This is a genomic window from Streptomyces sp. NPDC043685, from assembly GCF_056436585.1.
This window is the reverse complement of the sequence record NZ_JBWKCH010000013.1, coordinates 1-56,532: the sequence shown is the minus strand read 5'-3', so window position 1 is coordinate 56,532 and position 56,532 is coordinate 1. Positions and strand designations below refer to the sequence as shown.

Annotated in this window: 53 protein-coding genes, 2 tRNA genes and 1 pseudogene (1 of these 56 only partly in view); 24 read left to right on the top strand and 32 right to left on the bottom strand. The window is 71.2% G+C overall.

Going from position 1 to position 56,532, the window contains the following annotated elements; translation table 11 throughout:
- On the bottom strand, positions 1-401 hold the 5' end (the start) of the coding sequence (locus AC0665_RS34260) for an exodeoxyribonuclease III (protein ID WP_478706517.1). The gene continues 451 nt to the left of window position 1, outside the view; only the first 401 of its 852 coding nucleotides appear in the window; the start codon lies at positions 399-401; its stop codon lies off the left edge, out of view.
- Positions 402-413: 12 nt separating this feature from the next.
- On the opposite strand from AC0665_RS34260, the gene AC0665_RS34255 reads away from it, so the two are divergent.
- Positions 414-902, top strand: coding sequence for a GNAT family N-acetyltransferase (locus tag AC0665_RS34255; RefSeq protein WP_478509448.1), 489 nt, complete (start codon positions 414-416; stop codon positions 900-902).
- 184 nt (positions 903-1,086) lie between these two features.
- Here AC0665_RS34255 and AC0665_RS34250 read toward each other — a convergent pair.
- The 7 genes from AC0665_RS34250 to galU form a co-directional block, all read right to left on the bottom strand.
- Positions 1,087-1,160, bottom strand: a tRNA-Ala gene (locus AC0665_RS34250).
- Between the two features lie 83 nt (positions 1,161-1,243).
- On the bottom strand, positions 1,244-2,500 hold the full coding sequence (sepX, locus tag AC0665_RS34245) for a divisome protein SepX/GlpR (RefSeq protein WP_478706516.1): 1,257 nt from the start codon (positions 2,498-2,500) through the stop codon (positions 1,244-1,246).
- Positions 2,501-2,672: 172 nt separating this feature from the next.
- A complete protein-coding gene (locus tag AC0665_RS34240; RefSeq protein WP_363119475.1) occupies positions 2,673-3,293 on the bottom strand; it encodes a GNAT family N-acetyltransferase in 621 nt (206 codons plus the stop codon).
- A 23-nt stretch (positions 3,294-3,316) separates the two neighbouring features.
- Complete coding sequence (locus AC0665_RS34235) at positions 3,317-3,817, bottom strand: MogA/MoaB family molybdenum cofactor biosynthesis protein (RefSeq protein ID WP_478706515.1); 501 nt, start codon at positions 3,815-3,817, stop codon at positions 3,317-3,319.
- Positions 3,814-4,323 (bottom strand): cyclic pyranopterin monophosphate synthase MoaC, encoded by a 510-nt coding sequence (gene moaC, locus AC0665_RS34230; RefSeq protein ID WP_468411439.1) that lies wholly within the window; start codon positions 4,321-4,323, stop codon positions 3,814-3,816. The genes AC0665_RS34235 and moaC overlap by 4 nt, the downstream gene beginning before the upstream one ends.
- An 85-nt stretch (positions 4,324-4,408) precedes the next feature.
- Positions 4,409-5,743 (bottom strand): molybdotransferase-like divisome protein Glp, encoded by a 1,335-nt coding sequence (glp, locus tag AC0665_RS34225; protein ID WP_468411441.1) that lies wholly within the window; start codon positions 5,741-5,743, stop codon positions 4,409-4,411.
- Positions 5,744-5,747: 4 nt separating this feature from the next.
- The gene (galU, locus tag AC0665_RS34220) at positions 5,748-6,647 is read right to left on the bottom strand and encodes a UTP--glucose-1-phosphate uridylyltransferase GalU (RefSeq protein WP_468636480.1); all 900 of its coding nucleotides are present in this window, start codon (positions 6,645-6,647) and stop codon (positions 5,748-5,750) included.
- A 168-nt stretch (positions 6,648-6,815) separates the two neighbouring features.
- Here galU and AC0665_RS34215 point away from each other — a divergent pair, with 168 nt between their 5' ends.
- Positions 6,816-7,364 (top strand): 5-formyltetrahydrofolate cyclo-ligase, encoded by a 549-nt coding sequence (locus tag AC0665_RS34215; RefSeq protein WP_468411445.1) that lies wholly within the window; start codon positions 6,816-6,818, stop codon positions 7,362-7,364.
- A 58-nt stretch (positions 7,365-7,422) separates the two neighbouring features.
- Here the strand turns inward: AC0665_RS34215 and AC0665_RS34210 are convergent, their stop codons facing one another.
- On the bottom strand, positions 7,423-10,260 hold the full coding sequence (locus AC0665_RS34210; RefSeq protein WP_478706514.1) for a penicillin acylase family protein: 2,838 nt from the start codon (positions 10,258-10,260) through the stop codon (positions 7,423-7,425).
- Positions 10,261-10,519: 259 nt separating this feature from the next.
- Here AC0665_RS34210 and AC0665_RS34205 point away from each other — a divergent pair, with 259 nt between their 5' ends.
- The 6 genes from AC0665_RS34205 (at position 10,520) to mscL (ending at position 16,672) form a co-directional block, all read left to right on the top strand.
- Entirely contained in the window at positions 10,520-12,028 is a 1,509-nt protein-coding gene (locus tag AC0665_RS34205) for a potassium/proton antiporter (protein WP_468412123.1), read from the top strand.
- Positions 12,029-12,337: 309 nt separating this feature from the next.
- Positions 12,338-13,630 (top strand): MFS transporter, encoded by a 1,293-nt coding sequence (locus tag AC0665_RS34200; RefSeq protein ID WP_363119321.1) that lies wholly within the window; start codon positions 12,338-12,340, stop codon positions 13,628-13,630.
- A gap of 67 nt (positions 13,631-13,697) precedes the next feature.
- Positions 13,698-14,006, top strand: coding sequence for an FmdB family zinc ribbon protein (locus AC0665_RS34195; RefSeq protein ID WP_478706513.1), 309 nt, complete (start codon positions 13,698-13,700; stop codon positions 14,004-14,006).
- Positions 14,007-14,084: 78 nt separating this feature from the next.
- On the top strand, positions 14,085-15,014 hold the full coding sequence (locus tag AC0665_RS34190) for an S-methyl-5'-thioadenosine phosphorylase (RefSeq protein ID WP_468411449.1): 930 nt from the start codon (positions 14,085-14,087) through the stop codon (positions 15,012-15,014).
- A 383-nt stretch (positions 15,015-15,397) separates the two neighbouring features.
- Positions 15,398-15,988, top strand: a complete 591-nt coding sequence (locus AC0665_RS34185) for a hypothetical protein (protein WP_478609629.1) — start codon at positions 15,398-15,400, stop codon at positions 15,986-15,988.
- Positions 15,989-16,213: 225 nt separating this feature from the next.
- Positions 16,214-16,672: a large conductance mechanosensitive channel protein MscL gene (gene mscL / locus AC0665_RS34180; RefSeq protein ID WP_468411453.1), complete on the top strand. Its 459-nt coding sequence runs from the start codon at positions 16,214-16,216 to the stop codon at positions 16,670-16,672.
- A 16-nt stretch (positions 16,673-16,688) separates the two neighbouring features.
- Here the strand turns inward: mscL and AC0665_RS34175 are convergent, their stop codons facing one another.
- Positions 16,689-16,868, bottom strand: coding sequence for a hypothetical protein (locus AC0665_RS34175; RefSeq protein WP_102914067.1), 180 nt, complete (start codon positions 16,866-16,868; stop codon positions 16,689-16,691).
- A gap of 56 nt (positions 16,869-16,924) precedes the next feature.
- Between AC0665_RS34175 and AC0665_RS34170 the strand changes: the two genes are divergently transcribed.
- The 4 genes from AC0665_RS34170 (at position 16,925) to AC0665_RS34155 (ending at position 21,789) form a co-directional block, all read left to right on the top strand.
- Entirely contained in the window at positions 16,925-18,166 is a 1,242-nt protein-coding gene (locus AC0665_RS34170; protein ID WP_478706512.1) for a low temperature requirement protein A, read from the top strand.
- A 271-nt stretch (positions 18,167-18,437) separates the two neighbouring features.
- Positions 18,438-19,466, top strand: a complete 1,029-nt coding sequence (locus AC0665_RS34165; RefSeq protein WP_478706511.1) for a P1 family peptidase — start codon at positions 18,438-18,440, stop codon at positions 19,464-19,466.
- 167 nt (positions 19,467-19,633) lie between these two features.
- The gene (locus tag AC0665_RS34160) at positions 19,634-20,851 is read left to right on the top strand and encodes a L,D-transpeptidase (protein WP_478706510.1); all 1,218 of its coding nucleotides are present in this window, start codon (positions 19,634-19,636) and stop codon (positions 20,849-20,851) included.
- A 191-nt stretch (positions 20,852-21,042) separates the two neighbouring features.
- Complete coding sequence (locus AC0665_RS34155) at positions 21,043-21,789, top strand: DUF6227 family protein (RefSeq protein WP_478706509.1); 747 nt, start codon at positions 21,043-21,045, stop codon at positions 21,787-21,789.
- A 28-nt stretch (positions 21,790-21,817) separates the two neighbouring features.
- Here the strand turns inward: AC0665_RS34155 and AC0665_RS34150 are convergent, their stop codons facing one another.
- The 5 genes from AC0665_RS34150 to AC0665_RS34130 all read right to left on the bottom strand — a co-directional run bounded on the left by AC0665_RS34150 (position 21,818) and on the right by AC0665_RS34130 (position 27,795).
- A complete protein-coding gene (locus AC0665_RS34150; protein ID WP_363119311.1) occupies positions 21,818-21,973 on the bottom strand; it encodes a hypothetical protein in 156 nt (51 codons plus the stop codon).
- Positions 21,974-22,098: 125 nt separating this feature from the next.
- Positions 22,099-24,156, bottom strand: a complete 2,058-nt coding sequence (locus AC0665_RS34145) for a PTS fructose transporter subunit IIABC (RefSeq protein ID WP_478706508.1) — start codon at positions 24,154-24,156, stop codon at positions 22,099-22,101.
- Between the two features lie 154 nt (positions 24,157-24,310).
- On the bottom strand, positions 24,311-25,258 hold the full coding sequence (gene pfkB, locus AC0665_RS34140) for a 1-phosphofructokinase (protein WP_468411462.1): 948 nt from the start codon (positions 25,256-25,258) through the stop codon (positions 24,311-24,313).
- The gene (locus AC0665_RS34135; RefSeq protein WP_468411463.1) at positions 25,255-26,016 is read right to left on the bottom strand and encodes a DeoR/GlpR family DNA-binding transcription regulator; all 762 of its coding nucleotides are present in this window, start codon (positions 26,014-26,016) and stop codon (positions 25,255-25,257) included. Before AC0665_RS34135 ends, pfkB begins: the two co-directional genes overlap by 4 nt.
- A gap of 270 nt (positions 26,017-26,286) precedes the next feature.
- Positions 26,287-27,795, bottom strand: a complete 1,509-nt coding sequence (locus AC0665_RS34130; protein ID WP_468636458.1) for an MFS transporter — start codon at positions 27,793-27,795, stop codon at positions 26,287-26,289.
- A gap of 62 nt (positions 27,796-27,857) precedes the next feature.
- Here AC0665_RS34130 and AC0665_RS34125 point away from each other — a divergent pair, with 62 nt between their 5' ends.
- On the top strand, positions 27,858-28,850 hold the full coding sequence (locus AC0665_RS34125) for a helix-turn-helix transcriptional regulator (RefSeq protein ID WP_478609613.1): 993 nt from the start codon (positions 27,858-27,860) through the stop codon (positions 28,848-28,850).
- A gap of 57 nt (positions 28,851-28,907) precedes the next feature.
- On the opposite strand, the gene AC0665_RS34120 is transcribed toward AC0665_RS34125, so the two are convergent.
- Complete coding sequence (locus AC0665_RS34120; protein ID WP_478706507.1) at positions 28,908-29,648, bottom strand: TetR/AcrR family transcriptional regulator; 741 nt, start codon at positions 29,646-29,648, stop codon at positions 28,908-28,910.
- Positions 29,649-30,183: 535 nt separating this feature from the next.
- Positions 30,184-31,182: a sigma-70 family RNA polymerase sigma factor gene (locus AC0665_RS34115; protein ID WP_097217153.1), complete on the bottom strand. Its 999-nt coding sequence runs from the start codon at positions 31,180-31,182 to the stop codon at positions 30,184-30,186.
- A 191-nt stretch (positions 31,183-31,373) separates the two neighbouring features.
- Here AC0665_RS34115 and AC0665_RS34110 point away from each other — a divergent pair, with 191 nt between their 5' ends.
- Positions 31,374-31,892, top strand: coding sequence for an N-acetyltransferase family protein (locus AC0665_RS34110; RefSeq protein ID WP_478609609.1), 519 nt, complete (start codon positions 31,374-31,376; stop codon positions 31,890-31,892).
- Positions 31,893-31,896: 4 nt separating this feature from the next.
- On the opposite strand, the gene AC0665_RS34105 is transcribed toward AC0665_RS34110, so the two are convergent.
- Complete coding sequence (locus AC0665_RS34105) at positions 31,897-32,682, bottom strand: class III extradiol ring-cleavage dioxygenase (protein WP_366050112.1); 786 nt, start codon at positions 32,680-32,682, stop codon at positions 31,897-31,899.
- Positions 32,683-32,769: 87 nt separating this feature from the next.
- On the opposite strand from AC0665_RS34105, the gene AC0665_RS34100 reads away from it, so the two are divergent.
- Positions 32,770-33,303 (top strand): MarR family transcriptional regulator, encoded by a 534-nt coding sequence (locus AC0665_RS34100; RefSeq protein WP_366050111.1) that lies wholly within the window; start codon positions 32,770-32,772, stop codon positions 33,301-33,303.
- A gap of 92 nt (positions 33,304-33,395) precedes the next feature.
- Here AC0665_RS34100 and AC0665_RS34095 read toward each other — a convergent pair whose 3' ends face one another.
- Positions 33,396-34,937, bottom strand: coding sequence for an MFS transporter (locus AC0665_RS34095; RefSeq protein WP_468411475.1), 1,542 nt, complete (start codon positions 34,935-34,937; stop codon positions 33,396-33,398).
- Positions 34,938-35,183: 246 nt separating this feature from the next.
- Positions 35,184-35,828, bottom strand: coding sequence for a TetR/AcrR family transcriptional regulator (locus tag AC0665_RS34090; protein ID WP_468411477.1), 645 nt, complete (start codon positions 35,826-35,828; stop codon positions 35,184-35,186).
- A 376-nt stretch (positions 35,829-36,204) separates the two neighbouring features.
- Between AC0665_RS34090 and AC0665_RS34085 the strand changes: the two genes are divergently transcribed.
- The 3 genes from AC0665_RS34085 (at position 36,205) to AC0665_RS34075 (ending at position 39,539) form a co-directional block, all read left to right on the top strand.
- On the top strand, positions 36,205-37,452 hold the full coding sequence (locus tag AC0665_RS34085; protein WP_468636447.1) for a M6 family metalloprotease domain-containing protein: 1,248 nt from the start codon (positions 36,205-36,207) through the stop codon (positions 37,450-37,452).
- Between the two features lie 124 nt (positions 37,453-37,576).
- Positions 37,577-39,373 (top strand): IclR family transcriptional regulator domain-containing protein, encoded by a 1,797-nt coding sequence (locus AC0665_RS34080; RefSeq protein WP_478706506.1) that lies wholly within the window; start codon positions 37,577-37,579, stop codon positions 39,371-39,373.
- Between the two features lie 90 nt (positions 39,374-39,463).
- A tRNA-Arg gene (locus AC0665_RS34075) sits at positions 39,464-39,539 on the top strand.
- A 67-nt stretch (positions 39,540-39,606) separates the two neighbouring features.
- On the opposite strand, the gene AC0665_RS34070 is transcribed toward AC0665_RS34075, so the two are convergent.
- From AC0665_RS34070 to AC0665_RS34020, 11 genes are all read right to left on the bottom strand, one after another.
- Positions 39,607-40,755: a tyrosine-type recombinase/integrase gene (locus AC0665_RS34070; RefSeq protein ID WP_478706505.1), complete on the bottom strand. Its 1,149-nt coding sequence runs from the start codon at positions 40,753-40,755 to the stop codon at positions 39,607-39,609.
- Positions 40,755-40,955 carry a helix-turn-helix domain-containing protein gene (locus AC0665_RS34065; RefSeq protein WP_478706504.1) on the bottom strand — a complete coding sequence of 67 codons (201 nt, stop codon included), beginning with the start codon at positions 40,953-40,955 and terminating at the stop codon, positions 40,755-40,757. The genes AC0665_RS34070 and AC0665_RS34065 overlap by 1 nt, the downstream gene beginning before the upstream one ends.
- Before the next feature lie 177 nt (positions 40,956-41,132).
- The gene (locus tag AC0665_RS34060) at positions 41,133-42,293 is read right to left on the bottom strand and encodes a DUF3631 domain-containing protein (protein ID WP_478706503.1); all 1,161 of its coding nucleotides are present in this window, start codon (positions 42,291-42,293) and stop codon (positions 41,133-41,135) included.
- Positions 42,290-42,643 (bottom strand): hypothetical protein, encoded by a 354-nt coding sequence (locus AC0665_RS34055; RefSeq protein ID WP_478706502.1) that lies wholly within the window; start codon positions 42,641-42,643, stop codon positions 42,290-42,292. Before AC0665_RS34055 ends, AC0665_RS34060 begins: the two co-directional genes overlap by 4 nt.
- Positions 42,640-43,530, bottom strand: a complete 891-nt coding sequence (locus AC0665_RS34050; RefSeq protein WP_478706501.1) for a bifunctional DNA primase/polymerase — start codon at positions 43,528-43,530, stop codon at positions 42,640-42,642. Before AC0665_RS34050 ends, AC0665_RS34055 begins: the two co-directional genes overlap by 4 nt.
- A 196-nt stretch (positions 43,531-43,726) precedes the next feature.
- A complete protein-coding gene (locus AC0665_RS34045; RefSeq protein WP_478706500.1) occupies positions 43,727-45,514 on the bottom strand; it encodes a helix-turn-helix transcriptional regulator in 1,788 nt (595 codons plus the stop codon).
- A 263-nt stretch (positions 45,515-45,777) separates the two neighbouring features.
- Positions 45,778-46,116, bottom strand: a complete 339-nt coding sequence (locus AC0665_RS34040; RefSeq protein ID WP_478706499.1) for a DUF6251 family protein — start codon at positions 46,114-46,116, stop codon at positions 45,778-45,780.
- The gene (locus tag AC0665_RS34035; protein ID WP_478706498.1) at positions 46,113-46,487 is read right to left on the bottom strand and encodes an RRQRL motif-containing zinc-binding protein; all 375 of its coding nucleotides are present in this window, start codon (positions 46,485-46,487) and stop codon (positions 46,113-46,115) included. Before AC0665_RS34035 ends, AC0665_RS34040 begins: the two co-directional genes overlap by 4 nt.
- Positions 46,487-47,497 (bottom strand): DUF2637 domain-containing protein, encoded by a 1,011-nt coding sequence (locus AC0665_RS34030; protein WP_478706497.1) that lies wholly within the window; start codon positions 47,495-47,497, stop codon positions 46,487-46,489. The genes AC0665_RS34035 and AC0665_RS34030 overlap by 1 nt, the downstream gene beginning before the upstream one ends.
- A complete protein-coding gene (locus AC0665_RS34025) occupies positions 47,494-48,027 on the bottom strand; it encodes a hypothetical protein (protein WP_478706496.1) in 534 nt (177 codons plus the stop codon). The genes AC0665_RS34030 and AC0665_RS34025 overlap by 4 nt, the downstream gene beginning before the upstream one ends.
- A complete protein-coding gene (locus AC0665_RS34020) occupies positions 48,024-48,287 on the bottom strand; it encodes a DUF6284 family protein (RefSeq protein ID WP_478706495.1) in 264 nt (87 codons plus the stop codon). The genes AC0665_RS34025 and AC0665_RS34020 overlap by 4 nt, the downstream gene beginning before the upstream one ends.
- A 495-nt stretch (positions 48,288-48,782) precedes the next feature.
- Here AC0665_RS34020 and AC0665_RS34015 point away from each other — a divergent pair, with 495 nt between their 5' ends.
- The 4 genes from AC0665_RS34015 to AC0665_RS34000 all read left to right on the top strand — a co-directional run bounded on the left by AC0665_RS34015 (position 48,783) and on the right by AC0665_RS34000 (position 52,454).
- Positions 48,783-49,628, top strand: a complete 846-nt coding sequence (locus AC0665_RS34015) for a sigma factor-like helix-turn-helix DNA-binding protein (protein WP_478706494.1) — start codon at positions 48,783-48,785, stop codon at positions 49,626-49,628.
- A gap of 2 nt (positions 49,629-49,630) precedes the next feature.
- Complete coding sequence (locus AC0665_RS34010; RefSeq protein WP_478706493.1) at positions 49,631-50,437, top strand: protein phosphatase 2C domain-containing protein; 807 nt, start codon at positions 49,631-49,633, stop codon at positions 50,435-50,437.
- A 1,072-nt stretch (positions 50,438-51,509) separates the two neighbouring features.
- The gene (locus AC0665_RS34005; RefSeq protein WP_468411483.1) at positions 51,510-51,674 is read left to right on the top strand and encodes a hypothetical protein; all 165 of its coding nucleotides are present in this window, start codon (positions 51,510-51,512) and stop codon (positions 51,672-51,674) included.
- 258 nt (positions 51,675-51,932) lie between these two features.
- Positions 51,933-52,454, top strand: coding sequence for a hypothetical protein (locus AC0665_RS34000; RefSeq protein ID WP_468411485.1), 522 nt, complete (start codon positions 51,933-51,935; stop codon positions 52,452-52,454).
- A gap of 121 nt (positions 52,455-52,575) precedes the next feature.
- On the opposite strand, the gene AC0665_RS33995 is transcribed toward AC0665_RS34000, so the two are convergent.
- Positions 52,576-53,994: an ATP-binding protein gene (locus tag AC0665_RS33995; protein ID WP_478706566.1), complete on the bottom strand. Its 1,419-nt coding sequence runs from the start codon at positions 53,992-53,994 to the stop codon at positions 52,576-52,578.
- Positions 53,995-54,443: 449 nt separating this feature from the next.
- Here AC0665_RS33995 and AC0665_RS33990 point away from each other — a divergent pair, with 449 nt between their 5' ends.
- A complete protein-coding gene (locus AC0665_RS33990) occupies positions 54,444-55,517 on the top strand; it encodes an STAS domain-containing protein (protein WP_478706492.1) in 1,074 nt (357 codons plus the stop codon).
- A gap of 2 nt (positions 55,518-55,519) precedes the next feature.
- Positions 55,520-56,297 (top strand): annotated as a pseudogene (locus AC0665_RS33985) (PP2C family protein-serine/threonine phosphatase); the annotation flags it as partial.
- Between the last annotated feature and the right edge of the window lie 235 nt (positions 56,298-56,532).

Genomic DNA, 56,532 nt, shown 5'->3' with positions numbered 1-56,532 from the left:
TCGGTGCCGACCTCGCCGGAGGGCAGGTACAGCGAGGCGACGGTCACGCCCGGCAGGTCCGCCTCCACGTACCGGCCGCTGCCGTCGAACTCGGTGGAGCCGAAACCGACGCGGACCCGGTCGGGCTCGCGGCGGCTGTACAGGGACACGCCGGCCCGGCCCTTGGCGGCGGCCGGCGCGTGCACCACGTACCACCCCTCGGGCTCCCGGACGTGCCCGGGCAGCTGCTCCGGCTCGGCGCGCACCTCCTGGAGGCACAGCACGTCGGCTTCGGTCTCCGCGAGCCACTCCACGAAGCCCTTCTTCGCGGCGGCACGCAGCCCGTTCACATTCACAGAGGTCACAGTGAGCACTCCGGCACGATACCGGCAGACTGGACGGGGTCCAGTTCCGGATCGCATACGGTAGCGGCCATGCACATACGCCGGGTCTCCTTCGACCACCCCGACGCCGTGAAGCTGAACGACCAGGTCCAGGCCGAGTACGCCGTCCGCTACGGCGACGAAGGCGACGCCACGCCCATGGCCGCCGCGGATTTCGACCCGCCGAACGGCGTCTACCTGATCGCGTACGACGAGTACGGCACCCCCGTCGCCTCGGGCGGCTGGCGCGCCCAGGACGCCAACGAGGAGGGCAACCTCGACGGCGACGCCGAGCTCAAGCGCATGTACGTGATCGACGGCATGCGCGGCCGGGGCCTGGCGCGTCGCATCCTGGCCGCCCTGGAGGAGGACGCCCGCGCCGCCGGCCGCGTCCGCATGGTCCTGGAGACCGGCACCAAGCAGCCGGAGGCCATCGCCCTGTACACGTCCAGCGGCTACGAGCCGTGCGCCAAGTTCGGTTACTACCGCTTCCACGACGCGAGCCGCTGCTTCGCGAAACTGCTCCGGCCCGCCGGCTGACAGGCCCTCACCGACCGACTGAGCGAAGCCTCATGGGTCCTGCGGCGCGCGCTGCCGGGCGATCGCCGGATGCGGCGCCGCCCAGGGCGGCGAGCCGAGGAGGAAGATCACACGCTTGGGCAAGGACGTGGCGCTGAACACACGTCAGAGCCCGGTCGGTTTCCCGACCGGGCTCTGAGCTGCGTGGACCTGAGGGGATTTGAACCCCTGGCCCCCTCGATGCGAACGAGGTGCGCTACCGGACTGCGCCACAGGCCCTTGCAACGAGTGAAACTTTAGCACCCCGATCGGCCTGCTTGGAAATCCGTTCCCCAGCGGCGGTCACCTGCGGCTTCGTGGCGCTACTCGTTGGCGGCCCGGGGCCGCTCCCCGTCCTCGTACTGGTCGAACAGCGGGGTGCGGCCGCGCTCGCGGGCCCGCCGCGCGGAGGCCGCCCTGGGGGTCCCGCCGCGCGAGCGCGTTCGAGCGGGAGGCAGGGCGTCGCTGCGGCTGTCGCCGTCGCCGTCGGCCGAGTCCTGGGCGGGGAGCTCCGGCTCGACAGGGTGGTCGGGCGCGCCCGGGTCGTCGTCCGCCTGAGGGGTGACCGTGCTCGACCGGGCCGCGCTCCAGGTGTCGGGGGCGCCGAGGTCCACGTCGCTGGTGGCCCGCGGGGCGACCGGGGCCGTCACGTACGTCGGCAGGGGCACCGGCACCGGCTCCCAGCTGTCGCCGCCCTGCCCGGGCCGCCGCTGCCGCTCGCGCTGCTGGTCGACCCACTCGGCGTGGTCGGTCTGCTCGACGAGGGCGCGCCGGTCCGCCGCGAGGGCCGACAGACCGGGGTCGGTCACCGGCTCGGGCCCCTCCTCCGGTTCGTCGATCTCCTCGTCGGCCACGGGGCGCCGACGGGGCTGGCGCTGCCGCTCCCGCAGGCGCTGGGCAGCGGCCTCGGCCATGCGGCGGTCCATCTGGTACACGAAGCGGCGGCGCTCCTGGGAGCGGAGGTAGGCGATGTAGACGCTGAGCATGACCGCGGGCACACCGGGCGCCCACAGGAACGCGAGTCCGCCGACCGCGGCGACGATCGCGCCGAGGGTGAAGGCGAGGAACAGCATGATGGTGGTGCGCCGGCGGCGCGCGAGCACCTTCGAGCGCCGGGCTCGTGCCGCGGCCGCCTGGTCCGCCTGCGCCGAGGCGCCGCGCCGGGCGGCGGGGACCCGCTCCCGGGGGCGCCCGGAACGCGCCGCGTTCGCGGCGGGCGACGGACGGGCCGGGGACTCGGGTTCCGCCGGGCGGGCCGGCTGCTCCGGGCCGGGCGGCGGAAGGGGCACCTGGGTGTGCGGACGGGTCTTGGACACGGCGAAGGCCCGGACGTCCACCGAGTCGGTGACGGCGTCCAGGTCGTCGGCGTCCTGCTCCCCCTCGTCGGTGGAGCGCGCCCGCAGGTCCTTGGCGTACCGGCGCTCCATGGCCGCCTTTCCGGACAGGAGCCGGATGGCGGTGCTGAAGCGTTCCGTCGGACGGGCCTCGTTCAGCTCGTCCTGCCTACGGAGCCACATCGGCACCAAGTAGGCGGCCCAGGCCCCGACAATGACTGCGTAGATGAGGCCGCTGCTGCTCACGCCTCACACCGTAGAGGGGTTTGCGTGAGGCCATCTGCCAATTGAGCCGGTGTGTCGCACGATCTGGCTGATATTTCGAACTTTTTTTGTGACCGATGCGATCAGCAGACCACTCATGCCGGGAATTCATTGCCCCGAGACGGTCACCGGCCGATCAATTTCGAACACTTATTCAATTTCCGGGGGGCTGCCGCATTCCCGGATTGCTCTGCGACCGCGCCCGGTGCCAGCGCCTCAGCAGCCCGTCCGGGACCTCTTCCGCCGTGAGCGCGAAGACGAGATGGTCGCGCCAGGCTCCGTCGATGTGGAGATAACGCGGCCGCAGGCCCTCCTCGCGGAATCCGAGTTTTTCCACGACCCGGCGGCTGGGCCCGTTCTCCGGGCGAATGCAGACCTCGATGCGATGCAGCCCGACGGCGCGGAAACAGTGGTCCACGACGAGCGCCACCGCCGTGGGCATCACCCCGCGGCCGGCCACCGACTCGTCCACCCAGTAGCCGACGTGCCCCGAGCACATCGAGCCCCAGGTGATCCCGGCGACCGTCAACTGCCCGACCAGCCGCCCCTGGTACTCGATGACGAAAGGCAGCATCCGGCCCGCGTTCGCCTCCGACCTCAGGTGGCGGACCATCTGGCGGAAGGTCGGGCGGTGCGCCATCGGCCCACCGGGCGTGGGCGGCGGGATCGTCGCCTCCCAGGGGCGCAGCCAGTCGCGGTTGCGCCGGTTGACCTCGCGCCACGCCCGCTGGTCGCGCAGCTTTATGGGCCGAAGGACGATGTCGCCGTCCACCAGCTCCACCGGCCAGGCTGGGCTGTTCAGCTCGCACCCCCACTGCCGGGTCTGGGGTGGTCGCCGCCCCGGAGCTGGTCGACGGCGTGCACGAGCAGCGGCTGAAGGACGGCGAGGCCGTCCTTCACACCACCGCTGGAGCCGGGCAGGTTCACGATCAGCGTGCCGCCCGCCACTCCGGCCAGGCCCCGGGAGAGCGCCGCGGTCGGCACCTTCTCCCGGCCGAACGCCCGGATGGCCTCGGCGATGCCCGGCACCTCGTGGTCGATCACGCGGCGGGTCGCCTCGGGGGTGCGGTCGGTGGGCGAGATGCCGGTGCCGCCCGTGGTGACGATGACGTCGTAACCGGCGTCCACACCGGCGCGCAGAGCGGCCTCCACGGGGTCGCCGTCGGGGACGACCTGCGGACCGTCGACCTCGAAGCCGAAGCGCTTCAGGCCGTCCGCGATCAGCGGGCCGCCCTTGTCCTCGTAGACGCCGGCGGCGGCCCGGTTGGAGGCCGTGACGACGAGAGCGCGATAGGTCATGCCCGGCTCCAGTCGCCCGACTTGCCGCCCGTCTTCTCCTCCACCCGTACGTCTGTGATGACCGCTCCCTTGTCGACCGCCTTGACCATGTCGATCACGGTGAGCGCGGCGACGGAGACCGCGGTGAGGGCCTCCATCTCGACACCCGTGCGGTCCGTCGTCCTGACGGTGGCCAGGATCTCCACGGCGTCGTCCGCGACCGACAGGTCCAGTTTCACACCGGACACCGACAACGGGTGGCAGAGCGGGATCAGGTCGGGGGTGCGTTTGGCGCCCATGATCCCGGCGATCCGCGCGGTCGCGAGGGCGTCGCCCTTGGGGACGCCCTCGCCGCGCAGCAGTTCGATCACACGGGGCGAGACGAGGACGCGTCCGCTGGCGCGGGCGGTGCGCGCGGTCACGTCCTTCTGCGACACGTCGACCATACGGGCGGCACCCGCCTCGTCGATGTGCGTCAGCCGATCCGGCGTACCGCCGTCGTGCGGGGGTGGGTCCTGCGTGCTCATGCTGTGTGGCGCTCCCGGTCCGGGCCCGTCGCGGTGCGGCGCACGGGCCTGCTGTGCGCGACACGGTACCCCCAACCAGCGGGTCTCAGCCGAGCAGGATCACCTCGACCTCGGTGCCGGGCTCGACGGAGACGGTGTCCTCGGGGACGGCGATCAGGGCGTCCGCGTGGGCGAGGGCCGCGACCAGGTGGGAACCGGCGCCGCCGACCGGGGTGACCTTGCCGTCGGCGTACCTGGCGCGCAGGAACTGGCGGCGGCCCTTGGGGGAGGTCAGCGCCTTGCCGGCGGTCAGGGTGGCCCGGGTCGTGGGGCGGTGGAGGTCCGGCAGGCCCATGAGGGCGCGGATCGCGGGGCGGACGAACAGTTCGAAGGACACGTACGACGACACCGGGTTGCCGGGCAGGGCCAGCAGCGGGATGTGGTCGGGGCCGATGGAACCGAAGCCCTGGGGCTTGCCGGGCTGCATGGCGAGCCTGCGGAAGTCGATGCCGCTGCCGGCCTCGTCCTCGTCGGCGACGTGGGAGAGGGCCTCCTTGACCACGTCGTACGCCCCGACGCTCACGCCGCCCGTGGTGACCATCAGGTCGGCGCGGACCAGTTGGTCCTCGATGGTGGAGCGCAGGGTCTCGGCGTCGTCGGCGACGGCGCCCACGCGGTAGGCGATGGCTCCGGCGTCGCGGGCGGCGGCGGTGAGGGCGAAGCTGTTGGAGTCGTAGATCTGACCGGTGCCCAGTTCCGTGTCGGGCTGGACGAGTTCGCTGCCGGTGGAGAGCACCACCACGCGCGGGCGCGGGCGTACGCGGACGGTGCCGCGGCCGATCGCGGCGAGCAGGGCGATCTGGGGCGGGCCGAGGATCGTGCCGGCCTCCAGGGCGCGGTCGCCGGCCTTGACGTCGCTGCCCTTCGCGCGCACGTGCGCGCGGGCCTCGGCCGGGCGGTACACGTGCACATGGCCGGTGGCGCCCTCGGGGGCGAGGCTGCGGGCGCGCATGCCGTGCACCGGGCCCTCGCCGAGCCCGCCGTCGGTCCACTCCACGGGCACGACGGTCTCGGCGCCGGGCGGCAGCGGGGCGCCGGTCATGATGCGGGCGGCCTGGCCGGGTCCCACGTGGGGCGGTTCGGCCTGGCCCGCGGCGACGTCCCCGACGACCTCCAGGGCCGCCGGGAACTCCTCGCTCGCGCCCGCCACGTCGGCGACCCGGACCGCGTAGCCGTCCATCGAGCTGTTGTCGAAGGGCGGCAGGGACACCGGCACCGTGATGTCCTCGACGAGGACGCAGCCCTGGGCGTCGAGCAGATGCAGCTCGATGGGCTCCAGGGGCCGGACGGTGGCGAGGATGTCCTCCAGGTGCTCGTCCACCGACCAGAGGTGGTCGGGCGCGTGGTCCTGGCCGGTGACGTGGGGCGCGGCGCTGCTCAACGTGCTACATCTCCTCGGCTACGTAACTGCGAAGCCAGGTCCGGAAGTCCGGGCCCAGGTCTTCACGTTCGCATGCGAGTCGGACAATGGCACGCAGGTAGTCACCGCGGTCGCCGGTGTCATAGCGGCGGCCCTTGAAGACGACGCCGTGCACGGGTCCGCCGATCTTCTCGTCCTCGGCGAGCTGCTGGAGGGCGTCGGTGAGCTGGATCTCGCCGCCGCGGCCCGGCTCGGTCCGGCGCAGTATGTCGAAGATGTTCGGGTCGAGGACGTAGCGGCCGATGACGGCGTAGTTGGAGGGCGCGTCGGCCGGGTCCGGCTTCTCGACCAGGCCGCTGACCTGCACGACGTCGCTGTCCTCGGTGGTCTCCACCGCGGCGCAGCCGTAGAGGTGGATCTGCTCGGGCGCGACCTCCATGAGCGCGATGACGCTGCCGCCGCGCTGCTCCTGGACCTCGACCATGCGCTGGAGCAGCGGATCGCGCGGGTCGATGAGGTCGTCGCCGAGGAGGACCGCGAAGGGCTCGTCGCCGACGTGCGGGGCGGCGCACAGGACGGCGTGGCCGAGGCCCTTGGGGTCGCCCTGGCGGACGTAGTGCATGGTCGCGAGGTCGCTGGACTCCTGCACCTTGGCGAGACGGCCGGCGTCGCCCTTCTTCTGCAGCGCCGACTCCAGCTCGTAGTTGCGGTCGAAGTGGTCCTCAAGGGGGCGCTTGTTACGGCCCGTCACCATGAGGACGTCGTCGAGACCCGCGGCGACCGCCTCCTCGACCACGTACTGGATCGCGGGCTTGTCCACGACCGGCAGCATCTCCTTGGGAGTGGCTTTGGTGGCCGGAAGGAACCGGGTGCCGAGGCCTGCTGCGGGAATGACAGCCTTGCTGATCCGAGGGTGCTGAGTCATGTGCGCCACCCTATCCGGTGCCTTTGCATGGAATCTGCGGCTCCGGTTCATAGGCGCTCATATGAGCGTATTGCCATAGTACGGGAGCAACCATTGAGGCCTGTTGCACGTCCGGGCGAGCCTGACAAGCGGAGTTTGCGGCGCGAGATCCTCACGGTGAGGAACGGGTTGACGGCGGATGACCTGCGGGAAACGTCGGCCGCGCTGGCCGCCCGGGCGCTGGAGCTGCCCGAGTTGGCGCGCGCCGGGACCGTGGCGGCGTACGTCTCGGTGGGGAGTGAACCGGGGACGCTCGCGCTCCTGGACGCGCTCCGCGCCGGGGGCGTGCGCGTGCTGCTGCCGGCCCTGCTGCCCGACAACGACCTGGACTGGGGCGAGTACCGGGGTGAGGGCTCGCTCGCGCGGATCCGGCACGGTGGCCGGATGACGCTGTGGGAGCCCGCGGGCGGGCGTCTCGGGCCGGACGCGGTGACCACCGCCGACGCGGTGCTGCTGCCGGGGCTCGCGGTCGACGCGCGCGGGATGCGGCTCGGCCGGGGCGGCGGCTCCTACGACCGGGTGCTGGCCCGGCTGGAGCGGGCGGGCGCACACCCGGCCCTGGTGGTGCTGCTGTACGACGCCGAGGTCGTCGCGCACGTCCCGGAGGAGCCGCACGACCGGCCGGTGCACGCGGTGGTGACACCGTCGGGGGTGCGGCGGTTCCGCCCAGAGCCCTGACGCGGAACGGCCCTCCACGCGCGCGTGGAGGGCCGTTGCCGTTGCCGGGGTCAGTGGCTCACGGTTTGAGCACCAGCTTGTCGGTCGTGCTCTTCTCGACCGCCTGGTCCGAGAAGGACCAGGGCAGCAGCTCACCGTCGGCCCACTTCTCGGTCTGGTCGACGTAATGGGCGCTGTAGGCGTGCCCGGAGGCGCCGGTGAGGTTGATCCACTTCGACTTGTCGAGGTCGCCGAGGTTCACCACCATCCGCATGGACGGCACCCACACCACCCCGTACCCGCCGGCCGCGTTCCAGCCGGTCGCGTTGACCGTGGCCTCGCCGCCACCGAGCTCCCAGGGGCCGCGGTTGAGGGCGTACCGGACGAACCCGGGACCCGCGGTGCCGAGGGTCTGGTTCTTCAGGAACAGGCGGTGCAGCCGGCCCCAGCTCCAGGAGTCGATGTCCTTGCCGAGCTTGGCGGTCAGCTCCCAGCGGGCGTCGATCATGGCCCGCTTGAACAGCTCGTCGCGGTTGTGCGCGGCGGGGCGGGTGCCCACCTTGGGCGTCTGCCACCAGTCGCTGTCCGGCTGGTTCATCAGCCCCCGGACCACCTCGAACCACCGGTCGCCGCCGTCGGGCTGCGCCCGGTCGGGGTCGCGCTGGCCGCACTCGCGGACCTTCTCGGCCTCGTCGGCGGGGCCGGTGGTGTTGACCGGCTCGACCCACAGGCACTGGCCCCTGGGGCGCAGCTCCTTGGGCAGTTTGTTGCCGAAGGCGAGCTTGAGCACGTTGCGCCAGACCGCGTTGAAGTAGGCCGCCGCCGCGGAGTCGGCGTCCTGGGTGTAGTCCCAGCCCTCGAGCAGCTTCTGCGCCTCGCGGACGTCCTTGTTCTCCGGGTCGATCTTCAGCAGCGTGGGCACCAGCAGCCGGGCGATCTCGCTGCTGTTGTCCAGCTGCATCTGGCGCATGTCGTCCGTGGAGATCTTGCCGCCGTCCTTGATCTTCGACTGGATCAGGTCGGTGATCCGCTGGCTGCGCGCGCCGTAACCCCAGTCCGCGGTGAGCGTGTACGGGTACTTGTCCTGGTCGATCACGGCCTGGTTGGCGGTGACGATGTAGCCGCGCTCCGGGTCGTACTCGTAGGGCAGCGCGTCCTGCGGGATGTAGCCGGTCCAGCGGTACTCGGGGTCCCAGCCGGGCGCCGGGACGGAGCCGTCGTCCTTCTTCGCCCGCGTGGGGATCTTCCCCGGCAGCGTGTAACCGATGTGGTTCTCGTCGTCGGCGTAGATCAGGTTCTGCGAGGGCACCTCGAACTGCGCGGCCGCCTTGCGGAAGTCGGTCCAGTTCTTCGCCCTGTCCATGGCGAAGACGGCGTCCATGGTGGTGCCGGGCTGCAGGGCGGTCCAGCGCAGCGCGACGCCGTAGCCGTCGCCCCGGTCGGGTGCGGCGGTGTCGACGGTGGCCTTCTTGCCGACCTTCACGAGCTCCTCGTCGCGGTCGGACAGCAGGGGCATCCCGTCCTCGGTCTGCCGTACGACGATCTTCCGGGGTTCACCCCCGGCGACCTTGATGGTCTCCTCGCGCGTCTTGAAGGGCTTGACCTTGCCGTCGTACAGGTAGCCCTCGCCGGTGATCTTCTCCAGGTAGAGGTCCGTGACGTCGACGCCGGAGTTGGTCATGCCCCAGGCGATGTGCTGGTTGTGACCGATTATCACGCCGGGCATGCCGGCGAAGGTGTAGCCGCTGACGTCGTACTGGCAGGTGCTGGAGACGCTGCGGCAGTGCAGGCCCATCTGGTACCAGACGGACGGCAGGGACGGCGACAGGTGCGGGTCGTTGGCCAGCAGCGGCTTGCCGGTGATGGTGTACTTCCCGCCGATGACCCAGGAGTTGGAGCCGATGCCGTCGCCGTTCACGCCGACGGCAGGCGGGAGGTCGTCCAGGACGTTGGTGAGGCCGCCGAGCTGGCTGTCCAGGCCCGCGGTGCCCGAGGCGCCGGAGGCGGTGCCGGACGTGCCGGAGGCGGTGCCCGGGGTGCCGGAGCCGCCGGACGCCGTGCCCGCGGTGCCGGTGGAGGTGCCGCCGGTCCCGCTCGTTCCGGAGGTGCCGGACGCGCCGCTCGTGCCGCCCTGTTCGAACGCCTTCGTCAGCTCGCTGTACTGACCCTCCTGCACGATCGCCTTGTTCCGGCCGTACGGGTACCGCGGGTACAGCTCGGCGATCTGCTTGGGGCCGAGGCGGCTGGTCAGCAGGGCGCGGTCGATCTCGTCCTGCATGTTGCCGCGCAGGTCCCAGGCCATCGCCTTCAGCCAGGAGATCGAGTCGACCGGGGTCCACGCCTGCGGCTTGTAGTCGTTGGTGAAGCCCAGCGCCGCGTACTCCAGGGAGAGGTCCTCGCCGCTCTTGCCCTGGAGGTAGGAGTTGACGCCCTCGGCGTACGCCTGGAGGTACTTCTTGGTGGTGGCCGACAGCTTGGTGTCGTACTCCTGCTTGGCGACCCGGGCCCAGCCGAGGGTGCGCAGGAACTCGTCGTTGTCGACCTGGCTCTTGCCGAACATCTCCGACAGCCGGCCGGAGGCCATGTGGCGGCGCACGTCCATCTCGTAGAACCGGTCCTGCGCCTGGACGTAGCCCTGCGCCATGAACAGGTCCGCGTCGGAGGAGGCGTAGATCTGCGGGATGCCGTAGTCGTCGCGTTTGACCTCGACCGGGCCCGAGAGGCCCTTCAGCGTGAGGGTGCCCTTGGTCTGCGGGAAGGAGGCCCGGACGGTACTGATGGACCAGTACGACCCGTAGGCCACGCCCCCGATGAGGGCCAGCACCAGGACGAGCACGAAAAGGCGGGCTTTGCGCCCCTTTCTCCTGCCGGACTTGCCGGGCTGCTGACCCGTGGAGGCGGTGGTGTTGGGGGGCATCGCTGTCCTTGCTGTCCTAACGCGAGCGGCAGGTTCGGCTGTGCTTTTAACTGAGCGCTGGAGCAACGATAGGCGCAGGGCCTTGCGGCCCTTGACGCGGAGTCGGGAACCAGCGCGGACTGACGTTCGATCTTGCCCTCGGAAGTGTCAAGAAATCGTCAAGAGTTAGGTAAGGTAACGAAGTAGTTGGCGCGCTGCGCCACAGCTTCATGTGCGATGTACGTGAGCCCGCGCACAAGCGCGTGCGGGCCAGGGAAGGATTCGGCCGCTGACTGTTCACCACCTCAACCAGCTCCTGCTCGTCTGCTCGCTCGTCCTGCTCATCGCCGTCGCGGCGGTACGGATCTCCTCGCGCAGCGGGCTCCCCAGCCTGCTCGTGTACCTGGGGATCGGCGTCGCCATGGGCCAGGACGGCGTGGGCGACATCCACTTCGACAACGCCGAACTGACCCAGGTCATCGGATACGCGGCCCTGGTCGTGATCCTGGCCGAGGGCGGTCTGGGCACGAAGTGGAAGGAGATCAAGCCCGCGCTGCCGGCCGCCACGGCTCTGGCGCTGGCCGGTGTCGCGGTGAGCGTCGGGGTCACGGCGTCGGCCGCGCACTATCTGATCGGCCTGGAGTGGCGGCAGGCGCTGATCATCGGGGCGGTCGTCTCCTCGACCGACGCGGCGGCGGTCTTCTCCGTGCTGCGCAAGATCCCGCTGCCCGCGCGCGTGACGGGCACGCTGGAGGCGGAGTCCGGCTTCAACGACGCCCCGGTGGTCATCCTCGTGGTGTCCCTGTCCACGGCGGGTCCGGTCGAGCACTGGTACGTCCTGCTGGGCGTGATCGTGCTGGAGCTGGCGATCGGCGCGGGCATCGGCCTCGCGGTGGGCTGGCTCGGCTCCTGGGGCCTCAGGCACGTGGCGCTGCCCGCGTCCGGCCTCTACCCGATCGCCGTCATGGCGATCGCCGTGGTGGCGTACGCGGCGGGCGCCCTGGCCCACGGCAGCGGCTTCCTCGCGGTGTACCTGGCCGCGATGGTGATGGGCAACGCGCGACTGCCCCACTGGCCGGCCACGCGCGGATTCGCCGACGGCCTCGGCTGGATGGCCCAGATCGGCATGTTCGTCCTGCTCGGCCTGCTGGTCACCCCGCACGAGCTGGGTGACGACATCGTGCCCGCGCTGGTCATCGGGCTGGTGCTGACCATGGTGGCGCGGCCCCTGAGCGTCGTGCTCTGCCTGTCGCCGTTCCGGGTGCCCTGGCAGGAGCAGACGCTGATGTCCTGGGCGGGACTGCGCGGAGCCGTGCCCATCATCCTGGCGACCATCCCCATGGTGGAGGGCGTCGAGGCGAGCCGGCGGATCTTCAACATCGTCTTCGTGCTGGTCGTGGTCTACACCCTGGTCCAGGGCCCGACGCTGCCCTGGCTCGGCCGCAAGCTGCGCCTGGGGGACGGTTCGGAGGCCGCCGACCTCGGCATCGAGTCGGCCCCGCTGGAGCGGCTGCGCGGGCATCTGCTGTCCGTGGCGATCCCCGACGAGTCGAAGATGCACGGCGTCGAGGTGGCCGAACTGCGGCTGCCGCACGGCGCCGCCGTGACACTCATCGTGCGCGGGGGCGAATCCTTCGTTCCGCTGCCGACGACGATATTGCAGCGGCAGGACGAGCTCCTCGTCGTCGCCACGGACCCGGTCCGGGACGCGACCGAGAGCCGGCTGCGGGCCGTGGGACACGGCGGCAAGCTGGCCGGCTGGCTGGGGACGGACGGGACGGCCCGGTAACGGGCGACCCGGTAGCGGGCGACCCGGTAGCGGGCGACCCGGTAACGGACATTTCCGCCGTTTTTGATTGCAGGGCGGACAGGCCCATGGTGCTCACTTTCACAGGCACCGACGACCTTGATCCCTGTATGATGAAGGCGTTACCCAGATCGAACCAACTCTGCCTGACGCAGAGCTGGCGCGACCGTATGGCGGTCGGGACACCCCTCCTCACCGGGCCCCGGCATCTACCGCAGTTCCGCGCAAGAGGACAGCTCTCGGCGCCGCCCACCCAGGGGCGCGCTACCAGGCGGCAGAAAGGCACGGGCCGTGGAGTCCACGGTCACCTCGAAGACGCCGGAGAACCCGACGGCTTCCGCCCGCCCGGGATACGGCCGGCTGCTGCGCACCCGCGGCGCCTGGACGTTCCTGCTCCCCGGTTTCGCGGCACGCCAGCCGTTCGCGATGCTGACCATCTCCATCGTGCTGCTGGTGCAGCACACCACCGGCTCGTACGGAGCGGCGGGCGCCGCCGCGGCCGCGACCGGTGTCTCCATGGCTCTGTTCGCGCCCTACAGCGGCCGCCTGGCCGACCGCTACGGGCAGCGGGCCGTACTGGTCCCCGGCGTGCTGCTGCACGCGGCGTCCGGACTGACTCTCACGGCGCTCGCGCTGCTGGACGCGCCCCTGTGGGCCGTGTTCGTGGCCGCCGTTCCGACCGGCGCCTCGGTGCCGCAGGTCGGCCCGATGGTGCGGGCCCGCTGGGGCGTGAAGCTCAAGGACTCACCGCTGATGACGACCGCGGCGGCCTTCGAGTCCGTCACGGACGAGCTGACCTTCGTGGTCGGACCGCTGCTGGCCACCGCCCTGTGCACGGCCGTCGACCCGGCCGCCGGCCTGGTCACGGAGGCATCGCTCACCCTGATCGGCGGTCTGCTGTTCGCCGCGCAGAAGAGCACCCAGCCGTCGGTCTCCGGCGGCGGCCACGCGCGCGTGGAGCACGCTTCCGCCCTGCGCGTCCCCGGGGTGCGCGTGCTGATCGTGACCTTCCTGGGCATCGGCACCGTCTTCGGCGGCATGCAGGTCTCCCTGGCCGCGTTCACCGAGTCGATCGGCGAGCCGGGCCTGAACGGCGTCCTCTACGGTGTCTTCGCCGCGGGCAACATGCTCTCCGGCGTGGTCTGCGGCGCGATCGCCTGGAAGGTGGCACCGCAGCGCCGCCTGGTCGTCGGCTACGCGGCGCTCGCCCTCACCGCGTCGGGCCTGTGGGCCGCCCACTCGGTACCGGTCCTCGCGGGCCTCGGCCTGCTGGTGGGCATGTGCATCGCACCCGCCCTGATCACCGGCTACACCCTGGTCGAGAGCCTGGTCCCGGCCGGTGCCCGCACGGAGGCCTTCACCTGGCTGACCGGCGCGGTCGCGCTCGGCCAGGCCGCGGCCGTCACGGTCGCCGGACAGCTGGAGGACCGCCTCTGGTCGGGCGCCGGTTTCCTGGTCCCGATGGGCGGCACGGTCCTGGCCCTGGTGACCCTCCTGGCCCTGCGTTCCCGCCTGGCGGCACGGGCCAACGGCCGCACGGTCGCACGTGGCGTGGGTCACCGCGTGCCGGTGGCAGTGGACTGAGCGGCCGGAATACGTCACTATGGATCGTCGTTAGCACTCATCGAGTGAGAGTGCCAGGAGGAAGACAGTGCCGACCTACCAGTACCAGTGCACCGAGTGCGGCGAAGGCCTCGAGGCGGTGCAGAAGTTCACCGACGACGCCCTCACCGAGTGCCCCCAGTGCAAGGGCCGCCTGAAGAAGGTCTTCTCGGCGGTCGGCATCGTCTTCAAGGGCTCCGGCTTCTACCGGAACGACAGCCGCGGCTCCTCGTCGAGCAGCTCCCCGGCTGCGTCGAAGTCGTCGAGCACCTCGTCCTCGGGCTCGTCGTCCTCGGACTCCGGCTCGAGCTCCTCGTCGAGCACGAGCAGCTCCTCCAGCAGCACCACCGCCGCGTAAGGCCTGATTCTTACGGGACCCTGTCACCCTCGGGGCGACGGGGTCCTCGGTGTTTGTGCGGGCGGTTAGGGTGCGGGCATGGCGAACAAGGCGAACGTGACGGGCTCTGCGGAGCCGGACCCTGTGGGCTCTGTGAGCCGTGTGGGATCTGCGGGCTCTGCGGGCTCTGCGGGCAAGGGGAGCGCCGGGATCGGTGTCATCGGCGGTTCGGGGTTCTACTCCTTCCTCGACGACGTGACCGAGGTCCGGGTCGACACCCCGTACGGACCGCCGAGCGACTCCCTTTTCCTCGGCGAGGTCGCCGGCCGGCGGGTCGCCTTCCTGCCGCGGCACGGCCGGGGTCACCACCTGCCGCCGCACCGGATCAACTACCGGGCCAACCTGTGGGCGCTGCGCTCGGTCGGTGTGCGCCAGGTCCTCGCCCCGTGCGCCGTGGGCGGCCTGCGCCCCGAGTACGGACCGGGCACGCTGCTGGTCCCGGACCAGCTGGTCGACCGCACGAAGTCCCGGGCCAACACGTACTTCGACGGGCTGCCGCTGCCCGACGGTTCGGTGCCGAACGTCGTGCACGTGTCGCTGGCCGATCCCTACTGCCCCGCCGGGCGGGCGGTCGCGCTGAAGGCGGCGCGCGGCCGGGACTGGGAGCCGGTGGACGGCGGCACGCTGGTCGTCGTCGAAGGGCCGCGCTTCTCGACCCGCGCGGAGTCGCTGTGGCACCAGGCGCAGGGCTGGTCGGTGGTCGGCATGACCGGCCACCCGGAGGCGGCACTCGCCCGTGAGCTGGAGCTCTGCTACACGTCCCTGACCCTGGTCACCGACCTCGACGCGGGCGCGGAGACCGGGGAGGGCGTGTCGCACGACGAGGTGCTGCGGGTGTTCGCGGCGAATGTGGACCGGCTGCGGGGGGTGCTGTTCGACGCGGTGGCGGGGCTGCCTGCCGAGGGTGAGCGGGACTGCTTGTGCGTGAGTGCGCTGGGCGGGATGGATCCGGGGTTCGTGTTGCCGTAGGCGGGGGCGGAGGTGTCGGCAGCGGCGGTGTCGGTGTCGGTGTCGGTGTCGACAGCGTGGTGGTGTCGGCAGCGTGGTGGTGTCGGCAGCGTGGTGGTGTCGGCAGCGTGGTGGTGTCGGTGTCGGCAGCGTGGTGGTGTCGGTGTCGGCAGCGTGGTGGTGTCGGTGTCGGTGTCGGCAGCGTGGTGGTGTCGGCAGCGTGGTGGTGTCGGCGGCGCCGGAGGGCCGGAGGGGCTCGCGTGGCCGGGGGGAACCGGAAGTCGTCGTTCGGGTGAGGGAGTTGTCCCCAGGCCGGCTGTGGGTCCACAGGCCGGAGCGGGCGGTGGCGTGAGGCCTCATCGTGGGGAGCGCAAGCCGGTCCCTCGTCGCAGGTGGTGGTCTCCGTGTCTCTCGCCCGGTCCTCGGTCGTGCCCTCGTCTCCCTCCTGGTCCGTCACCCCGGGCCCGCCCGGGGCCGAGGTGCCCGGGCCCCGTGAGGTGCCCCGGTTCGATCCGGTCCGGGTCCGCGGCGGTCACCGCTCCGGCCGGCTCGCCCGGCACCGGCGCCGGGCTCTGGCCGCCGGACTCGCGGTCACCGCTACGGCACTCGTGGCGGCGGGCCCGCGCGCTGCCGAGGGGGCCCGTGGTCATCCCCCGGCGCGGCCTCCCGCGCACACGGCCCCGACGGCCGGCGAGCAGCCCGTGCCCCGGGGTCAAGCCGCGGCGGCGGTGACGGCTCCGGTCCGGATCTCCGACGCGGCCACCGTGCGGTTGCTGCGGCCCGGTGACCGGGTCGACGTGATCGCCGCCGAGGAGACGGTGTCGGGCGGTGACGCCCGGGTGATCGCGCGCGGTGCCAGGGTCACGAAGGTGCCGGAGCCGGTGGAGGGCGCGGGCGACGGCGGGGCACTGATCGTGCTGTCCGTGCCGCGGGCGACCGCCGCGCGGCTGGCCGGCGCGAGTGCCACGGCTCGGTTGGCGGTGACTTTGTGGTGAGGGACCTTGTGGTGACGGACCCTGTGGCCGCGGACGTTCTGCTGACGGACGGTGTGGCGACGGACGCTCTTCGGACGCGGGCGGTGATGAGGCACCCCGAGCTCAAGGGCCCTGTCCCCTCACGTCCTTCGTCGGAGGGACCCAGGTATCCGGCCCGGCCTTCCCTTGCCGTAGGTTGCGGAGCGTTTTGTTCCACAAGCTGCTTGTGCGAGGAGAGGCCCAGAGGTGAGCGAGAAGAAGGAACCGAGCGTCTGGCAAGGCTTCAAGGCCTTCCTGATGCGCGGGAACGTCGTCGACCTGGCGGTGGCGGTGGTGATCGGTGCCGCCTTCACCAACATCGTCAACGCCCTGGTGAAGGGGATCATCAACCCGGTCGTCGGAGCCATCGGGACCAAGAACCTCGACCACTACAGCTCGTGTCTGAGTGCGAGCTGCAAGGGCGAGGAGGGCATCCAGATCCTGTGGGGTTCCGTGCTCGGCGCCACCCTGAGCTTCGTGATCACCGCCGCGGTCGTCTACTTCCTGATGGTCCTGCCCATGTCGAAGTACCTGGCCCGCCAGGAAGCCCGCCGGAAGGCGAAGGAGGGCACGCAGGAGGTCATGGAGGTGACCGAGCTGGAGGTGCTGAAGGAGATCCGCGACGCCCTGATCGCGCAGCGCGGCTCCGGACACGACCGGCGGTAGCGGCCGCCCGGGCGGTTCAGAGGTGGTGGGGCGGCTTCTCGTCCAGGAAGCGCTTGAGGTCCGCCGCACTGCCGCCGGAGTCGGTGCGCTCGCCCCAGCCCCGGTCGGTGTCGTCGGAGGACTGCTGGTCGAACGGGTCGTCGAAGACCAGCGCGGGCTTCGGCTCGCGCGGCTCGGGGCCGGGGACGGTACTCATGCAACCAGGGTACGGTCGCGGAGAAAATCCCGGTGCCCTCTGCTGTGCTGGGACGCATGACGTCCAGCCCCGCTCCCCCGCCCGTCCCCTCCGACGCTCCCGGCGCACCCGGCGACAGCGGGCCGCTGCGCAGGCTTCGGGCCCGTGGCCGCGACGAGCCGCACCGGACGGCCTCGCCGCTGGAGCTCTTCTTCGACCTGTGCTTCGTCGTGGCCGTCGCCCAGGCGGGTGTCGAGCTGGTGCACTCCGTCGCCGAGGGGCACGCGGGCCGGGGCATCCTCGACTACGCGATGGTGTTCTTCGCGCTGTGGTGGGCGTGGATGAACGTCACCTGGTTCGCCTCGGCGTACGACAACGACGACGTCCTATACCGGGTCGTCACACTGGTGCAGATCGCGGGTGTGCTGGTCCTCGCCGCGGGGGTGTCCCGGGCGTTCGAGGACCACGACTACCTCGTCGTCTGGCTGGGCTACCTCATCATGCGCGTGGCCCTGGCCGCCCAGTGGCTGCGGGCGGCCCGCGCCGGCGAGGGGGCGGAGCGGACGACGGCCCTGCGCTACGCCGGCGGCGTGCTGACGTGCCAGGCCGGCTGGCTCGGGCTGGTGTTCCTGCCGGAGGGGGCGCGGCCCTGGTGGTTCCTGGTCATGGCGCTGCTGGAGATGTGCGTGCCGCCCTTCGCGGAGAGGGGACACAGCACGTCCTGGCATCCCCGCCACATCGCGGAGCGCTACGGGCTGTTCACCATCATCGTGCTGGGCGAGACGATCGCGGCCGCCACGGTCGCGATGAAGTCCGGCATCGACGAGCACGACGCGCTGGGCGAGCTCCTGCCCGTCGCGGCGGGCGGGCTGCTGATCATCTTCGCGGCGTGGTGGATCTACTTCGTGGTGCCCATCCACGGCCATCTGCGGTCCAACCGGCAGGCATTCCTGTGGGGCTACGGCCACTACGTGGTGTTCGCCTCGGCGGCGGCGATCGGGGCCGGGCTGGAGGTGGCCGTGGAGCAGACGGTCGGCAAGGCGCACATCTCCACGCTGGCGGCGTCGGCGGCCGTGACCCTGCCGACGGCCCTGTACCTGCTCACGGTGTGGGCCCTGCACTCGCGCCACTTCAAGCGGGGCGTCACCCAGCAATTGGTGCTGCCGACGACCGCGCTGCTGGTGATCTGCTGTACGTTCCTGGGCCACTGGGCGGTGTTCGCCGCGGGCGCGGTGTGCGCGCTGTCGGTGGCGGCCGGGGAGACGCTCACCGCCCGCCTGGCCACCGGGCCGGGCGGGCCGGCGACCCCGACCGGGTGAGGCCACCCGTGCCCGCCGCCCGACCGCCCGGCCACGTGAACCGGTGACCCCGACCCGGGTGAGCTCACCCGTGGGCCGCTCACCGCGGACCGGCGGCGACGTACCGGCAGGGCACCAACCGGTCCACTGCGCCCGTCGAGGTCGGCGGCTGAACGACACCGACCGGGTCAGGTCACCCGTAGACCGCTCCGGACCGGCGTCGACGGACCGGCACCGCACCGGCCGACTCACCGCGCCCCCAGGGGAGGGCGGCTGGACGACACTGTCGCCCATGACAGTTGACGCACTGACGGATGTCGCCGGCCTGCGGGTGGGGCACGCGACACGTATCGGCGACGGGTGGCTCACCGGCACCACGGTCGTGCTCGCCCCGGAGGGCGGGGTCGTGGCTGCCGTGGACGTGCGGGGCGGCGGCCCCGGCACCAAGGAGACGGACGCGCTGGACCCGCGCAACGTGGTGCGGACGGTGGAGGCGGTCGTGCTGACCGGCGGCAGCGCGTACGGGCTCGACGCGGCGTCGGGGGTGATGGCCTGGCTGGAGGAACGCGGGCGCGGGATCCGGGTCGGGGCGGACCCGGCGCACGTCGTGCCGGTGGTGCCCGCCGCCTGCGTCTTCGACCTGGGGCGGGGCGGTGACTTCCGGGCCCGGCCGGACGCGGCGACCGGCCGGGCCGCGGTCGAGGCCGCCGCGGCGAGCGAGTTCGGCGCACCCGTGCCGCAGGGGTGTGTGGGTGCGGGCACGGGAGCGGTGACGGGGGTGGTGAAGGGCGGCGTGGGCAGCGCGAGCACGGTGCTCGGATCGGGGATCACGGTGGCCGCGTTGGTGGTGGCCAACGCGGCGGGATCGACGGTGGATCCGGAAACGGGGGTGCTGTACGGGGAGTTGTTCGAGGGGCGGGTGGAGTATCCGGAGGCGGCACTTCACGCGGCCGCGCTGCGCCGTCTCGCCGAGACGGCCGCGAGGAGCACACCGCCGCCGCTCAACACCACGCTCGCGGTGGTGGCCACGGACGCGGAGCTGACGAAGGCGCAGGCGCAGAAGCTGGCCGGCACGGCGCACGACGGCATCGCCCGGGCGGTGCGTCCGGTGCATCTGCTCAACGACGGGGACACGGTGTTCGCGCTGGCGACCGGGGGCCGCGCCCTGGACACCGCGAACCCGCTCGCGCTCAACGAGATCCTCGCGGCGGGCGCCGACATGGTGACGCGCGCGATCGTGCGGGCCGTGCGGGCCGCGGAGCCGGTCGACGGGCCGGGCGAGGCGTGGCCGTCATACGGGGAGCTGTACGCGGGCCGCTGAGCAGGTCCGCGGCGCACAGCGGAGGCACAGCCGTCCCGGAATTTGTCGCGGTTCTGTCACGTGACGGCCTTCATGGGGAACGGACGGAACCCCACCGGTCCCCCGGCCCCTCTTGTCCCACGTACCGGAACGGATCAACGCACCATCACATGAACTGGGAGCAGCCCGTGACAACGCCGAACATTTCAGCGCGGCGCACTCTGGGGGCCTGTGCCGCCCTGATGGTCGGCGCCCTGACGCTCACCGCCTGCGGTGGCAGCGCCAAAGCCGAGAACGACGCCAAGGGCGGCGACGGCGGCACCAACACGTCCGTCGCGAAGATCGCCATCTCGGCGAAGGACGGTTCGACCGCGGCGTCCATCAACTCGACGGGCGTGAAGGTCAGCGATGGGAAGCTGACCGACGTGAAGATGACGGTCGCGGGCACCGGTCAGACCGTCGCGGGCTCGTTGTCGTCCGACGGCAGGGTCTGGAAGCCGAAGGAGCAGCTGGAGCGCGGCACGAAGTACCAGATATCGGCGACCGCCAAGGACGCGGACGGCCGGACGGCCGCGGCCAACTCGATCTTCACGACGGTGACGACGTCGAACAGCTTCATCGGCACGTACACGCCGGACAACGGCACCACGGTCGGTGTGGGCATGCCGGTGTCGTTCACCTTCGACAAGCCCATCACCGCGCGCAAGGACGTGCAGTCGCACATCACGGTGAACTCCAGCAGCGGGCAGAAGGTCGTCGGGCACTGGTTCAACGGGCAGCGGCTGGACTTCCGGCCGGAGGAGTACTGGAAGGCCGGCTCCAAGGTCACGATGAACATCGACCTGGACGGGGTCGAGGGCGCGAAGGGCGTCTTCGGCGTGCAGAAGAAGACGGTCACCTTCACGGTGGGCCGTTCCCAGGTCTCCACGGTCGACGTCAACACCCAGACCATGACGGTCGTCCGGGACGGCAAGACGATCAAGACGGTCCCGATCTCGGCGGGCAGCCCGGAGCACACCACGTACAACGGGCAGATGGTGATCTCCGAGAAGTTCGTGCAGACGAGGATGAACAGCCGGACGGTGGGGCTGGGCGGTGAGTACGACATCCCGGACGTGCCGCACGCGATGCGCCTGACGACGTCGGGCACGTTCATCCACGGCAACTACTGGTACAACAAGGGCAACCCGCCCTTCGGCCGCACGGGCACCAGCCACGGCTGCGTCGGTCTCGCCGACGTCCAGGGAGCGGGGGGCAGCACGCCCGCCAAGTGGTTCTACGACAACTCCCTGATCGGGGACGTGGTGGTCGTGAAGAACTCCCCCGACAAGACGGTGGCGCCGGACAACGGACTCAACGGCTGGAACATGCCGTGGAGCCAGTGGGTCGCGGACAGCGCTTCCTGACGGGCTGGGTGACCACCCGAAAGAGCGCCCCAACTGGGGTTTTTGACGGATCGACCGGGCCGCGCGGGAACTTTTCGCGCGGCCCGCGCGTTTTCCCGGACGTACGTTTTCTCGGTTCCCGGACATGATGTCCGACCGAGGGGCTACGGTATGCACTCACAAGGTGACATGCAGCAACGCCGGGAGAAACCTTGAGCGTTCCGTACGAGACGGCAGCGTACGAACCCCACGACTTGCCCGAGTCTCCGGAGGAGCACCTCGCGCGACTCCTCGGCCGCGCCCTGAATTCCTTCGAGCTACCGGACGAGACGATCAGGCGTCTGGACTGCGCGCTGGCGCACGACGGTTCGCTGCACTCGGCGCACCACAGCGCGGGCCTGCACCGGGAGACGTACCGGCACACCTGGCTGCTGGCCGACGGTTCGGCGCTCACCCTGTGGGAGCTCGTCCACAACACCGCGCCGGACAGCGAGCCGCAGCACGAGGTGTACGTGGACGAGGAGGAGCTGCGCGCCGCCACCGCACGGCTGCCGTTGCCGCCGGACACCCCGGACTTCGAACTGCCGGTGACGGTGCAGCTGTCCCCGGTCCCCTCGCCCCGGCACGCGTACGCCGGGGAGAACTCGGCGGACCACGCGCGCAGATTACTGCGCCGGGCGGAGAACGCGGACCGTCCGGGCGAGGACATGGCGGCCCGGCTGGCCACGGCGTCCGGACACCAGATCACCCAGGCCTTCGGCCGGCCGTGCCGCGCCGGCCGGGCCGGACTGGGCTTCTCGCTCTACGAGCACGCGTTCCTGCTGCGCGACGGTGAGGAGATCTCCCTCTGGGAGGTCGAGCACACGGCGACGCCGGACGGACGGCACATGTGCGAGGTGTACGCCAGCGAGGACGCGGCGCGCGAGGCGATGGAGCGACGGGCGGCGCAGCTCTCCTGAGAGGGCCTCAGCACTTCCCTGAGAGGCCTCAGTGCCGGTCGCCGAGGTGGCGCACCAGCTCGGCGAAGGCGGCTCTCTCCTCGCCGGTCAGCTCCACGGACTCCGACCGGTGACCGGTCTGCCGCTGCTGCGGGAGGGCGGGGAGCGGGTGGCCTTCGGGCCATCGGGAGAGGTGCTCGGGCATACGACCCAGTAGACACCACGGCCCGGGACTCATGGTCCCGGGCCGTGATTTTCGTGATCTATCTCGCAGGTGGCATGAACGGTTCACACACCCCGAAAGGGGCGAACTTCCAGCACCTCACCGCTTCACGCCGCCACGGGCTGCTTCGTCTCCGCCGCCGGCACCGCGCCGCTCTCGCCGGAGGCCGTGGCGGCGCCCGGGGCCGGCTTGCGCATGCCCTTCAGGACGACGACCAGGGCGGTCGTGACGCAGACGCCCGCGGCGATGGCCACCAGGTAGAGGAAGGGGTTGCCGATCAGCGGGACCACGAAGATGCCGCCGTGCGGGGCGCGCAGGGTGGCGCCGAAGGCCATCGACAGGGCGCCGGTGACCGCGCCGCCCGCCATGGAGGCCGGGATGACGCGCAGCGGGTCGGCGGCCGCGAAGGGGATCGCGCCCTCGGAGATGAAGGAGGCGCCGAGCACCCAGGCGGCCTTGCCGTTCTCGCGCTCGGTCTGGGTGAAGAGCTTTCCGCGCAAGGTCGTCGCCAGGGCCATGGCCAGGGGCGGGACCATGCCGGCCGCCATCACCGCGGCCATGATCTTCATCGCCGAGTCGCTGGGGCTGGTGACGGCGATGCCGGCCGTGGCGAAGGTGTAGGCGACCTTGTTGACGGGGCCGCCGAGGTCGAAGCACATCATCAGGCCGAGGAGGGTGCCGAGCAGGATCGCGTTGCTGCCGGACAGGCCGTTCAGCCAGTCGGTCATGCCCTTCTGGGCCTGGGCGATGGGCTTGCCGATGACGACGAACATCAGGAACCCGACGATCGCCGAGGAGATCAGCGGGATCACCACCACGGGCATGATGCCGCGCAGCGCCGCCGGGACGTTCACCTTCTGGATCGCCATCACCACGCCGCCGGCGATCAGACCGGCCGCGAGACCGCCGAGGAACCCGGCGTTGATGTTGAACGCGATCATGCCGCCGACGAAGCCGGGCACGATGCCGGGCCGGTCGGCCATGCCGTAGGCGATGTAGCCGGCCAGGACCGGGACGAGGAAGCGGAAGGCGACGCCGCCGATCTGGAAGAACAGGGCCGCCCAGCTGTCGGCCTGCATCCACATGAAGTGGTCCATGACCGACGGGGCCTTGTCGACCCTGTAGCCGCCGATCGCGAAGCCGAGGGCGATCAGCAGACCGCCCGCCGCGACGAAGGGCACCATGTAACTGACGCCGGACATCAGCCACTTGCGCAGCTTGGTGCCGTAGCCCTCGCCGGACTCGCCGGAGCGCTCCACCGGAGTGGCCGGGGCGGATCCGGAGGTGACCTCGCCGCGGGCGGCCTTCTCGCGCACCTCGGCGATGAGTTCGGCGGGACGGTTGATGCCCGCCTTCACGCCGACGTCCACGGTGGGCTTGCCGGCGAACCGCTCCTTCTCGCGCACGGGCACGTCGTGCGCGAAGATCACGGCGTCCGCCGCCGCGATGACCTGCGGGTCGAGCCGGGTGAAACCGGCCGATCCCTGGGGCTCGACGGTGAGTTCGACGCCCGCCTCCCGGCCGGCGTTCTCCAGCGACTCGGCCGCCATGTAGGTGTGGGCGATGCCGGTGGGGCAGGAGGTGACGGCGACGATACGGAACGGGCGCTGCGGGGACGGCTCGTCCGCGGCCGTGTCGTCGCCGGTGACCGTGGCGGCGGCGGGAGAGGCCGCTCCCGCCGACGCCACGGGGTCTTCGGAAGCCGCCGGCGCGGATGCCTCCGGCTCGTCGCCGCGGATCAGCGCCGCGGCGGCCGGGGCGTCGCCCACCGCACGCAGGGCGTCGGTGAACTCGCTGTCCATCAACTGGCGGGCCAGCGACGACAGAATCGTCAGATGGGCGTCGTCGGCGCCGGCGGGCGCGGCGATCAGGAAGATCAGGTCGGCCGGGCCGTCCGGGGCGCCGAAGTCGATGCCGGCGGCGCTGCGTCCGAACGCGAGCGTCGGCTCGGTGACGTGCGCGCTGCGGCAGTGCGGGATGCCGATGCCGCCGTCGAGGCCGGTCGGCATCTGGGCCTCACGGGCGGCCACGTCGGCGAGGAAGCCGTCCAGGTCGGTCACCCGGCCCAGGGCCACCATGCGCTCCGCGAGGGCACGGGCCGCCGCTTCCTTGGTGTCGGCGGACAGGTCGAGGTCGACCAGGTCCGCCGTGATCATGTCGCTCATCGCGGGCTCCTTAGCACGCGTATCGCCCGGTGGGAGGGGTGGGCGGGGAGGGGGACGGGGGTGCGGTGGGGGGTGAGGGAGGCGGAGGCGGGGCCGGTGAGTAACGGGGAGTGGGCCCGCCGCCCGCGCGTCGGCGGGCGGTGCTCGTCGTACGTCATGTGACCGGCTCCTTCAGCACGCGGTCCGCCGGGACCTCGGCCGTGACCGTGACCGCCGCCGGGTCCAGGTCGCCCGGCGTCGGCATCACACTGCCGGGCAGCTGGACGGCCGCGGCGCCGTGCGCGACCGCGGAGGCGAGGGCCTCGGGGCCGTTGCCGCCGGCGATCAGGAAACCGGCGAGGGAGGAGTCACCGGCGCCCACGTTGCTGCGCACGGCCGCCACGCGCGCGCTGCCGAACCAGGCGCCCTGGTCGCAGACGAGCAGCTGGCCGTCGGCGCCCAGGCTCGCGAGGACGGCCCGGGCTCCCATCTCGCGCAGTTCCTCGGCGGCCTTCACGGCGTCGCCGACCGTGGCGAGGGGACGGCCCACGGCCTCGGAGAGTTCCTCGGCGTTCGGCTTGACCACGTCGGGCCGCTCGCGCAGGGCGGCCAGCAGCGCGGGCCCGGAGGTGTCCAGGGCGATCCGGGCCCCGGCGGCGTGCGCGCGGGCGACCAGCTCGGCGTACCAGGAGGGGGCGAGGCCGCGCGGGAGGCTGCCGCAGCAGGCGATCCAGGACGCCTCGCGGGACTGCTGCCGCACGGTCTCCAGGAGCAGTTCCCGTTCGGCGCCGGACAGTTCGGGGCCGGGCGCGTTGATCTTCGTCAGGACGCCGTCGGACTCGGCGAGGGCGATGTTCGAGCGGGTCGCCCCGGCGACCGGGACGGGCGCGACCTCGATGCCCTGCTGGTCCAGCAGTTCGGCGACGAGGGCGCCCGGGGCGCCGCCCAGGGGCAGGACCGCCACCGTGCGCCGGCCCGCGGCGGCGACGGCGCGCGAGACGTTCACGCCCTTGCCTCCGGGGTCCATCCGCTCGCCGGTGGCGCGGATGACCTCGCCGCGGTCGAGGGAGGGCACCTCGTAGGTGCGGTCCAGGGACGGGTTGGGGGTGACGGTGAGGATCATGCGCGCACTACTTCCGTGCCGCCGCGCTCGATCGCGACGGCGTCTTCGGGGCTCAGCCCGCTGTCGGTGATCAGCAGGTCCACATCGCTCAGGTCGCCGAAGCGCGCGAAGTGCTCCTCGCCGTGCTTGGTGGAGTCGGCGAGCAGCACCACGCGGCGGGCGGCGGCCACGGCCGCGCGCTTGACCGCGGCCTCGGCGAGATCGGGGGTGGTCAGGCCGTGCTCGGCGGAGAAGCCGTTGGCGGCCACGAACAGCACGTCGGCGCGGATCTCGCCGTACGCCCGAAGCGCCCAGGCGTCCACGGCGGCGCGGGTGCGGTGCCGTACGCGCCCCCCGACCAGGTGGAGCTGGATGCCGGGGTGGTCGGCGAGGCGGGCCGCGATCGGCAGGCTGTGCGTGACGACGGTGAGGGAGGCCTCCAGCGGGAGGGCGGAGGCGATCCGGGCCACCGTCGTCCCGGCGTCGAGGATCACCGTGCCCTCGGCGGGGAGTTCGGCGAGGGCCGCCTTGGCGATGCGGTCCTTCTCGTCGGCGGCGGTCGTCTCGCGTTCGGCGAGATCCGGCTCGAAGTCGAGGCGCCCGGCGGGGATGGCCCCGCCGTGCACGCGGCGGACCAGGCCCGCGCGGTCGAGGGCCTTCAGGTCCCGGCGGATCGTCTCCGCCGTCACCTGGAACTCCTCGGCCAGCGACACGACATCCACTCGGCCGCCGTCACGGGCGAGCCGGAGAATCTCCTGCTGCCGCTCCGGTGCGTACATGTCCGTTCGCCTCCGCCTCATGCCCGAACGTGTGGTTTCAGCGGGAGGCTACGCCGAGATGTCCGGGAAGTAAACAGGTTCGGACCCAATCGGGCATGAACCCGGGCGTGGGCTCGGGCCGGGGCATGAGGCTCCGAGTGGGCTCGGGCGTGCACTCGGACCCGGGCGTGAACCCGGGTATCAGCCCGGGCATCGGCTCGCGCAGGGCCGGAAACGCAGGCGGGCCCGGCACCCGAAGGTGCCGAGCCTGAGGGGTGGCCGGCCGGCGGCTCAGGAGACCAGCACCGGCTCCCTCTCCTCCACCGGCGCCTGCTCCCCCTCCACGTGCTGCGCGGGCCGCTTCGGCAGCGCGAACATCAGCAGGAAGATGGCGCCCATCAGCGCGGCGACCCAGCCCAGCGCGTTCTGGAACGCGTCCGCGAAGGCCGGACCGATCTGCTCCCGCCGCAGATGCTCGGAGATCGTGCCGAAGAAGACCACCGACACCAGGCCGAGTCCCAGCGCGTTGCCCATCTGCTGCACGGTGTTGATGAGCCCCGACGCCGAACCGGCGTGCTCGCGCGGCACCTCCGAGAGGATCGCGTCGGTCAGCGGCGCGACGATCAGCCCCATGCCCACGCCCATCACGACGAGCGGGAGCGCCATCTGCCAGGGAGCGATGTCGAGGCCGTAGTGCCCGGACTCCCAGATGTAGAGCAGCACCCCGGCCGCCATCACCAGCGCACCGGCCTGGAGCACCTTGCGGCCGAAGCGCGGGACCAGCTTCTGCACCGACATCCCGGCGGCCAGCGACACGGCGATCGAGAACGGCACGCCGGTCAGTCCGGCCTTGAGCGGGCTCCAGCCCAGTCCGGCCTGCATGTACAGCGTCCACACCAGGAAGAACACACCGAGCGCGACACCGAAGACGGTCTGCACGGCGATCCCGGCCGCGAAGCTCTTCACCCTGAACAGCGACAACTCGACCAGCGGGGAACCGTCCCGCGCCGCCTTGCGCCTCTCGTACGCCACCAGCACCGCGAGGACGACGAGCGAGCCGGCCATCGAGACGTACCCCCACACCGGCCAGTGCAGCTCACGGCCCCGGGTGAGCGGGTAGATCAGCATCAGCAGGCCCAGCGTCACCAGCGCGACGCCCACCAGGTCCAGCTTCAGGGCGCGCGGCGCCTTCGACTCGGTGATGAAACGGCTGCCGAGGATCAGGCCCGCGACACCCACGGGCAGGTTGATCAGGAAGATCGGCCGCCACTCCCAGCCGAACAGGTTCCACTCGGTCAGCAGCGCGCCGAGCAGCGGCCCGGACACGGCCCCGAGACCGACGACCGCGCCGAACAGCCCGAACACCTTGCCGCGCTCGTGCGCCGGGAAGGTCGCGTGCACGATCGACAGCACCTGCGGCACCATCAGCGCCGCCATGCCGCCCTGGAGGAACCGCGAGGCGACCAGCATCTCCGGGTTCACGGCGAGGCCGCACAGCGCGGAGGCGACCGTGAAGCCGCCGATGCCGACGAGGAAGATCCGTTTGCGGCCGTGGATGTCGCCGAGCCGCCCGCCGGTGATCAGACCTGCCGCGAAGGCGAGGGCGTACCCGGCGGTGATCCACTGGATCTGGCTGAAGGAGGCGCCCGCGTCGCGCTGGATCGACGGGATGGCGATGTTGACGATCGTCACGTCGACGAGGTCCATGAAGGCCGCGGTCATCACGATCGCGAGGGCGAACCAACGCCGGCGGTCGGTCCCGCCGCCCGCCGTGCCCGGGGTGGTGTCGGTGGAGTTCATGCCGCGAAGGTAGACGGGCAATAGGTCAGATCATGTCCTAGTGGTACGGCATCCTCGTCGGCATGACGACGGACACCCCGGCACGGCTGCTGACGCTCCTCTCCCTCCTCCAGACGCCTCGCGAATGGCCCGGCGGCGAGCTCTCCGAGCGGCTCGGGGTCTCCCGCCGCACGGTCCGGCGGGACATCGACCGGCTGCGCGAACTGGGCTACCCCGTGCAGGCGACCAAGGGTTCCGACGGCGGCTACCGGCTCGTCGCCGGGAAGGCCATGCCGCCGCTGGTGCTCGACGACGAGGAGGCCGTGGCCATCGCGGTCGGGCTGCGCGCCGGGGCCGGACACGCCGTGGAGGGCCTGGACGAGGCGTCGGTGCGGGCGCTGGCCAAGCTGGAGCAGGTGCTGCCGGGCCGGCTGCGCCACCGCGTGACCACGCTCCAGGCCGCGACCACCCCGCTGACCAGCGGCGACGGGCCGAGCATCGCGCCCGAGACCCTGACCGTCATGGCCTCGACGGTGGCCGGGCACGAACGGCTGCGGTTCGCCTACCGCGCCGCGGACGGCACCGGTTCACGGCGTCTGACAGAGCCGTACCAGCTGGTCTCGACGGGCCGCCGCTGGTACCTGATCGCCTACGACATCGACCGCGACGACTGGCGCACGTTCCGCGTCGACCGCGTCAGCGAGCCGTTCGCCACCGGAGCCCGGTTCGCACCGCGCGAGCTGCCGACGGGGGACGCGGCGGAGTACCTGCGGCGCTCCATGCAACGGCAGCAGCAGACCTACGACTTCGAGGTCACGTTCGCCGCGCCGGCCGGCTTCGTCGCCGCCCGGGTGCCGCGCTGGCTGGGCACGCCCGAGCCGTTGGACGAGGACAGGTGCCGGCTGCGGGGGTCTGCCGGAGACGCCGTTCAGTGGGTGGCGTTCCGGCTGGCGATGCTGGAGTGCGACTTCGTGGTGCACCAGCCGGAGGAACTGGTGACGGCGGTGCGGGAGCTGGGGGCGCGGCTGAGCCGAGCGGCCGGCGAGAGCCGGGGCTCGGGCGGGGAGCTGAGCTGACGGCGCGCCCGGTGCCGGGCGTCACGGTCCGGCACGGATGTCCCCAGGGCCACCTCCTCACGGCGCCCAGGGAAAGTCCCGCAGCGCCGCGAGATTGCGCAGGGCGAGTTCCGCCGGACCGTCCGGGCCCTCCACGGGCCCGTCCCCCTCGGCCCAGGCCTCCAGGGCGGCGCGGACGGCGGCACTCGCCACGGCGGCGGCGAAGCGCAACTCGGGGCTGACGGCGGAAAGTTCCCCGCCGGTCGCCCCCGGGGTCTCCTCCCCCGCCACGGCAACGTTGTCGCCGCTGCTCGGAGCCCCTGGCGTCCGGGAGTCCCGGGTCGCGTCTGCACGTGTCACCCGGTGCGCCAGCACCTCACCCAGCAACCGCTCCGAGGTCTGGCACACCTCCGCCCACACCCTGCGCAGGGACGGGTTCGCCTCGGCCAGGCGCAGCAGCGTGCGGACCCACTCCCAGGAGGCCGCCGAGACGCCGAGGCCGGGGGTGAGGGTGTGGTGGACCCCCTGCTCCAGGGCTCTGAGCACGCCGGTGCCGGCGGGGGCGGCGCGTACCGCCTCCACCCAGCGCTGGGCGCCGGCCGCGTAGAGCGGGGCGACGGCCTCCTCCTTGGTCGCGAAGTACCGGTAGAAGGTGCGCGGGGCGATGCCGGCGGCCTGGGCGATGTCCTCCGCGCGGGTGGCGCGCAGACCGTGCCGTACGAAGAGGCCGGCCGCGGCCCGGGCGATCTCCATGCGGGTCTCGGCCTTGCGCCGCTCGGTCAGTGAGGGCGGAGACGGGGGCGGGGTGGTGCTGCTCACGCCCGGCAGGCTATGCCCATGTGACACAATCTGCCATCTGGCGGGCCACCCCGTGGTTCAGGTACGGGGTGGCCCGCTCTCCAACCCTTCTGGAACGCCCCCGGAGGCATCCGGAACGCCCTTCGGAAACGACTTCCGGCGAGACGCGACGAACCCGTGCGGCGACCCGGGACGACGAAAGCCGGGCCCGGCGTCCGGGGGGAAGGACGCCGAGGCCCGGCCTCGGGGAAAGTCCCGGCGCCGGGGGGAGTGCGACGGGACTTTGGCTGGTGGGTCAGGGGGTGCGACCCGGGTCCGAACTGGTGGACCCAGAAGTCTTGTTCCCTGACTCCGCGGATTGAAGCGGCGTTACAACGCCATGTTTGCGCTGTCTTTCGCCACCCGGCGTACGCGGTGCCCTCCGGGCGCACACGCTCCGTCACCCGCTGTCAGCGGGGAGGGGCCGTACGCCCGGACGCTCATCGTGCGCACCGGCCTCGCGCCGCCCGCGCGGACAGGTGCCGGAGGCGGGGGCGGAGGCGGGGACGGGCGGTGGTTACGCCGCCGCGTCGAACCCGGTGCTGCGGGCCAGCTTCTTCAGCTCCAGCAGCGCGTGCTTCTCGATCTGCCGGATGCGCTCGCGGGTCAGGCCGTGCTCCTTGCCGACCTCGGTCAGCGTGCGCTCCCTGCCGTCCTCGATGCCGTAGCGCATCTTGATGATCGAGGCCGTGCGCTGGTCGAGGCGGCCGATCAGGTCGTCGAGCTCCTCGCTGCGCAGCAGGGTGAGCACCGACTGCTCGGGCGACACCGCGGAGGTGTCCTCCAGGAGGTCGCCGAACTGGGTCTCGCCCTCGTCGTCCACCGACATGTTCAGCGAGACCGGGTCGCGGGCCCAGTCGAGCACGTCGGTGACGCGCTCGGGCGTGGAGCCGAGCTCGGCCGCGATCTCCGCGGGCTCCGGGTCCCGGCCGTGCTCGCGGTTGAACTCGCGCTGCACACGGCGGATCCGGCCGAGCTCCTCCACGAGGTGGACGGGCAGGCGGATCGTGCGGGACTGGTCGGCTATCGAGCGCGTGATGGCCTGGCGGATCCACCACGTCGCGTACGTGGAGAACTTGAAGCCCTTGCGGTAGTCGAACTTCTCGACCGCGCGCACCAGGCCGGCGTTGCCCTCCTGGATCAGGTCCAGCAGGGGCAGACCGCTGCGGGGGTAGCGGCGGGCGACGGCCACGACCAGGCGCAGGTTCGAGCGGATGAAGACGTCCTTGGCCCGCTCGCTCGCGTCGACCAGGGCCCGCAGCTCCTCGGGCGAGGCCCCGGCCTTGTTCTCCTCCAGGCCGTCGAGGATCTGCTGGGCGAACACACCCGCTTCGATGATCTGCGACAGCTCGACTTCCTTGGCGGCGTCGAGCAGCGGTGTGCGCGCGATCTCGTCGAGATACATGCCGACCAGGTCGCGGTCGGCGATCTCGCCGCCATGGGCGCGAACACTGCTTGCCGCGTCGGCCGTCTCGCCGGTGGCGGACTGACGACGGGCGACGGCACGGGTTGCCATGCGAGCTCCCTTGCGATGGTGAGGTCAGCGGGTGGTCCTTCGGACGCGGGACTCCGTCCGGGACCTTCCGGACTCTCCTCGGGTGCCCTGCATCCGATGGAAACAACGACTGGAATCAGGACAGAATTCCCAACCCGGCCTCCGATTTTTCTGATCATGCAGTACCCTGTCCGGCCACACAGGGAGGCCAGATGCCGCCGGAGCGCACAGAGGTGCAGGTCAGACCAGGAGTCGAGGACGACCTCGAAGCTCTCACAGCCCTCTACAACCACTATGTACGTGAGACGGCGATCACATTCGACACCGCGATCTTCACTCCGGAGGAGCGCCGCCCTTGGCTCCTCTCCCACCTTGAAGACGGGCCGCACCGGCTGATGGTTGCCAGGGAGCCGGATGCACAGCGGATCCTCGGGTACGCCACTTCCAGCCCTTTCCGGCCGAAGCCCGCCTATGCCACCTCCGTGGAGACGTCCGTGTACGTCGCCCCGGACGCGGGCCGCCGCGGCGTCGGCACCCTCCTCTACAAATCCCTCTTCGAGGCCCTGTCGGGCGAGGACCTGCACCGGGCCTACGCGGGCATCGCCCAGCCGAACGAGGCGTCGGCCCGGCTGCACGAGCGCTTCGGTTTCCGGCACGTCGGCACGTACCGGGAGGTCGGGCGCAAGTTCGGCCGCTACTGGGACGTGGCCTGGTACGAGAAGCCGCTGTAGGCGCTCAGCCGAACTGGACCGACCGCTTCGCCAGGCCCATCCAGAACCCGTCGATCACCGACTTCTGGGCGTCCAGCTCACCGGCCGCGTCGGCCGCGCCCATGGTCACGAACAGCGGGGCGAAGTGCTCGGTGCGCGGGTGGGCCAGCTGCCCCGCGGGCGACTTGCGGGTGAAGTCGAGCAGGGCGTCCACGTCACGCGCCTCCAGCGCCCGGCGGCCCCAGTCGTCGAACTCGGCCGACCAGGCGGGGACGCCGCCCTGCCGGAGCGCGGCCAGGTTGTGGGTGAAGAAGCCGGAGCCGACGATCAGCACGCCCTCGTCCCGCAGCGGGGCGAGCCTGCGGCCGATCTCCATGAGCCGCACCGGGTCGAGCGTCGGCATGGACACCTGGAGGACCGGGATGTCGGCGTCCGGGTACATCTCGACCAGGGGGACGTAGGCGCCGTGGTCGAGGCCGCGGTCGGGGACGTCCTGGACGGGCATGCCGGGGGCGCGCAGCAGCTTGCGTACGGACTCGGCGAGCTCCGGTGCGCCGGGGGCGTCGTACGTCACCCGGTAGTAGTGCTCGGGGAAGCCCCAGAAGTCGTAGACGAGCGGGACGGTCTCGGTGGCACCGAGGGCGAGCGGGGCCTCCTCCCAGTGGGCGGAGACGATCAGGACGGCCTTGGGGCGCGGCAGTCCGGCGGACCAGGCGGCCAGTTCACCGGGCCAGACGGGGTCGTCCGCCAGGGGCGGCGCGCCGTGACTGAGGTACAGAGCGGGCATGCGCTCCTGAGTGGCGGCGGACATGCTGCGGCTCCTTCCACAATGGTTCCCGACAAAACTGTACGAGCCATTTATTTAAAGTTCAAGAAGGGTCCACGTAGAGTGGGACACATGAAGGCACCCGCATCCGCACCGACACCCGGCTCCGCCGCGGAGCCCCAGGAACCGCGCTGGCTCACCGACGAGGAGCAGCGTGTCTGGCGTTCGTTCATGGAGGGCGTCACCCTCCTCGACGACCACCTCGACCGTCAGCTCCAGCGCGACGCGGGCATGCCGCACGTCTACTACGGCCTTCTGGTCAAGCTCGCCGAGGCGCCGCGGCGGCGGCTGCGGATGACCGAGCTCGCCATGCTGGCGAAGATCACCCGGTCCCGGCTCTCGCACGCGATCGCGCGCCTGGAGAAGAACGGCTGGGTCCGGCGCGAGGACTGCCCCGACGACAAGCGGGGCCAGTTCGCCGTCCTCACGGACGAGGGTCTCGACGTGCTGCGGAAGACCGCGCCGGGCCATGTGGAGGCCGTGCGCCAGGCGGTCTTCGACCGGCTCACCCCGGAACAGCAGAAGTCCCTCGGCGAGATCATGCGGATCGTCGCCGAGGGACTTCAGCCGGCCGAAGCGGGTGCGGACCTGCCCTGGCTCCGCTGACGCGGGGCCGGGGCAGGTCCTGGATTCCGTAGGTACGGGGCGTCCCCTTCCCCGTGCCTACGGATGGCCCGAAGGGGTGGCGTGCGCGGCCGTCAGTGGGCGACGACCGGAACCGGCACCTCGTCCGCCGCGCCCTCCTCGGAGGACGCCACCGTCGTACCGCCCGGGCGGCCGGCGTTGACGAAGGTCAGGGCGATCGCGGCGGCCACCACCAGGATGCCGACGGCGAACCAGATGGCGCTGGTGTAGCCCTCCACCATGGCCTCCAGCTGGACCAGCTGCTGCTGGGACCGGCTGGTCGCGCCGGCGATGTGGTCGGCGACGTACGCCGTGGTCGCCGAGGCGGCGATGGTGTTCAGCAGGGCCGTGCCGATCGCGCCGCCCACCTGCTGCGAGGTGTTGACCATCGCGGAGGCGACACCGGCGTCCCGCGGCTCGACGCCCTGCGTGGCCAGCGACATGGCCGGCATGAACGCCGTACCCATGCCGAGACCGAGCAGCAGCATCGCCGGCAGCAGCAGGGCCGCGTACGAGGAGCCGATCTCCAGCTGGGTCAGCAGCAGCATGCCGAGCGCGGCGACCAGGAAGCCGGGACCCATCAGCAGGCGCGGCGCGACCCGGGTCATCAGACGGGTGCCGATCTGGGTGGAGCCCGTGATCATGCCCGCGATCATCGGCAGGAAGGCGAACCCGGTCTTGACCGGCGAGTAGCCCTTCACGATCTGCAGGTAGTAGGTCAGGAAGAGGAACAGGCCGAACATCGCGATGATCGCGAGACCGAGGGAGAGGTAGATCCCGCCGCGGTTGCGCTCGGTGATCACGCGCAGCGGCAGCAGCGGGGCCTTGACCTTGGCCTCGACGAGCACGAACGACGCCAGCAGCACGACCGAGGCGACGAACATGCCGACGGTCACCGAGTCGCTCCAGCCGTCGGACTCGGCGCGGGTGAAGCCGTAGACCAGGGCGACCAGGCCAAGGGTGGACAGGATCACGCCGGGCACGTCGAGCGGGGAGCGGTTGCGGCCGCCCTCGGGCTCACGGATGACGAAGTAGGCACCAGCCGCGGCGACGATGGCGAACGGGATGTTCACGAAGAACGTCCAGCGCCAGTCCAGGTACTCGGTGAGGAAACCGCCCAGGATCAGGCCGACGGCACCGCCACCACCGGCGATCGCGCCGTAGATGCCGAACGCCTTGGCGCGCTCCTTGGCGTCGGTGAACATCACCGCGAGCAGGGAGAGCGCGGCGGGCGCGAGCAGGGCGCCGAAGACACCCTGGAGGGCGCGGGAGCCGAACATCATGGCCTCGTTGGTGGCCGCGCCGCCGAGGGCGGAGGCCGCGGCGAAGCCCGCGAGACCGAGGACGAAGGTGCGCTTGCGGCCCCACAGGTCGGCTATCCGGCCGCCGAACAGGAGCAGACCGCCGAAGGCGAGGGCGTAGGCCGTGACGACCCACTGCCGGTTGCCGTCGGAGATGCCGAGGTCCTGCTGGGCGGAGGGCAGGGCGATGTTCACGATGGTGGCGTCCAGGACGACCATCAGCTGGGCGAGCGCGATGAAGACGAGCGCTTTCCAGCGGCCGGCGTCCGGTTCTCTGGCCGGTGCGCCGAGGGCCTTCGAGGCTGTTTCAGACATGGGGATACCCACTTCGGGACTTCGTGACGGAAAAATGCGGTACTTCGGGACGAAAAGGGTGTAGCAGGGTGTCGCGTGCCGGCGGCGCGTCCACGGGGACGGCCGCAGGGTCGGTCGGGTCGTTCGGGTTGGTCGGGTCGTTCGTTCAGGTTTCAGACCGGTGGGGCGGCCTGAACTCATCGGACGGAGCCGGGCGATCGGGCGGAGCCGGACGATCGGACGCAACCGATCGGCCGGGCGGAACGGTCAGGGCCGGCGCAGATCCTCCATGGTCACGGCCGCGCCCGGGAGGGCGGAGCGGGCGGGAGCCCGCAGCCCGTCCAGGAGCAGCTGAAGATGGCGGTGGACGAAGCGGTCGGCCCGGAAGCAGTCGGTGCCGGCCGGGGGCCGGCTGAGCTGGGCCACGGCGATCATGACGTCTCCCACGTCCACGTCGGACCGGAGCTGGCCGGCCGACCTGGCGCGGTCCATGACCTCCGCGATCAGCCGCTCGACCCGTTCGCGCGAGGCCTCCAGATCCGGGTGGTGCTGGTCGAACGTGCTGGAGACCATCGGGCACAGCGCGCTGATCCGCTCGTCGGCGGCGGCGTGCACGAAGCGCTCCAGCGCCTCGAACGCGTCACCGGTCTCGTCGAGAGCGGCCTCGGCGGCCGCGGCCGTCCGGTCCATGACCGAGCAGACGACCTCGCGGACGAGGGCGTCGCGGTCCGGGAAGTTGCGGTACACCGTGGCATTGCCTACGCCGGCCCGGCGGGCGATCTCGTCGAGCGGCACCTCGGGGCCGTGCTCGACGAACATCTCCCGGGCGGCGGTGACGATCCGCTCCCGGTTGCGCAGGGCGTCGGCGCGGGGCCGGGGCACCTTGCGCGCTTCGGGGCTGGCGGTCTGCACGGCGTACTCCTGGTTCCGTTGGACTGATGGTGCTGCGATCCGGGGAGCGGGTCCCCGTTTCGATCGGACACATGGCTAAACGGGGACTGGGTCCCCGGTATTTCCCGCTCACGTGGAATTTGTTTGTGACCTGGCTCACAAGCCTCTCGGGTCGCTACCGACGGGAAACCCACGATCGGTCTCCTCCAGCGGGCGTCCCCCCACCCTGCGACGCAGGGTGAGCGCAAGGGTGCAGCCGGACACCGGCGGCTGCCGTGGCGCGGGAGGTCCCTTGCAGGTCCCTTGCAGGCAACCGCGGTCACGGCACCCCCGACGGGACGACACGGGCCCGCCCGGCCACCGGATACCCCGCCGCCGGCTGGCCGCCCTGGCCTGCGTGTCCGCCCTGACCTTCACGGTCAGCACCTCGGCCGGCACGGGCCGCCTCACCCCGGGCACCAGTACGGCGGGAGCCGGTCCGATCGTCCTGTCCCACACCCCCGCGCACGGCCCCTGCATGATCCGCGGCGCCCACGAGGTCCAGATGTCCGAGGGCATCCCCACCTCCACGGGTTACACCCGCTCCACCGGCACCGTCCGAGCCCTCACCCTGATGATCGACTTCTCGGACGCACCCGGCGAGGGGGACGCCCAGGACCGCTTCCGCGAGTTCTTCCCGCAGACCCGCGAGTGGTTCCGCACCAGCTCCTACGGCCGCCTCGACTACCGCCCCGAGACCCCGATACCGGGCTGGCTGCGGATGCCGAAGTCCTTCCGGGAGTACGGCATAGAGCGCGGCGCCCCGTTCGAGCCCGGCTACCGCGCGCTGGTCCAGGACCTGGTCGCCGTGGCCGACCCGAAGGTCGACTTCCGCGCCTACGACCTGCTGAACGTCCTGGTCACCCCGAACGCCGGTCCCTCCGCCCTGGACACCGTCCTGTCCGTCACCTTCGCCGGCAACAAAGACGCCCCCCTGGCCGACGGCATACCCGTGGCCAACGCCTCCTTCGTCTACTCCCGCCAGGACGACGGCTCCGGCTCCTACGACCGCACCGGCTACCGCGTCCTCCCCCACGAGAACGGCCACGTCTTCGGCCTGCCCGACCTGTACACCGCGGAGGGCGGGGGCGCGGTCGGCCACTGGGACATCATGAGCGAGGACTGGGGCGCCAACAACGACTTCCTCGGCTGGCACAAGTGGAAGCTGGGCTGGCTGGACGCCGCCCAGGTCCACTGCGCCGCGGCCCCCGGCGTCACGGAGTACACGCTGACGCCCCTGGCCCGGGCGGGCGGCTCCAAGCTGGTCTTCGTCCCCCTGGACGGCACCACCGGCTACGCCGTCGAACTGCGCACCCGCGCCGGCAACGACGAGACCGTGTGCCGCCCGGGTGTCCTCGTCTACAAGGTCGACGCGGAGGTGGACACGGGCATGGGCCCGGTCACCGTCCACGACTCCCGGCGCGACAGCGGCGGTTGCACCCGCGCGCCGAACGTCCACGCGGAACTGTCGGACGCGCCGCTCACACCCGGGGAGACGTTCCGGGACGCGGCGAGGGGGATCACGATCGAGGTGGAGGGAGTGGGGGCGGGAGCGGCCGGCGCGGGGGTGGAGGATGGTCGTCGAGTGCGGGTGACAAGGGAGTAGGGGCAGGTCGTACCTGTCAGGCGCGGGGCAAGAGGCGCATGACCTCCCTCCCGGTCTCCGGGCCGCCGTTTCCGGATTACGGTGGGCCTGCCGCGACCGTCGCGAGCGCCGTACCGGAGAGCCGATGCCAGCGAAGCCCGAGTCCGAGACCCCGGAGGGGTCCGCCCCGCCGGCCGACGAGAAGGGGCCACCGGTCGAGGAGACGGCCGCGTCGGCGGCGCGGAGGGCGACCCTGGGCGCCCCGGGCGCTCGTACGGCGAGCACCTTCCCGGAGGGAGGGGCCCCCGCCGAGACGGTCACCCCCCTCGTCCGCGGCATCGCGGTGCTGCGGGAACTGACGGAAGCGGACGGCACGTTGAGCTTGAGCGGCCTGGAACGGGCCACCGGCCTCGCCCGCTCCACGGTCGACCGCATCACGGCCACGCTCGCCCGCATGGGCTACGTCCGCTTCGACGGCCGGGACGTGCACCTCTCCCCGCGCCTGATGGACCTGGGCAACGCCTACCTGTCGGCCCTGCGCCTGCCCGCCCTGCTCTCCCCGCACGCGGACGCCCTGGCCGACGAACTGGACGAGTCGGTCTCCCTGGCGGTCGCCGACCGCGACGGCATCCGCTTCATCCACCAGGCGACCCGCCGCCGCGCGATGTCCCTCAGCTTCCGCATCGGCGACCTGCTCCCGGCCGAACGCACCGCACCCGGCCCGCTGTTCGCCACGGAGTGGACGGCCACCGACTGGCAACGCTGGCGGGACCGCAGGGCGGCGGACCCGAGGGACCTGTCCTTCACGGCCGTACCGCCCCGCACGCAGGGAGCGGACGGACGGCACGACGAGGACTTCGCGCGCCGCACGGCGCAGGCGTCGGAGAACGGCTGGGCCCTGGACGACCAGCTGATCGAGCCGGGCCTGGTGGCGATCTCGGTGCCGGTCCGCTCCCCCGGCCCGGACGGCCGGATCGCGAGCGTGGCGAGCGTGGTCAGCCACACGAGCCGGCACACCGCACGCACCCTGCGGACGACACTGCTGCCGAGGCTGCGGTCCGCGGTGGCGGCGATGGAACGCGAACTCCACGCCGCCCCGCCCCTCGCGCCCGGCCCTCCCCCGTCGGACCTGGCGCTGTGGACCGGCGCGTCGAAGCAGCGACTTGGCCGCGAGTTCATCGAATCCCTGGCCCGGGGGCTGACGGTCCTCACGGCCTTCGGCGAGGGCAGGCCGGAGCTGACCCTCGCGGAGGTGGCCCGGGCGACGGGCCTGGCCAGGGCGACGGCGCGACGGGCCTTGATCACCTACGAGCACCTGGGCCTGGTGGCCACGACCGGCCGCGCCTTCACCCTCACCCCCCGGGTCCTCTCCCTGGGCTTCCCGCCCCTGTCCCGCACGTCTCTGCCCGAGATCGCCCAGCCCCACCTGGCCGATCTGACGTCCCGCATCCACGAGTCGACGTCGGTGGCGGTGCTGTCGGCCTCCGGCGAGGAGATCCAGTACACGGCCCGGGTGGCCACGGCCCGGGTGATGAGCGTGAACATCACGGTGGGCACACGTCTGCCGGCCCCCGCGACGGCACTGGGCAGGGTCCTGCTGGCGGACGCGCCCGAAACCGTCCGGGGCGCCCAGGACCTGCGGTCCTTCACCCCGCGCACGATCACGGACAAACAGACGTGGGAACACCTCCTGGCCTCGGTCCGCTCGCAGGGCTACGCCCTGGTGGACGAGGAACTGGAAGAGGGCCTCCGCTCGATCGCCGTCCCGATCCGCGACCGGTCGGGCCGGGTCGTGGCGGCCCTGAACACGGCGATGCACGCGAGCCGCCGCACCCCGGGCGAGTGCGTGACGGACCTGGTCCCGGAACTGACGGCCACGGCAGCCCGCATCCAGACGGACTTCCACACGGCGTCCCGCTTCACCCACGTCCCCCTGACCTGACCCCCACCCCCGCCCGACCCACATCCGGTACGCTGACGCCTGTGGTCCTCCCGGACCACGGGCACGTCGCTGCTTGCGTCCACTGCCACTGCCTTCGTAGCTCAGGGGATAGAGCACCGCTCTCCTAAAGCGGGTGTCGCAGGTTCGAATCCTGCCGGGGGCACCAGGGAAAACGGCCCGGACCGATCATGGTCCGGGCCGTTTTGACGGCGGCACTTGACGGCAGTCGCCTCTCAGGCGGCCGGCAGACGACGCTTAAGTAGCCGGTCCATGTGGCTGATCGCCTCTCGCTGTGTGTCGTGCACGACGTGCGTGTACACGTCCATCGTGATGCTGATCTGGCTGTGCCCCAAGATCTCCATGATGACCCGCGGCGCGACGCCGGCCGCGGTCAGCAGCGTGGCGCACCCGTGCCGTGCGTCGTGCAGCCGGACCACACGCAGCCCTGTATCCGCCGCGACCCGCGTGAAGGATCGGTAGACGTTCCGTGGCTCGACCGGCCGGCCGTTCCGCGTGGCGAAGACGTAGCCGGTCTCTGACCAGGCGACGCCTGTGCGCGCGAACGTCTCGCGCTGCACGAGTCGATGCCAGCGCAGCGGCGCGATGCACAGCGCGGGCATGGGTACCACGCGGCTGCGGCGGCTCTTGGGGTCGTCGTCGTACAGCGTCCCCCTGCGGCGCTGCGTCTGCTGGCGGACGTGCAGCACGCGGTTGTCTAGGTCCACATCCGACCAGCGCAGACCCACCAGCTCGCCACGCCGCAGGCCCATTGCCACGGCCAGCACGAACGCGGCGTACAGGGGATCACGGCGTGCGCCCTCCAGGAAGGTCAACGTCTCCTCCAGAGTCCACGGCCGGATCTCCCGCTGCCTCACACGCGGCGGTTCCACCAGCGACGCGACGTTCCGCGTGATCAGTTCCTCGCGCACAGCCGCGGTGAGTGCCGTACGCAGCACTCGGTGCGCTTCCTTAGCCGTCGCGGCCGTGTGGGTGCTCTGCATACGGGTGATGAAGCGGCGTACGTCGGTGACGCTCAAGGTCTCCAGCCGCTTCGTGCCAAGCATGGGGACCAAGTAGAGGCGCACGTGAGTCTCGTACTTGTCGTAGGTGCTGAGCTTGCGGCGCGGCTCGATGTAGTGCTCCAGCCAGTACGGCAGCCACTCCGAGAGCTTGGCAGACCGCGTCGGGGTCGGGATGCCCTGGCGGTCGCGGCGCACCAGCTCCTGACGCTTGGTGTCGCACTCCTCCCACGTGTTGCCGTACACCGTCTTGCGCTTGCGCGTGCCGTCGGGTTGAGGGACGTACACGCGTGCCTCGTAGCGGCCGTCTTTGCGCTGCCAGATGCTTCCAGCGCCGTTGGGGTTCCTTTTGCGGGAGGCCATCAGGCTGCGTTCTCCTCGATTCGTTCCTGCATGAAGGCGCGCACGCTGTCGGGAGACACACGGCGCGCGCGCCCGATGGTGAAGCTCGCCAACTGACGTGAGCGGATGAGGTCGTAGACCTTGCTGCGGCTAAGGCGCAGAGCGGACATGACCTCAGGGACGGTGAAGGCTTCGGGCGTTTCAGGCACGGCGGTGCGCACGTCGAACCTCCGAATCTCGGGCGGGGCTCGCACGGCCCCCTTCTGGGAAGTCCGCTACATCCGCTACAGCGCTACATCGCAGGTCAGCGGGGGTGTTTTTGTAGCGGAGGGGTGGCGTGTAGCGGCTACGCACGCGCTACGGGGTGGCGGGCGTAGCCGCTACACGCTTCGGTGCCGCTACAGATTCACCGGCTCTGAGCTGGGCTGTAGCGGTGTAGCGGCCGTAGCGGAGTCCTGAGAGGGGGGCGGGCAGTAGCGGGCCCACGCGTCCACCAGATCCTCGACGTAGAGGCCTTTGAGGACGCCGCCGGCGGTGCGGATGTTGCGGGACCGGATAGGGGTGTTGTCGGCGGTCATGTACTCGCCGAGCATCCGGGCCAGGCGCCGGTTGTCGAGGGGCTTGCCGTCGAGGTCGGCCCATGGGGCGTCGTCGAGGGCGTTGAGTCGGTCGAGGATGGCGATGGTGGGCAGCTTGTCCACGCCGATCAGGACGTGGTCGCGCAGGTCGGTCAACAGCCGGATGCCCAGGCTGTGTTTGTCGGTGGTCTGGGCGGCTTTGACGAGCGTCACGCACGCTTCGCGGGCCCGGCGGGGCCAGTGGCCGCCGACGGCGTCGGCGATGGCGAGCAACGGTTCCCACACGTCTGCGGGGCGGTCGGTGACGCCGTCGGGCATATCCGGCCAGGCCCCGAGAACGAACCCGCGCGCCTTCTCCGCCCACGCGGCAAGCCGGTCACGCAGCTTGTGGCCTTCCGCCTCGTGGATGCGGGCCCGGAAGGGCTCCACACGCTCGTTGCGGGCTCGTCGGCGCATGCGGATGACGACCGAGCGGGTCAGGATTGTGTCGGGCAGCGAGCCGAGTCCCGCCACAGCGACCGCACAGTAGGAGGGGAAGGCCTGCACGGTCTGGTTGCCGCCGTCGCCGATGCACCGGTAGGTGACGCCGGTGCGACGGTGACCGGCGTTGAGGAAACCGCGCAGTTCTTCGTTGTCCCCGGCCTTGGGGCCGAAGATGGTGTCAATCTCGTCGAACAGGATCGTGGGCCGTCCGTCGGCCCCGGACACGGCCCGGAAGAGCGCGGCAGCGGACGCGTTCACGGCCACCATCGGGTGTGGCACGAGGGTTTCGACGATCTCCAGCGCACGCGACTTGCCCGACCCGGGTTCCGGGGACAGGAACGCCAACCGGGGTGTGGAGTCGAAGCAGTCGAGCAGGTGGGCGTGCGCGTCCCACAGCGCTACCGCCACGTACGCGGCATCGGTGGGGAAGACGTTGAACCGGCGGTGGAAGGCTTCCACCTCGTCCAGCAGCGCAGCGCCGTCGATGTGGTCGGTCATGCGGCGGCCCTTCCTTCCTGGGGGTGACGCAGGGGGCAGACGGTGCGGTGGGCGGTGTGGTCGTCGATCAGGGCGAGCACCCGTGCCGTGCCGATGGCCGAGCGGTCGCGTCCGCATGCGCACCGGGAGGTGGCGGTGGGTGTGGCGCCTCGCGGTGCAGCGATGTGCAGCCACGCGATGGGGCGGCGTCCGTCGTCGCCGTGCGGGTCAGGGCTGCAAGCAGTTCGGACGCCCTGACGGGCGGCGTCCTTCGGCGCGCCCACGGCGGCGCGGGGTGCGGTCGACTGTGCGGCGAGCGGGTCGGCCGTGGCCCCGGTGATGCTCTTCAAGGGGCGGGAAGGAGTGCTCATGCCGCCTCCCGGGTGCTGGTCTGGTTGTGGGTGATGGACCAGTCCAGGGCGCTGCGCAGGGTGGCGCGGCACTCGGCCGTGGGCAGGCCGGCCGACTCCCCCGCCCCTTGAAGAGCGTCTTCCACCTCGGTGCGGGTCAGGTCGCCGGATGCGACGAACCGGCCCAGCGCCCGCCCCGCACGCAGGAGCGTCGCGTTGCGCTGCCCCTCGCGGGCTGCGGAGACGGCGGCCGTCTCCTTCGCCAGGGCGGCATCGACGTAGGGGCGGTGGCGCCTCCCCACCGCTGCGGGCCGGTTGACCGGGTGTGGGGGCACCAGCAGGGCCTTGAGCCAGCCAGGCAGGGGCCCCAGCAGGGCAGGGCCTACGGCCTCGTACGGGGCGCCGTCGATGCTGCTGCCGGCGGCGACGACGTAACCGCCCCATGCGCGGGTGTCGACCAACGGGGCGAGTGTCCCGGCGGTGTTGTGCAGCCGCACGGCGGCGGGGGCGGTGAAGTACAGGTGCAGCCCCCCGCTCGCGGTCCGGACCGTGCGGGTGCGTGGGACGGGCTGCCCGGTGCGCTCGCAGAGCGCCTCAAAGGTCGTCGCGCCGTCAGGCGCGTCCGGACTGCTCTTGTCCTTGGGCATGTCCAGGTCGACCACCAGCAGTCCGGAGGGGCCGGTTGCGATACCGACGTTGAACGGGGCGTGTGCCCAGGCGGCCCTGATGCGGTCGGGGTCGGTGGTGGCACGCTCCTCCCACTTGCGGTGCCCGCCGGCGCACGGGCCGGTGCGGGGGCAGGCGGTTTCGCCGTGCAGGGCGGGCCGCTTGGTGCTGGGGCGCAGAGGGAAGACGTGCCAGCCGCGTTCGGCTGCGTTCAGGGCGGCACGCATGAGAGCTTCGTTCATGCCGCCACCCCCAGCGCGGTCGTGGCGTGGGCACAGCAGGAGAGATCCAGTAAGCGGGGCCGGTGGCCGCGCACTCGCCGGACGGTGGTCGGTTGGGTCATGCTGGGAGACCTCCACAGGTCTGTCGATGGCAGGTGGAAGGCGGCGGCCCCGGTTCTTGGTCGGATGGGGGCCGCCGTCGTCGTGTGCGGGTCGGTCAGGCGGCGGCGGACTCGTCGCCGCGCGTCGCGGTCAGACAGCCGCCCGGGGTGCGGACGACGGTGCCGCCCGTGGTGAGGGCCTTGACGGCCTTGGACACGGCGCCCTTGGACAGGCCCGTGAGCGTCACCAGGTCCTTCTGGCGGACCGGTCCGTCGGCGGTCTCGATGGCCTTGAGCACGCGGGCGGTGGCGCTGTCCGTGACCGGCTCAGCCTCGGTCCCGGTGTTTGTGACGAGGGTGAGCGTGGGGGCGCCCGCGGCTTCCACCGTGGGCGCGGCAGTGCGGGACCAGGGCTCACGGTCGGGCAGGGCGATGACCACGGCCTTGTCCATGTAGCGGACCTTGACGGGGTCGGGCTTGCGCTTGCCGTCGCGGATCAGTGCCACACCAGGGACGGGGAGTTCGTCGGCGTTCCAGCCCTTGGCTTGTGCGTCCTCGCCGAGCACGACGCGGGCTTCGGCCGGCGTGCGCACAGCGAGGCAGATGGAGACGCCGATCTGCGGGGCGATCTGCTTGGGGATGCCGTCGCCGATGGTGGGCTTCTGCGTCATCCACCACAGGTCGATGCACGCCGCGCGGCCCATGCGGGCGATGGACTCCAGGGCCGGAAGTGCGGAGCGGGTGGCGGTGCGGGTCTTGCCGTCGCTGGTCTCGGTCTCGTAGGGGACCTTGTCGGCGGCTGTCATGACTTCGGCGCCCTCGTCAACGACGACCGTGATGCGCGGCCGGTCGAGGGTGGGGGTCCAGGTGTCCTGGCCCTTGGGCAGGATGCTGAGCCGTTCCAGCATCTCCGTCTCCAGCTCGTCGGTCACCTCGATGACCTCGTGCGGGGTGGAGGCGACGCGGGCCCGGTGGTCCCACAGGCGGCCTTCCACGCGCTTGAGGTCGATGATGACGAGCGCGTTCGTCTCTCCCTCGGACGCGTCGAACAGCAGCGGCCGGGACGCCACTGACTTACCGGCGCCGGAGCGTCCGGCGATGAGCAGCCGTTCCCCGAGCGGCACGGTGACCTGCTCGCCGGTGACGGTGTCGATGCCCAGGGAGCGCCGCTCGGGCGTCCAGGTCAGGTCGTCGCCGTCGGCCGCGCTGCGGGTGCGCAAGGTGAGTTCGGCCCAGCCGCCCTGCTTGCCAGCCTTGATCTGCATGCGCAGGCTCGTGCGGGCCCCGAGCAGCGCCCGGATGTGATCCTCGGCGCCGCGCAACTTGGTCGCCGTCCACGTGCCGTCGAGACGGACGGCGCACACGATGCCCGCCTCGGTCAGCTTCGGCCGGCCGGTCAGCGTCCCGGCGAGACCGCGCTGTTCGGCGTGCTCCTTCCAGTGCTGCGGCTGCAACCGCTTCAGCAGCGCCGACTCTTCAGCGGTGGGCTTGAGGCCGGTGGTGTCGCGCTCGCGCACCGCGATCCACACCGACAGGGCGGTGACGGCCGCGACGACGGCGATGGCCGACCACACCCACGCGCGGGTGGAGACCTGCGGCAGCCACACGTATCCGGCGACACCGAGGGCGGTGGCGGTCTTGGTGGCGAACAGCCACATCGGGTCCGGGACGCGACGCTTGGCGGTGCGCAACTCGCGCTCCGCGCGGTGGCGGATGGGGGTGACGCCCTCGGGGTCGATGGCGCGCGCGGTGGCGAGCGCACGGCGAGCGTCGCGCACCAGGGGCTTGCGGTCGGCGCGCAGAGCGCGGCGGCGCTCGGCTTCCTTGCGGTAATGATCGGCGGTCCAGCGGGCGGCGGTGGCTGCGTACTGGCGGTGGGCACGCCAGACTTGTCCGTGGCTCACGGTGTCCTCTTCTCAGGGGTGGTGGGTCGGTGGTGGCGGGCCCTGCGACGGCCCGTCACCACACGCGCGTGTTACGCGGAGTGAGCAGGTTTCCGGTTTCCTGGTTTCCGAGGCGGCCCCTACGCGCGTGCGCGCGAGGACGGAAACTTCCGTCACCCTGCGTCGCTACGGGGGTTGTGGGGGCCGAACGGCCTTCCGGGGGTCAAACCCCACCCGGAACGCCCTTCAGGCGCCCTGCGAGCCGCCTACGGCCTTGGGGTGCTTCAGCGGCCCTTCCGGCCGCGCCGGCCGGTGTCCTTGCCGCTGTCGCCCACGGCTCGGACGACCGTGATGACGGCCCAGCCGAGTACGAGCGCGATGAACGCGAGCATCGCGAGGTTCGCGGCGATGGCGGTCAGGGCGCCGACGAGCAGCGGGCCGAAGTAGACGCCGGCCGCGACCGCCCCGGCACCGACACCGGAGCCGAGCGCGACGCGCTGCACCGTGCGGTCCGGCGCGGCCTGGTGGATGTGCACCACCTGCGGCCCGGCAGGCTGCTGCGCGGGCAGGGCGGCGGGGTCGGCGTAGACGTGGCTGCCGTCCGGGAGCTGAACGACTGTCATCGGGCGGTGTGCGGGGAGCTGTTCCATGACGCACCCTCCGGGGCGTTGTCGTCGGGAAAGGCGCAGGTCGTACACGTGCCGAGCGACGGCGGGATGACGTATCCGGCGTCGCGGCGGCACTCGGGGCAGGTGCGGCGGGCGGCGTTGGCCTTGGCCAGGGCCGCCCACTTCGCCGGGGTCATCGCGCGCACCGGCTTCGCACGGTCGACGCGGTAGAGGTAGGCGACCAGCGGTCCACGTCGGCGGCGCGGTCGTTCGAGCTGCGCCGCCACGTCCTGACCACCGGGCCGTAAGCCCAGGGCGCGGAGTTGGCGGCGGGTGGCGTAGCCGTCGGGGGCGAGGCGCCACCGGTAGACGGGCAGGGCACCCATCACTGACCCGCGATCGCGAGTTCAGCGCGGCGGGCCGCACCCGGGTCGCGGTGCTCGGCGTAGCGGTGGGAGACCCAGCCGACCGACCAGCCGCACAGCTCCGCAGCCTGCCGCACCGACAGGTTCGCCTCGAACGCGGCGGCCACGATCCGGCGCGCCTCATCCTCCGGCAGCTTGCCCTCAGCGGGGCCGCGCTCCAGCAGGGCGGCGCGTTCACGCTCGGCCTGCTCCTCGTGTTCACGGCGTTCACGCTCGGCCTGCTCGGCGCGCTCGCGCTGCTCGGCTTCCGCCCGCATGCGGGTCTGCTGTTCAAGGCGCAGCCGCTCTTGTTCACGCTGTTCACGCTCGCGTTCACGGCGTTCACGAGCCTCCCGCTCGGCAGCCTCGGCCCGCTCCCGGGCCTCACGCTCCTCGCGCCGCTGCCGCTCCTCCCGCTCGGCCGTCTCGCGGGCGATGCGGGCTTCGTGCTCACGCTGTTCACGGGCCAGCATGGCCGCGTGCTCGCGCTCCTCACGGGCTGCGGCACGGGCCTGCTCGGCGCGCTCCCGGGCCGCCTGCTCCCGCCGCTCCCGCTCGGCTCGATGCTGAGCTTCCAGGGCCGCCACGGCGGCGGCGATCGCCCGCCGGTAGGCAAGGCTGGTCTCCGCCGTGACGATCAGCAGCAGCGGCGCCACCGAGTGGACGGCCACGCCGACCAGGTCTTTCTTCAGCGCGGAGTCGGCCGTGTTGAGCGCGAGCGTCATGAGGCCGGTCATCCACCGCAGCGTGATGGGCCACCGGCCGCCGTTCCCACCCAAGCGGGCCAGCACGTCATCGAGCTTGACCACGATGACCACTGCCGCGTCCACCACCAGGGGCAGGATCGGTGCCGTCCAGTCCCACGCTTCGGCCGTGTGCTTGGCCATCAGAGGCGTGACCGTGAGGATGGAGTACAGCATCGCCCCGCACACGATCAGCCACGTGCCCCCCGACAGGGCGCGCTCTGCTGAACGGGTCTGAACACTGTTCATGCCGCACCCCCCAGCGTCCTCGGAGCGGGCGGGTTGGCACGGTGGAATCCGTTGGTCGCGGGGTTGTAGATGAACTCCTCACACCGCCACGTGAACGCGGCGGCCGGGCGTTCACCGCACCGAGCCCATACGTGATCCGCCGGAACTCCGTGGGTGGCGGTGTCGGCGTATGCGTCGTCGCGAGAGGCATAGACGGCGTGCGGCTCGCCGTGGTGCATGAGCACCACCAGCGTCTCACCCTCCCTCGGCCCGCAGCTCAGCTCCTCGCGCAGGCGGCGGAGCTCGATGTCCTTCCGCAGCAACTCCTGCTGCGCGGCGGACAACTCCTCCATCGCGCAGGCCAGAAGCTCACCCACCTCCGCGGTTGTCGCCTCCGCCCGCTCGGCGCGGTCGGTGGCGGCGTACAGCTCGCGGACGTGCCGGCCGAACGCCTCATTCGCCGTCCCGCTGGTCTGCCGGGCCAGCTCACATGCGGCACGGAAGTCGTGCTCAAGCTGCTCAATGCGGGCCTGGGTGACGATGCGGATCATGCGACACCGCCCGTCTGCCCGGCCAGGCCGTTGACGTGGGCGCGGTGCGCGGCGAGCACACGCCGACGGGCCCGGCGGATACGTCGCTCGTCCAGCTCGGTCGGGGCGCGGTCGATGGTGATGATCTGCGCGTCCAGCAGGTCCATCTCGGCGCGGATGACGGGCATTTCCGCCTCGATGGCGTCCAGCTCCGCATCCGTCGGCTCGGTCCAGTCCTCGAACGCGGTAACAGCGTCCTGAACAGTGACGATGTGGTTCATGGGTCGTGGTCTCCCTAGCAGGTGAAACGGCCCGTACAGCGGCTCCCGGGGTGCCACCCGGGAGCCGCGCGCCGTTGGAGTCGGTTCCGGCTCCCCTCAGCGCTGCTCGTACGAGACGAGCAGCGGAGGCAACCGGCCGCAGCGGTGCTGCGGACGTCGGTTCGTGATGATGCGTACGGGCGTAACCGCACGCGTCCGTCCTCTTGTTGGCAGGGGAGGGACGGCCTCCCAGGCACGCTGTTGAGTTCTCAAGGAACAATCAGCTCGGGGCCCGTGGCGTGCGGCTTAAGCCGCCTTCCAGCCACCGCACGCGGCAGCCATGCGGGCAGTCCCGAACCATTCGCGCAGGTCAAGCAGTCGCGGTAAAGCCACCCCCGGCTTGCCTAGGGGGGGTTGCCCTCTCGCTTGCTAGGTACCGTAGGCAAACTCACGGCTGCGCGCAACCCCCTCTCGCGATAGAGTCTGATAGACCCCCTAAGCGACGTTGGGAGACTCGTGAACGACGACATGGGCAAGGTCTCTGGGATCGCAGACCCCGTTGACCGCGCCAAATCGGCTATCGACCTGATGGCGCGGTATCAGAGCCATGTGAATGAGCTGTCCCGGATCCGCCGTGAGGCGATCGAAGAGGCTCAGGCGTCGGGCATGACCCAGGCCGAGATTGCCGCGCGCCTAGGGGTCAGTCGGGGGCGCGTGGGGCAACTAGCGTCCGCCGGCCCTCCGCCGGAGCGTGCGTTCTTTGGCACGGACCTGGTTACGGTGTCGCTCGGCGGCAAGTACGAAGCAGGCAAGGCGGCCGACCAGCATCCCAGCGAGGTAGTGACCCGCGAAGACCTCGACAACTTCGAGCACCTTCGGAAGTTGCTGGGCGGCATGAAGTTGGACACTCAGTACGAGGTGATTCCGCCCACCGGGATCGTGAACCTCAACCGGGACAACCACGTCGTCATCTGCGGCCCCCGGCTCTCCCCAATCGTGGCGCAGGTACTCGAAGGTGACGACAATCTACGGTTTGCTAAGGACCACGCGTGGCACCTGGTGGACCAGGTAGCCGGGAAGGAATTCCGGTCGCCGCAGGACGAACACGGATCAGCCGGTGATGTCGGCTACCTGGGGCGGCTCCCCCGCTTGGACGGGAAGGGCACGTTCCTGTACATCGCTGGCATCCACGCCATCGGAGCGAACGGCGTCGTCCACTTCCTGGAAAACAACTTGGCGGAGCTCTACAGAGAGGTCCGCACGCGGCGCTTCTCCACACTGATCTCGTGCCGTTATGACCCGAAGACGCTCGAAGTGCTGGAGAGTCGGCGCGTCACTCCGCTGTACCGACACGAGGGCTGAGCATGCGCGTCGCCATTGACACTCAAGCCGGTGGAGCCGCTCCCAATGAAGATTGGGTAGCCGGCACTCCGACTCTCGCCGTGGTGCTAGACGGGCTAAGCACGGCGGGACTCGACACGGGATGCCGCCATGGCGTCCCGTGGTACGTGACGCACCTCGGCAGTCAGCTCATCGCCGCACTGGCGGATCCTGGCACCCCCCTCGTAGACGGCTTGGCGGGTGCCCTTGAACGGGTGGCGGCGCTGCACCCTGAATGCGACCTGGGCAACCCTGGAACCCCTTCGGCTACGGTCGCGGTTCTCCGGCAACATGAAGGGTTCTTCGATCACCTGGTCCTAGCGGACTCCCCGATCGTTTTTGAGGGACAGCAGGGCTTCAGTGTGATCACTGACCTTCGCGTGGACGAAGTGCTCCCCGGCCTGCGGGCCGAAGTCGAGCAGTACGAGACCCACACAGCAGAGCACAAGGAGGCTCTCCAGCGCTTCGTGACCGCTCAGCGACAGACACGCAACACACCCACCGGCTATTGGGTGGCGGCGGCCGGTCCGGAAGCGGCGGACCACGCAATCGTGGGTACCACTCCTGCCGAGGAAGTACGCGCCGCGGCCGTACTGTCCGACGGTACATCGCGCCTGGTCACTGAGTACGCCATGGCGACATGGCACGAGGTCTTCACCATGCTTCGAACCAGTGGACCACGCGAGGTGATCGATACCGTCCGGAAGGTCGAGGCCACAGATCCCACGGGACAACGGTGGCCGCGTTACAAGTCGGGCGATGACGCTTCCGTCGCCTTCTGCCAGTGGTGACTACCTCAGGTCAGGCGCGCTACTCGAAGGCCTGACGAACCACGCCCCTGACGGCGAACTTTGACGGCAACGTGGCTGCACGTTGCCGTAGGCGGGGAACCAACCGAGCACCGCGCACACGCCAGTGGGCGGCGCAAGGCCTGGCCTTATCAGCGGCCGAAAGAACTCCTAAAGCGGGTGTCGCAGGTTCGAATCCTGCCGGGGGCACAGCGCATTACCGCTCTGATCTGGGGTTTGTCTCCCAGGGAGGGCTCTTATTCGGCCTCGGACTCCTCCTCGTCCGGGGCCGTTTGCGTGAGCGGTGCGTGAGCGGACAGAGAGTTGATCTCCGGAATTTCTCCCAACGGATCAGCATCATCCGGCATGGCTCCCGGCCGGAATGCTCCGCGTCGTCGGGTTCGGCCTCCGCCTCGGGCGGGAACCCGCCGGCGGGCTCGCCGCGTCAGTCGGCCACATGTCTGTGCACAGGTCACGGCCGGCCCGAAGGGGCACGTTCGAAGTGGGACGGGCCACCTCACCGTCTCGGCGCGGTGGGGTGGTGCCCCGCCCCTGGCCCCTCGGCACGGATCAACCACACATCACGCTGCGACCCCCTCCGGGTCCAGGGCGGCAACCAGACGCGTTTACCCGAAACGTCGCAGGCCGGCTAACGTGATCACGACGACCGGGCAGAGTTCCTCGCCGACATCGGCCTCACCATCACCGGAGTCACGGCTCGATCACCAGCGGTGTCACCGCTCGTCAGTAGCCGACCGACCCGGCGCTGGAGCAGTCAGCCTCCTCGAAACCCCGGCTCGTGGACGGTACATCGCCCGGAGCAAGCTGCTCAGGCGCCAGATGTTCGGGCGCCGGACAGGGTGACGGCCGCCGTCGATCCGCCGGGAACCGCGTCCCGACGCCCGCTGTCGGCGCTGTGTCCCGAGTGCGTCTGCATGGCGGGGTTGTTCCCCGAGGAACTACTGATGGCAACAGATGAGGCCCTCGACGTGTTCGAGGGCGAACTTCCTGGACTGGCCGAGGCCAACGACGAGAGGGTCGCTGTCGTGGAACGCGTCGTCCTGGCCCTAACGCGGTGGATGAAGCCCATGACGGGGCCGCCTTCGAAACCGACGAGCGCGAGGAACTGTGCGACTACATCGACCAGTCGCTCACCGAGCACGGTGTCGATGTCGTCGCCCTGACAGCGCGCCACGGGTTGGGCCGATACCAGCTCACGGACAAGTGGCGGAAGTGGTAGGCCCCGCCCACCGACGAGACCCGCCCACCGACGCGGCCCGTCGAGTACCGCACCACAAGCGCACCAGATCGAGCGGGGAACAGCGGGGAATCACGGTGAAAGGCCGCCGAGGCCGACGGGGCAGCACCCAGGCCTTTCGCCCAGGTCAGCGCCCGAGCCGTCCCCGAATGATCGCAGCTTCCCAAGCTGAGAGCTCACCTACAGTTGCCGTCCTCAGCGTCGGCACGGCGCCCCGGCGGACTCAATACAGTGCCCCTCATGGACTGGACTGCACCTCTGAGTGCCATAGCCGGTGCGCTTGCCGGCATCGCCGCGACCTTCGTCGTGGACCGAGACCGATGGAAACGCGCCCAACAGGCCGACGCACAGACCGTACTGCGCGAGACCTTCGTGACCTACCTCGCTCACCTTGCCCGCGCGACCGAAGGCATGCGTTTCGTCGCCGAGACCGTCTACGACACCCCAGAAGAGCGCAGGCGTGCAGTCCGCGCCGCATTCTCCGAGTCCGGTCTGTTCGAGCAGCGCTTCGGCCTGACCATGCTTGCTCCGCCACGTGTCGTCGAGTTGGGTGTCGAAGCGTTCCGTACCGTCCGAACGCTGCGTGACCTACTCGCGGACGGTGCGCAAGTCACAGACGGGACGTTCCAAACCGCACAGCACACGTACTACAAAGCGGTCCAGGCCGCAGCTGCCGCCATGCGCGAAGAACTTGGCATCCCCGAGCTTCCGTTCGTCCCCTTGGCATCCAGCCACGATGATCGCCGTCAGGCACAGGCCTGAGCGCGAGAGTCCGCGCGGCTGCTGGGCCTGCCGAACCGTCCACGTTCCGTCTCATGCCCTGGCCGACCCGCGTTCGGCCGGCAGTCCGTACGCCTCCAGCCCGACCTGTATTCCGGCGTGCTCAGGAGGACCACGCCGCGAGGAGTTCCGCCGGGCCGTACGCGGCGTCGAGCCCCGCGCAGTCCGTCCCGCTGCGCGAGACAGCGATCACAGGCACGGGAGCAGGCGTGAGCGCGGCGCGGTGTCGATGCAGCGCCGCGAGATCGTGCCGGTCGAACGGCGAGTTCTCCAGCCACTTCACCGAACCGACGAACAACAGCTCCTCGGCGATCGGCGCGCGGTCCGCTCCCACGATGTCGATCTCCACATCATTTGTGCGGGTCCAGTAACCGCCAATGGCGGGGGCGGCGGGGAGGTTCGCGTCGGGCAGCAGCCGTGCCAGCGCCTCGCGCACCAGAGGTTCAACGGCCCTGCCACGCCAGCTGGTCCAGTTTTCGCGAATGCGCCGCAGTGTCAGGTCGCCCCGGCCCCGCTCGATCTCCTCCATCGCCGGGCCCAGGAGCTTCAGCCAGAAGCGGAGGTAGGGATCCGCGACCCGGTAGCGACGATCCTTCGAAGGCCGCGTCGACACGGGAAGCTCCGCCGCGATCACCCGCTTGTCCGCAAGGATTCCCAGCGAACGCTGTAGCGGGGTCGCCCCGATCCCGCCGGCGGCGCGGGCGATGTTGGAGAACGTCCGCTCACCGCTACCGATCGCCGAGAGGACGGTGCGGGCCTGGACCTGCTGGGGGAACTCCGCAGCAAGCGAGCGCTCCGCTGACACCAGCAAGGCCGAGACCGGATCGCTGAGTGCCTCCTGCAGGAACTCCCACATCCCGGCGCCGTGCGTCCACTCCGCACAGATCAGAGGCAGTCCACCGGTGATCAAGGCCGCATCGAAGGCCGAGGCGGGGTCGAGGCCGAGCATCGTGCCCACCTCTGCGGGGTTCAGCGGACCCAGCACCATCTCCCGTCCGCGCTGGTGGAACGGGCGTCCATAGCTGTTCAGCGCCTCCATCATCGACAGGTCGGAGCCGATGAGAACGAGCAGAACCGGCTTCCTCTCCAGCACGCGGTCCCAGGCCCGCTGAAGCATGCCCTCGAAGGCGGCCTCCGTATCCATCAAATACGGCACCTCGTCCATGACCACGACGCTCGCCCGGTCGTGCGGCAGCGCCGCCGCCAGTACGTCGAAGGCGGCATCCCAACTCGCCGGGCGGGCCGCGGACAACAGATTCGCCAGCGGAAGACTGGATGACTGCGCATCCTGGCTGAGGCGCTCCAGGTCCGCCTCCGGCGACGCCCCTGTGGCGGCATAGAAGAGGAACGGCGCACCGGACCTCTCGGCGAACCGCTCCACCAACCGCGACTTACCCACCCGGCGGCGCCCTCGAAGCATCACGCACCGCCCGGGCCGCTCCCCGCCAACCCCGGCCTTCACCTTGCCCAGCTCGCGATCCAGCGTCTCGAGCTCGTGCCGCCTGCCCACGAAATCTGCCATGTCGCCGCCTTCCAGGAGCATTATGGAGGAGACTAACATCAGAGTTAGCAACATCAGTGTTAGCAACGGAGCGTGAGCGTCGATCCCGCTCGTTCGTAGAGGACGGCCGTGTCCCGTGGGTCACCGGTGCTCGCGTGGCCGAGGCCGGGCAGGAGTGCCTGGACGAGGGTGGTGTGAGAGGCGGAAGAACCGGCCGGGGTCGCGAGCGCTGCGCTGCTCGCCCCATGCGCTCGTACTCGCGGCAGAGCCCGGAAGCCGGGGGACGGCCCGTGAGGTGATGCGGCCCCTACCGTGCCGCGCGTCCGTCGAAGCAGCCGCTTCCGGTTGCGGCCGACGTACGGTTGAAGTACCGAGGGCATCACGTACTCCGGCCGCCCCGCCGGGTCGTCCTCGGCGAGAGACGAACCCCGGGCCGCTCCAGTTGGTCGGCGCGGAGACGGGTCGGCATCATGTCCGCCGCGGCCGACAGCAACTCAGCGCAAGCCCATCAGGGCAGGGGCCTGGCTGAGCGCCCAGGCAGGTCCGCAACCCCGCCGAGGGGAGGCGTGATGGCCCTTTCCCGGCTGGACATCCATCGGTGGAACCGAGGAGAGCGAACGCTCGTCACGCTTGACGGCGACATCGGACCGGCCACGACGCCGCTGCTGCGGGCCGCAGTGGAGCAGTGTCTGCTGGACGGTGTCACCGTGATCGACATCGACCTGACCACGGTCGGCTCCTGTGACGCCAGGGGCTTGGACGTCCTCCTGTCGGCATCACGGCGCGCCGGCCGGGTCCACGCTCGCCTGCGGCTGCACCATCCGTGTGCGCAGATCGCCCGGCTCCTCGATGCCACCGGATCGACTTCGCTGCTTCCCACGGCCCTCGTGAGTCCCGTGCCGCCCGCCGCATCCGGCGGCCTCATGAGTACCGCGACGCGGGCGCCCGAGGGCCCCGCTCGTCGGCCGGATCAGCCGGTCCTCAGGGACGGGATCCGCCTTCGTCGGCTGACCCGCTGGCAGGCGGAAGACATGCGCGAGGACCTCGCGGACCTGGCAGCGGAGTCCGTCGCGGGCACCTCCGGCGAGGCGTACCACGACCGTGGAGACTTCCTGCACCGCTTGGCGGTCACCGCCCACCGCCCTGGCTTCGCCCTGCTGGTCGCAGAGACGACGGTACTGGTCGGTTGCGCCTTCGGTTTTCCGGTGGGCTCTGACGGCTCCGGCCGCCGAGGGTTCGACGGAACGCTCCAGGAGATCATCCAGCGGCTCACCTCCCGCGCGCGGTTCGTCGTCCTCACCCAGGTCGTGGCCCATCCGCACGCTCAGCACCGCGATATCGCCCGCCGTCTGCAACAGCGTCTGCTCACAGACCTGCACTCCTCCCTCGGGGTCACCCTGCTGCATCCTGCCGATCAGGCAGGGCAAGCCGCCTTCTCGTCCTGGGGCTGGCGGAACATGGGTGAGGTCGTCGGGCTGCCCGGCCCCACCGCTCCCTGTGTGTTGACCCTGTCTTCCGAAGGGCAGCCCTCGGCACGCCGATGATGCCCCTGGTCGCTGACGTGGTGGAGCGGCGCGGTGGCCGCCGACCGCAGGTGCTGTTGCAGAACTACGGCCGGCTGCTGCTCGTACCGCTGCCCGGTGAGGGCCTCACGGCCGGGGAACCTCAGGTGATCGACGACTCCGAGGCGGGCCGCTGCTTCCTCGACGCGGTCCCCGTGGGGGTGCCCGAGGAGGACGGCGTCCGGGTCCACCTGCCCCTGTTGGACGGCGGTGACCCGGTGGGGGGCATGGCGGTGACGCTGGACAGCGTCGACGACCACGACCGCCGCCTGCTGCTCAGAATCTCCGGCCTGGTGGCCGACCTGCTGGTGAACAAGCACGGCTACTCCGACCTGTTCTTCGGCGTCCGACGCGGTCAGGCGATGAGCGACGCCGCGGAGATCCAGTGGTCGCTGCTGCCACCGCTGGCGATGATCATGCCCCGGGTCGCCGTGGCCGGGATCCTGGAACCCGCCTACGACGTGGGCGGCGACAGCTTCGACTACGCGCCTCAACGACGACGTCCTCCACGTGGCCGTGATCGACGTGATGGGCCACGGACTGGACGCGGCCACGATGGCCACCGTCGCCATCGGCGCCTACCGCCACGCCGGCATGGGACTGCCGGAGATCTACGTGTTGATCGACCGTGTGAACCAACTGGAGAGGACCGGACGCGGCATCCGGGCAGTGACGCGATCCCTGTCCCACACGCTCAAGCAGGCGAGGGGCGGGCGGACCAGCGATGACGCGACCTTGCTCATGGTGGAGTGGCGCGGCTGACCTCTCGCCCCCGCCGTCCGACGCCGTTGTGCCGGCCGCGCCCGAAGGACGGGGCTCCCGGCACGCGCTGAGGCACTTGCCGGGAGATCACCCGGCCGGTACTCCACTCCATGCGGCCGCTGCTCCGCGCCGCAACGAAACGCGGAGTAGTGTGGACGGTACCGAGGGCATTTCGCACACCGGCTTCCACGCCGGGTCGTCCCCGGCGAAAGATGAAACCCGGGTCGCCGCAGAG

Bases quoted from the DNA above. Each gene is read 5' to 3' on its own strand.
- AC0665_RS34255 (WP_478509448.1), top strand. From the start codon at position 414: ATGCACATACGCCGGGTCTCCTTCGACCACCCCGACGCCGTGAAGCTG.
- AC0665_RS34235 (WP_478706515.1), bottom strand. From the start codon at position 3,817: ATGACCTATCGCGCTCTCGTCGTCACGGCCTCCAACCGGGCCGCCGCC.
- moaC (WP_468411439.1), bottom strand. From the start codon at position 4,323: ATGAGCACGCAGGACCCACCCCCGCACGACGGCGGTACGCCGGATCGG.
- galU (WP_468636480.1), bottom strand. From the start codon at position 6,647: ATGACTCAGCACCCTCGGATCAGCAAGGCTGTCATTCCCGCAGCAGGC.
- AC0665_RS34210 (WP_478706514.1), bottom strand. From the start codon at position 10,260: ATGCCCCCCAACACCACCGCCTCCACGGGTCAGCAGCCCGGCAAGTCC.
- AC0665_RS34190 (WP_468411449.1), top strand. From the start codon at position 14,085: ATGGCGAACAAGGCGAACGTGACGGGCTCTGCGGAGCCGGACCCTGTG.
- AC0665_RS34175 (WP_102914067.1), bottom strand. From the start codon at position 16,868: ATGAGTACCGTCCCCGGCCCCGAGCCGCGCGAGCCGAAGCCCGCGCTG.
- AC0665_RS34170 (WP_478706512.1), top strand. From the start codon at position 16,925: ATGACGTCCAGCCCCGCTCCCCCGCCCGTCCCCTCCGACGCTCCCGGC.
- AC0665_RS34165 (WP_478706511.1), top strand. From the start codon at position 18,438: ATGACAGTTGACGCACTGACGGATGTCGCCGGCCTGCGGGTGGGGCAC.
- AC0665_RS34150 (WP_363119311.1), bottom strand. From the start codon at position 21,973: ATGCCCGAGCACCTCTCCCGATGGCCCGAAGGCCACCCGCTCCCCGCC.
- AC0665_RS34145 (WP_478706508.1), bottom strand. From the start codon at position 24,156: ATGAGCGACATGATCACGGCGGACCTGGTCGACCTCGACCTGTCCGCC.
- pfkB (WP_468411462.1), bottom strand. From the start codon at position 25,258: ATGATCCTCACCGTCACCCCCAACCCGTCCCTGGACCGCACCTACGAG.
- AC0665_RS34135 (WP_468411463.1), bottom strand. From the start codon at position 26,016: ATGTACGCACCGGAGCGGCAGCAGGAGATTCTCCGGCTCGCCCGTGAC.
- AC0665_RS34130 (WP_468636458.1), bottom strand. From the start codon at position 27,795: ATGAACTCCACCGACACCACCCCGGGCACGGCGGGCGGCGGGACCGAC.
- AC0665_RS34125 (WP_478609613.1), top strand. From the start codon at position 27,858: ATGACGACGGACACCCCGGCACGGCTGCTGACGCTCCTCTCCCTCCTC.
- AC0665_RS34115 (WP_097217153.1), bottom strand. From the start codon at position 31,182: ATGGCAACCCGTGCCGTCGCCCGTCGTCAGTCCGCCACCGGCGAGACG.
- AC0665_RS34110 (WP_478609609.1), top strand. From the start codon at position 31,374: ATGCCGCCGGAGCGCACAGAGGTGCAGGTCAGACCAGGAGTCGAGGAC.
- AC0665_RS34105 (WP_366050112.1), bottom strand. From the start codon at position 32,682: ATGTCCGCCGCCACTCAGGAGCGCATGCCCGCTCTGTACCTCAGTCAC.
- AC0665_RS34100 (WP_366050111.1), top strand. From the start codon at position 32,770: ATGAAGGCACCCGCATCCGCACCGACACCCGGCTCCGCCGCGGAGCCC.
- AC0665_RS34095 (WP_468411475.1), bottom strand. From the start codon at position 34,937: ATGTCTGAAACAGCCTCGAAGGCCCTCGGCGCACCGGCCAGAGAACCG.
- AC0665_RS34080 (WP_478706506.1), top strand. From the start codon at position 37,577: ATGCCAGCGAAGCCCGAGTCCGAGACCCCGGAGGGGTCCGCCCCGCCG.
- AC0665_RS34070 (WP_478706505.1), bottom strand. From the start codon at position 40,755: ATGGCCTCCCGCAAAAGGAACCCCAACGGCGCTGGAAGCATCTGGCAG.
- AC0665_RS34060 (WP_478706503.1), bottom strand. From the start codon at position 42,293: ATGACCGACCACATCGACGGCGCTGCGCTGCTGGACGAGGTGGAAGCC.
- AC0665_RS34055 (WP_478706502.1), bottom strand. From the start codon at position 42,643: ATGAGCACTCCTTCCCGCCCCTTGAAGAGCATCACCGGGGCCACGGCC.
- AC0665_RS34050 (WP_478706501.1), bottom strand. From the start codon at position 43,530: ATGAACGAAGCTCTCATGCGTGCCGCCCTGAACGCAGCCGAACGCGGC.
- AC0665_RS34040 (WP_478706499.1), bottom strand. From the start codon at position 46,116: ATGACAGTCGTTCAGCTCCCGGACGGCAGCCACGTCTACGCCGACCCC.
- AC0665_RS34035 (WP_478706498.1), bottom strand. From the start codon at position 46,487: ATGGGTGCCCTGCCCGTCTACCGGTGGCGCCTCGCCCCCGACGGCTAC.
- AC0665_RS34030 (WP_478706497.1), bottom strand. From the start codon at position 47,497: ATGAACAGTGTTCAGACCCGTTCAGCAGAGCGCGCCCTGTCGGGGGGC.
- AC0665_RS34025 (WP_478706496.1), bottom strand. From the start codon at position 48,027: ATGATCCGCATCGTCACCCAGGCCCGCATTGAGCAGCTTGAGCACGAC.
- AC0665_RS34020 (WP_478706495.1), bottom strand. From the start codon at position 48,287: ATGAACCACATCGTCACTGTTCAGGACGCTGTTACCGCGTTCGAGGAC.
- AC0665_RS34010 (WP_478706493.1), top strand. From the start codon at position 49,631: ATGCGCGTCGCCATTGACACTCAAGCCGGTGGAGCCGCTCCCAATGAA.
- AC0665_RS34000 (WP_468411485.1), top strand. From the start codon at position 51,933: ATGGACTGGACTGCACCTCTGAGTGCCATAGCCGGTGCGCTTGCCGGC.
- AC0665_RS33995 (WP_478706566.1), bottom strand. From the start codon at position 53,994: ATGGCAGATTTCGTGGGCAGGCGGCACGAGCTCGAGACGCTGGATCGC.
- AC0665_RS33990 (WP_478706492.1), top strand. From the start codon at position 54,444: ATGTCCGCCGCGGCCGACAGCAACTCAGCGCAAGCCCATCAGGGCAGG.